Here is a 57671-nt window from a genome sequence, read left to right on the forward strand (position 1 = left end):
CTCTCCGCTATTTGCCAGCAGTTTAATGCTGTTCAGCAGGTTTTTCGCAATCATCGGCAACATCACGTTTAACTCAAAGTTACCCGATTGCCCACCAATGGTAATCGCTGCGTCATTACCGATCACCTGTGCCGCCACCATGGCCGTCGCCTCTGGAATCACAGGGTTTACCTTACCCGGCATAATAGAAGAACCCGGCTGCAGAGCTTGTAGACTGATCTCTCCTAGCCCCGACAAAGGACCCGAATTCATCCAGCGCAGGTCATTGGCGATTTTCATATAGGTCACTGCCACGGCTTTTAATTGACCGGATAAAGCCACCGCGGTGTCTTGAGAGCCGATTAAAGCAAAAAAGTTGCTCCCTTTACTAAAGGTCACTTGAGTCAAATCCGACAGTTCTTTGGCAAAGGTGTCTGCAAACTCAGGGTGTGCATTAATCCCTGTTCCTACGGCCGTGCCTCCTTGAGCCAGCTGAGTGGTTTTACTCTGCAAATACTGTAGGTTATCAATGTTGTCTTGTAACTGCGCCGCCCACGCATCGAAGGTTTGATCTAGACGCACCGGCATGGCATCCATTAGATGGGTACGACCGGTTTTGGTAAAGCCGGCTAGGGTTTCGCCTTTGGCAAGAATTTGATCACGTAGGTGCGTCAAGGCCGGCAGCAGATGACCGGTTAGCTCCAAGGTCGCACTCACATGAATCGCACTGGGGATCACGTCGTTACTGCTTTGACCGTAGTTCACATGATCATTCGGGTTAATGGCCTCACCGTGATACTGGCTTGCCATGGTGGCGATCACTTCGTTGGCGTTCATATTGGTGCTGGTGCCCGACCCTGTTTGAAACACATCCACAGGGAAATGTTGCATCAGATTATCGGTGTTTAATAATTCATCGCACGCTTGTTGAATGGCTTGAGACTGCTTAGGTGTTAGGCACTCTAAGGTTTGATTGGCACGAGCGGCCGCGGATTTAATCAAGATAAGAGAACGAATAAACGCCTCTGGCATAGGCTCGTCGCTGATGGGGAAATTATTAATGGCACGTTGTGTCTGCGCACCGTACAAAGCCTTTTCTGGCACTGCCAGTTCGCCCATGCTGTCTTTTTCAATACGTGTTTTCATGAATTTTTATCGTCCTTATGTTCAAAAGAAGAAACAAAGTAATGGCTCAAAATTCGTAAATTATGCTCCATCTTAAAATATTCTCGTGCATCTTGATAAGTCACTATCAACTGTTTAAGGCGTAATAGCGGCAAATACACCTTGTCCAAGCAGGTTTGACGCCAATGGGGCGCCAAGGAGGTATCACAAACCGTATCCAGCAACACATTGAATACCCGTTGGTGCAACAAGATCGCATCGTTAATGCTCAAACGCTCTGCGTACTCTTCCGTAAGATTTAAATAATGGTAGAGCACTTCTGGAGAATCCGCACACTGACCGCCTTGAATAACCTGTTCGAGTACTGAAAATGGTACTAAATAATGACTCATTGCCTCACCCTCTTAAACCTAAATGCCTGTATTTGCGGCGTGTTAACCGACATCACACCAATCTAATATCGGTTAACACCGCCCTATAAATGATAACTATTATCAATAATGCCCATAGGATAAAGTCCTGTCAAATAGATGATAACAATTCTTATTAATTTTTAGGGTTTGTGCTTTTTCTTTGATAAAGGTCAACAATGGAAAAACAAAAAAGCCCCTGTCACACAAGGCAACAAAGGCTTTATACAGACGAATACAGCTAAGTCTAATTGATCTGAGAAACGGCTCTAACAAACTTCCCCAACAAACAGTCTTAACAAACCACCCTAGTGGTGATGGCCGCCGACACCATGGGCATGGCCATGGGCAATTTCATCGTTGGTCGCATCGCGCGCATCCACGATTTGAATGTTAAAGGTCAAGTCTTTACCCGACAAAGGATGATTCAAATCCACCATCGCGTGCTTAAGGCCCACTTTAATCACCGTAACTTGACGCATACCTTGGTCGGTTTTGACCATGGCAATCATCCCCGCTTTCCAGCGTTTGGCTCCCTGCAAATGCTTCACCGGCACTTGCTGAGTGCGGTCTTCATGACGTTCGCCATAGGCATCGGCACAGGCGACCGTCACCTCAAACTCATCTCCCACTTCTTTGCCTTCCATTGCCTTTTCTAGCCCTGGAATCACATTGCCGTGACCATGCAAATACGCCGCTGGGTCTTTGCCTGCTGAGGTCTCTAATAACGTCTCACCATCGCGTAAAGTGTAATGAAATTGAACCACTTGATTGTCTGCAATCGACATCGTTTTTCCTTAATATAAAAATGTTAAAAAACCGCTAACTCTAAGCCATCTTCGTGAATAATGATGTCTTTTACCATAGCGGCGGTGGTTTTTTCGAAGGTCGAATGATTCAACACATACACAGGGTGTTCATCAAAATACGCCACCAAGGCTTTCTCGAACTCCCCATGCAACTCGCCTAGGGTAGAACGCAGCATTTTATCGCTGAAACTCGCCCCTTCTACGTCGATTTTAAGGATCTTGGGCGCCACTAAATACAGGCGATCCTCTTCGAGGCGTATCCCAGACTCAAACGATGGGTTCACCTTGGTGGTCAAAGAAATATCCTGACCAAACGCCTTAAGAGTACCGGTTAAATCGCTTTGCAAATCGACCATCACCAATCCCCCGTCCCGCTCAGTAAAATCAATCTTGGCCTGGGTGACCACAAGATCCAGGTTCAATGCCTGGCTGTCCATTTCCAATTGAATGCTTTGCTTGCCCTGCTGTGCTATTTGCTTGGCAACTTCTTGATTTACCTCTTCTTCACTGACTCGAAAACTATTGCAGCCCGCCGTCAGCAACGACGACACCAGTAACGCCAATAAAGTGAGATAACGTGTTGTGTGCATGGTTTCGCCTTTTCTGTTTAATCTAATAAGGGTGTTTCGGTGTTTTTTTAAGTGCTTCTCTCAGGTGCTTTTTTTAGCTTTTTTCCAGTTCTCTATCTTCTAATTCTCTTTTTCCAGCGCTCTCTTTTCCAACGCTCTCTTTTCCAACAACAGCGCATCACGTTTTTCATACCAAAACGCCATGAAATCTTCGCTGACTTTTTGTTCAATCCCTACCGCTTCTTCGGTTGGACAAAACAGCGAAATGGTGAACACATTAAAGCCTTCTGGTGTGGTAGTAATCCGTACCCGTGGCTCAGGACCAGAAATCCGAATGTCTAAGCGCTTTTCAATCAGGCTGTTGTAACGAATCGCCACTTCGTGGAAATGCTCCGAGTATTCGCGAATTTTTTCCAAAATCTGTTCTTTAATAATAAACAAATTCACTTCGTCCGTCTGTCGAGCAATTGAAAAGGTGTGGGTCACATAACGGCGCATGTAGTTCAAATTTTGTACCGTATGCAACAAGAGCACACTGTTTGGCACCACCGTAGTACGCCCTGTATAGGTATAGGTGCCGCCTTTTAAATCCACTTCGAACAAGGTGGTGGATAACCAATCACTGTCGGTCACCTCCCCCTCGTAATTGGCAATACGAATCCAATCACCGACCTGATAGGGCCGCGTGCTGGCGCGGTAAAACGCCCCGATAATACACGCAATAAATTCTTTGGTGGCAATCACCAAAGCCACCATAAAGGCCGCAATGGAAATCGCGATGTTTTGCAATTCCGATGACCAAATTAAGACCAGCCCCACCACCAGCAGCAAATTAAAAATGTTGTCTACGGTATTGATACGTTGCCGTCTTTGGTCGTTTTCGAGCTTTTGATTGATGCGAATCATGCGCTTGGTATAACGTCGAATCAGATACGACAAGACAATCCAAGTAATCGTAAACACGACCTCAAGGTGATCCATCAGAATGGAGAAGTCCAATTGGGAAAAATCAACAGGCATATGAAGGGGTTTCCTTTTTTAAGGCGGTCACTTTAACAATCATTGACAAAATCAACAAATAAAAGCGCTAGACAAGACACAAAATAATACTGTACATTTATACAGTATTATTTTTGATGAGGTGGACCATGCCTGTAATTACCCAATATGTTGTTGAACGCGATGGAACCGAAAAAATGACCTTTACGTCCAAAACCGAAGCCGATGCTTACGATAAACTTCTAGACACCGCCGACGCTTTGTACGAACTCCTTGATGGCAGCGATCTGGCAGGAGACCATGCGCAAAAAGAAGCCTTGTCGATGTACCTGGCAGAAAATAAAGACGCCTTACTGAATGTGCTGGGCAACAAAAAGAAAAGCCCGGCAAAGCCGAAAAAAAGCCGTCAAAAAGACACTGACAGTCAACTAGACTTAAGCGACTCGACCCCAAAAAAGCCCCTTGAAGACCTTGTCATCGAACCCGACGAAGACATCCTATACAGCGAAACAGACAGCGAAGACAGCAATCGCGCGTCTTTTGATGAAGACATCCTTGACTACGCAGAAAGCGACGCCGCATAAGAGTAAAAACACTGACATGGATGTGAGTGTGCCCTTTTATTTTTAGGTACAATAGCTGTCTATTTCTTGCTTGCTGATTGTCCACCCTATGAAGCCCCTTGCCTCTCCGAAAAATACCCTCGATAAAAACATGCTTGGCGTGTTTCGTTACAGTCGCCGTGCCATTGAACTTGTGTGGCAAACCTCCCCAGCCTTGACCCTCGGTCTTGCCCTCGCCACCCTGATTGCTGGGGTTTTACCAGCGGCCATGGCGTACATCGGACAGTTAATCGTCGACGCGGTCGTTGCGGCCATGGCGCGTTACCAGCAAGATCAAGTACTGCATTACCAAACCGCCCTCAACTACGTGGTGCTCGAAGGTATCTTGGTACTGGCGGTGGCGGCCGCACAGCGTGCATTAACCGCACAAAAAGCGATTTTACAGGGCTTGCTCGGGCAAAAGGTCAATCTGATGATCTTGGAAAAAGCCCAGACGTTAACCTTATCGCATTTTGAAGATTCAGAATTTTACGACAAACTGGTGCAAGCCCGTCGGGAAGCCTCCAGCCGCCCCCTTGCCTTGGTAAACAAAACCTTTACCTTGTTGCAAAATGCTCTTTCTCTGTCCAGTTTTGCGGTCTTATTGTGGCACTTTTCCCCTTGGGCTCTGGTGCTACTGGTATGCGGTGCCTTACCGGCGTTTATCGCGGAAGCCAAATTTTCTGGCGATGCTTTTTTGATGTTTCGCTGGCGCTCCCCTGAGGTACGCCAGCAAAACTATCTGGAAACCCTGTTAGCCCGTGAAGACAACATCAAAGAAGTGCGTCTCTACCAACTGGGTGAACGCTTCTTAGCACGCTATGCAACGATCTTTGCCACGCTGTTTAAAGAAAGCAAACGCTTGATTTTACGGCGTGAAAGCTGGGGCTTTGCCCTAGGCGTGATCAGCACCCTGGTGTTTTACGGCGCCTACGCGTGGATCGTCCGTGACACCATTATTGGCGTCATTACCCTAGGCCAGATGACCATGTATCTGCTGTTGTTTCGACAAGGACAGGGCGCAGTTTCCACCTCACTGACCGCCATCAGCGGCATGTATGAAGACAATTTGTATTTGTCCAACCTCTACGATTACCTAGAACAAGAGACGCCTCAAGCCAAAGCCGGTCTGCTGGTCGGCCCTGTGCCCCATGATGGCATTCGTTTTGAGCAGGTGAGTTTTCAGTATCCGGGCAGTGATAAGCCGGCCTTATCGGAGGTTACACTCCATATCCGCCCAGGGCGCAGCTTGGCTATTGTGGGTGAAAACGGCTCGGGCAAAACCACTTTGATCAAGCTGCTGACACGACTCTATCACCCCACAGAAGGACGCATCCTGCTGGATGGACTGGACTTACGGGAGTGGAACGAAGCCGCGCTGTTAACACGGGTTGGGGTTATTTTTCAGGACTTTGTGCGCTACCAGTTCACCGTAGGCGAAAACATCGGAGCCGGTGACAACGCTCGCTTTGACGACGAAGCTGGTTGGCAACAGGCCGCTGCACTGGGTAAGGCCACCGACTTTATCGAGCATTTAAGTCAAGGCTATCAAACCCAATTAGGGCGCTGGTTTAAAGGTGGTCAAGAATTGTCAGGGGGACAGTGGCAAAAAATCGCTTTGGCGCGGGCTTTTATGCGTGAAGACGCCGATATCTTGGTACTTGACGAACCCACGGCCGCCATGGACGCGCAAGCCGAAGCCAATATCTTTCAGCACTTCCAAGCGCACACCAAAGACAAGATGGCGATCTTGATTTCCCACCGCTTTTCCACTGTGCGCCTCGCCCATGAAATCATCGTGATGGAACAGGGTCACATTAAAGAGCGCGGCACCCACGACGCCTTATTGGCGCAACAGGGGCAATACGCGCACTTATTTACACTTCAGGCGGAAGGCTATCGTTAACATCAAACAATGAACCTCTCGTGGCTAAAGCTATCGAGTTTCCAAGACAAAAACCTAAGCTAATGTCCTTTGTTGTAAGAAAGGTTGGTGCAAGACTTGCCACCGAGTGGTGGTCTGACGTCAGCTTTTTTGCGCGAACAAACAAGGTGACATTTCCGAAGAAACAGCCTCTAACTTTCCTGATTTTTTAACTGATGACAGCTCATTCACCAGTGGCGGGGATACCGCCTTCTTCTTTCTAATTGCCGTCTTCTTACGAGTTTTTGCTTTGTCAGCAAACGTAGACTCTTTGATGTAAGTCACAGCGCGTTGTGCTATTACTTTTGCTGCATTTTCGTCAGCGTGAAATGTGCCACATCCGTTCAGGCAAACCAGCGTTGATTGATTTGGCCTGGTGGTGTTTTTGGTTTTGCATACGTGACAGGTTCTTGATGTGTAAGATGGGTTTACTTCGACCACCGCCTTTCCATGGTCGCTAGCCTTGCACTTGATGTACGTGCCAAGCCTCCCAAGAGACACATTGAGCAAAGAACGGTTTAGGCCGCTTTTTGCTTTGCCATTATTCTTAACGTATTTGCGACCTGTTGCATTGCGCTTAGGCTTTGCCTTGCTCGTCATGTTGACTAACTTTAAATCTTCCAAGCTAATGATAGGCTTGGCCTGCATGACGATTTCTTTAGAAATGGTATGGCAAAAGTTCTCGCGGATATTGGCCGTTTTGCTGTCTAATTTCGAAATCTTGACGGCCAATTTCCGTTGCCCCTTGGATTCGCAACGGTGCTTATTTTTGTTTTTATTGAGGCGTTTTTTGTTCGATAAAATACGTTGATAGCGCGCTTTTCTCTTATTGAGCGCTTTTAGTTTGGCGGTCTGCGTGGGGCTGTAAGCATATCGTGCGCCCTCACTGGTGCAGGCAGGAAGAACGACACCACGGTCAATCCCTGTGATCTGCGCAAGTAAATCATCGTCATTACAGCCTGCAAAGCCACCAAGCAGCACTTCGTTTGTGGGCAGTTCTACACCATCATTATATGACCCAGAAAGAGTAAACTTTTCTCCCAATCTTGAGACTCTAAATTGCTTACAGAGTTGATCTGGTGCGTAGCTTAGTTGAATCGAAAACAGCTTTTGCCGTTTCTTAGTCGCATTGTCAAAGAAGGTTAAGAGCGTTTTGTTTTCATTGAGCGGCTCAAGAACGAACATTTCTTTTGTGATCAATGCGCTGCGCTTTTTGCCGCGCCCCTTCTTTTTGGGGAACTTACGCAAACCTACACGAGAGGCTTCTACGTCAGAAAACGCAAGGCTTGCTGCATTGCGCATAATTTGGGGAGGAATTTCCTTTAAGAAAGGTAGATCCTGATTTGTGCGTATGTGGCTGTAGGCTTGATTGATGCGTTCTCCCTTACTCTCAGCAAGCAAGCTCACATACTCAGATAGCTTCTGATTGCGCATAACATTGGACGCACCAATCCACTGGGCAAAGCAAGTAGCCTGACGGCCACTTAATTTGTCAGAGATATTGATGCTAAATCCACGTATTGCCATGCGGAAGATGCCTTGTAATGTGTGTATGGACAGACTAAACTATCTTGATTATTAAATCAAGTATGAGGTTAATATGTACGAATGGAGAACAGGAAGAAGTTGTGTTTATAAAAACCAAGTTCATCTAGTGTTTGTTACGAAATATAGACGATCTGTTTTTACCTTAGAAATGGGTGAACGTCTTCGTGAGGTGTTTTCTGAGACTTGCGATCAAATGCAATGCGAGTTGATGGAGTACAGCTTTGAGGACAATCATGTGCATTTGATGGTGCAGGCACATCCTAAAGTAGCGATATCAAATGTGGTCGGAAAGTTGAAAGGCAAATCTAGCTACGTACTACGCAAAGAGTATTGGGAAAGCGTTCGCACCAAACTGTGGGGTGATCGATTCTGGTCGCCAAGCTATTGCGTAGTTTCATGTGGAGGCGGCAGTTTGGAGCAAGTGGCCGCCTATATTGAAAGCCAGAATAAACCGCCCTCTAGTAAATCTGTCAAACAAAGTAAAGCCATCAGCAAGCAATAAAGCTTCGCTTTACGTAAGGCTTAACTCGCCGCTAAAGCAAGCGAGAATGCGCCTTAGCCTTGTTCAAGTACGCGGGGACAGTGAAGCCCTGCCGACTCGGGCGCAGCTTAGCGAATTAGAAAACGCTGCGGCGTATCAAAAATAAACGTGCTTATCCAGGTAAGCCTGTTTAATGTGTTCGATTAATAAGCGCAGTTTCTCAGGCAGGTACTTGGTGTAGGGATAGACGGCGTAGACGCCGAGTTGACGGGGTTGGTAGTCGGTGAGGATGGCTTGCAGTCTGCCGCTTTGTAGGTCTTCGTACACGGAACAACGGGGCACGTAGACGATGCCAAAACCCGCTAATGCCGCTTTGCGCAAGGCTTGGGCATTATTGGTGGCAAAACTGCCGTTGATGCGTACACTGCATTCTTTGCCTTGGTGAGTAAAGCGCCAGTCGAATGACCCTTGGGCTTGGTAGGTATACGCCAAGCAATTATGGTGTTTTAACGCTTCTAGCCTGCGTACTGTCCCGTGTTTGGCCAGGTAATCTGGGGAGCAGCACACCACCCAGTTAGAGGTGATTAAGGGTTTGGCAATTAAGCTGGAATCTTCCAATTTGCCGGTACGAATCGCCAAGTCTAGCCCTTCCGCCACCAAATCAACAAAGTCGTTTTCCATGCGCATGTCGACGGTGATGTTAGGGTATTGCTGACAAAAATCCGCCACGGCTTCGGCCAGCAGTAATTCCCCTGAAATGGTCGGCACCGACATTTTAATGGTGCCAGTAACCCCCTGACTGAACGCCGACACCGAGGCAATGGCGTCGCTGACTTGGCCTTCAATGTTTTTAGCATGAACGTAAAGGCTCTCCCCTGCTTCGGTCAAACTGAGCCGACGGGTGGTGCGATGGATCAACTGAACCCCGAGGTCTAATTCCAAGCGGCTAATGCGTTTGCTTAACGCCGGTGTCGATAAACCGACATTTAAGGCTGCCTTATTAAAAGAGCCGCTGTCGGCCACCGCCACAAATAAGGTTAAATCAGCCGAGTTCAATAGCATTATCCTTGCGACATTAGGTCGTTTTAAGAAAGAGTTTATTAGTTTATGTCGTATTTATTGTAAATAGCGCAGGCGTTATAGTGACTCGATACGATATAAGGAGCAACCCATGCGACTCAAAGACTGTCATAATTTTCAAGACTTTCGCACTTTGGCGAAAAAGCGCCTGCCCAGCCCGATTTTTAATTACATCGATGGCGGCGCCGACGATGAAACCACTTACCGACGCAACACCGCGGCGTTTGACACCTGTGATCTGGTGCCCAGCGTATTGACCGGCGTAAAAGACGTGGATTTGTCCGTCACCGTGATGGGGCAAAAACTCGACTTACCAATCTACTGTTCGCCGACGGCATTGCAACGCTTGTTCCATCACGATGGCGAGCGCGCGGTGGCCAAGGCGGCGGAAAAATACGGCACCATGTTTGGGGTATCGTCTCTGGGCACGGTGAGCATGGAAGAGATCGCTCAGCAAACCAATACGCCTCAGGTGTATCAGTTTTATTTCCATAAAGACCGCGCCTTAAACCGCGCCATGATGCAAAGAGCCAAAGACTCGGGCATTCAGGTGATGATGCTGACGGTGGATTCCATCACCGGCGGTAATCGCGAGCGGGATTTGCGCACTGGCTTCTCGATTCCTTTTAAGTTGAATTTGAGTGGCATGTTGCAGTTTGTGTTGAAACCCATGTGGGGCATTAATTACGTTACCCACGAGAAATTTCGTTTACCCCAGTTGGAAGAGCACGTGGACATGGGATCAGGTGCCACCTCCATCGGCGATTACTTTACCAATATGCTCGATCCTTCGATGGATTGGGACGATGTGGCCGAGATGGTGAAATTTTGGGATGGGGAGTTTTGCTTAAAGGGCATTATGAGTCGGGAAGACGCCCGTAAAGCGGTGGAGATTGGTTGTACTGGGGTGATTATTTCCAACCACGGCGGACGCCAACTTGACGGCTCCCGCAGTTCGTTTGATCAACTTGCGGAAATCGTCGACGAAGTGGGCGATGAAATCGATGTGATTTTTGACAGCGGCGTACAGCGCGGTACCCATGTTTTAAAAGCCTTATCCCTTGGTGCAAAAGCCGTTGGCGTTGGTCGTATGTATCTTTACCCCTTGGCGGCCGCTGGGCAACCTGGGGTGGAACGCGCTCTGGGCTTGATGAAAGCCGAACTTGAGCGCGACATGAAACTGATGGGCAAAACCTCGATTGATCAACTCACAAAAGACAACCTGAGATTTCGGTCTTAGACGCGCCTCTATAGGGTGCTGAGCGCACCGCCTTTTTCGACGGCGGTTTTATAGGCCGGTAAGGCTTCTATCTGTTTGATGTAGCGGGTGATGTTGGGATAACGCGCCGCTGGCCAGTCAAAAGCCGACGCCATGAGGGGAAAGCTCATTTGGATGTCGGCGGCGGTGAGCTGTTCTCCCGTTAGCCAGGTGTGTTGCCCTAGGGTCTGTTCGATCAGTTGCATTTGCGGTTGCAAACGTGGCTGGATAAATTTCTCCTGTACCTTGCAGCTGATGACCTTGGCAATGGGTTTAACAAAGAACGGCATGGGGCTTTCTGGGATCTTGGCCAACACCAGTTTCATCACTAATAGCGGCATCATGGAGCCTTCGGCGAAGTGCAACCAGTAACGGTAGTCCAATAAGGCTTGACCGCGGGTGGGCTTTAGGCGTTGTTCGCTGTCGTAGCGGTCAATCAGGTAGTCGATAATGGCACCGGATTCGGCCACAGTGACGAGGTCGCCACTACCGTCATTATGAGTGTCATTATTTGTATCACTTAAGCCATTAGAATCGGTGATCACCGGAGATTTCCCGAGAGGGTGGACTTTTTTTAACGCAGCAGGGGCTTCGGAGGTCTGGCTGTCGCGCTTGTATTCGATGATGTTGTAATCTTGTCCAAGCTCTTCAAGCAACCATAGAATGCGTTGTGAGCGGGAATTCTCTAAATGGTGAACGGTAATCATGTAACCTCCTTCTCTGCGTTAATGGCCAATGCTTTGTTCAGTGTGTGTGTTTGTCGTCTGTTTTCATGCCGCTGGTTTTAGGTTGTCTGTTTTTATTAGCGAACTTTCTACATACGCCGTGCGATGAAAAAAGGATGACTACAGAGCAATGGCGATTGAGCAAATAACCATCAAATTGGCATTAACCACAGTGCCACCAACCAGGCTAAACCAATAAACAAAGAGAAGATCACGCCCCATCGGGGTGTCTGAATGGGCTCTTGTGAAAACAGTCGAGAGCCTTGTGATCTACTCAAGGGCTTGCGACCATGCACCATGGCGGCAATAAGGCGCTCTTTTAGGCGTATTTCATGGTACAGAACCGCTAATACGTGTATGGCAACGAGCCCGAGCAGTATGTCGGGCAGTTGTCGATGAAGTGACGCCAGTTCGCTGGCTAGGTCAGCGGAGACCTGGTCGTTGAAGGGGCCGAACCAGAAGATATCATCGCTGGTGAAGAGGCCCGTTGCCCATTGTGCGGTTAATGCGCCCAGCAGTACGAGCACCATGAGGCCGCCCAAGGGGTTGTGGCCTAAGTGGGCTTGGGGGTGACCGGTTAGTAGGCTTTTTAGGTAATCGATGGTGACGCGGGCGCTTTTGATAAAGGTGTGAAAGCGGGCATGGTAGGAACCATAGAAGCCGTAGAGAATGCGGGCAATGACGACGGCGGAGAGGCTGTAGCCTAGGTAGAAGTGGTATTCGATGTATTGGCCGTCGGATTTTCCCGATAGGATGAGTCCGGTGAATAAGAGTACGATGAGCCAGTGGCTGAGGCGTATTGGCCAGTCCCATACTAGGGTGGTTTTCATGGGGTTCTCCTTTTGTTGTGTTTTTTAAACTCGTTTTTTAGGCTTATTTTTTAAATTCATTTTTTTAAGAGTAAAGGTTTGAGGTAGTTGCTTATGGTTAGTTTTGATGGTGATTACGCATCGTTAGGGTTACAGGGTCAAGCAAATTTGTACAGTGAGCATTTGGCGACGCTGCGGACGCGTTACGATGAGGCGATGACGCATTTTGAGTTGGATGCGGTTGTGTTGGCATCGGGCAGTAAGAGTTTTTATTTTCAGGATGATCATGCGCATCCGTTTCATGGGTATTCTGGGGCGCAGCAGTGGTTGCCCTTTACTTTGGGGTCTGACACCTTTGTGGTGTTGCGTTTGGGGCAGAAGCCGATGTTGGTGTGGCCGGTGCGGGAGGATTTTTGGCATGCGCCCTACCCTGTGCCCAGTGGGGATTGGCAGGGTGAGTGGGATATTACCCTCTGTAGAAAAGAAGAAGGTGTTTCTAAAAAAGAAGAAAGTGTTTCTAAAAAAGAAGAAAGTGCTTCTAAGAAGAAAAAGCGTTGGTTTGATTGTCTTCCGAGTCGTACGGCTTGGTTGGGGCCGGAGTCGGTTGAGCTGCAGGCGGCGCTGAGTTTGGTGGCGGTGCCAGGGCTGAAGGCGTATGTGGATTTTGATAAGGCGGTGAAGACGCGGTTTGAGTTGGCGGCGATGGCCCGGGCGAATGTGCGTGGTGCGGCGGGGCATGTGGCGGCGAAGGCGGCTTTTTTGGCGGGTAAGAGTGAGTTGGCGGTGCATTTGGCGTTTTTGCAGGCCAGTGGTCAGAGTGCGTTTGAGGAGCCTTATCCGGGGATTGTGGGTTTGAATGAGCATGCAGCGGTGTTGCATTATGAGTTTAAGGATTCGGTGTCTCAGGCGGTGTCGCGTTCGTTGTTGATTGATGCGGGGGCGAGTGAGCATGGGTATGCCAGTGATATTACGCGGACGTTTGTGGCTAATACTTCAGCGACTGAGTCGTCAGAGCAAGACGCTGAGTTCGCGGCCTTATTGAGGGATATGAATCGTTTGGAGGAAGGTTTGTGTGCTGAGGTGACGTCGGGGGTGGCGTTTCGGGATTTGCATGCGGTGTGTTTGCGCGGTATCGCGGGGGTGCTGTATGAGCATGGTGTGTGTCGTTTGGGGGTGGAGGAGCAGTTGGCGAAGCGGATTCCGCAGGTGTTTTTCCCCCATGGTTTGGGGCATTTGTTGGGGTTACAGGTGCATGATGTGGGCGGGCATCAGGTGGATAAGGCGGGGACGCTGAGTTTACCGACGGAGGATGCGCCGTTTTTGCGTTTGACGCGGTCATTGGAGGAAAATATGGTGGTGACGATTGAGCCTGGGTTGTATTTTATTCCGATGTTGTTGGAGAAGATGCAGGCAAGTGTGCCGCAGCATGGTTGTGATCTGGCGAAGATTAAGCGGTTAATGCCCTATGGGGGAATTCGGATTGAGGACAACGTGCAGGTTACGGCGGAGAAGCCGGTGAACCTGACTCGGGAGGCGTTTGCCAAGATCGGGGCTTAGTGTTCTAAGCCCGTTTTTCAATGTAGCATCAGTCCATAAACCCCTCTATGGCCAGCAGGTCTCTTCACCTACTAAACCATGAATGGTGCACTTATTATCTGAATTTGCGTAATATTATTTAATAATCTGATACAATTTTGCGTCTTTAAAAATGGTGTAGTAAAAAGGAAGTTTTCCAATGCAATACAGGGCTGATATACAGATTCTAAGAGGAATCTCAGTACTCTTAGTGGTTTTGTTTCATTTAGGGTTTAACTCATTTCAAAGCGGCTTTCTTGGTGTTGATGTCTTTTTTGTTATAAGCGGTTTCTTGATGGCTGTTTTATATGATCATCGAGACATTAAAGGCTTTTTCAAACGTAGGGCTATACGGTTACTACCTGCTTTTTATGTCACTATAGTTTTCACTGTAGTTTGTTCGACTCTTTTCTTAACAAGAAATGAGTCTGTTCAGGTATTCCACCAAGCCTACTTAGGTAGTATTTTCGCTTCAAATATAGGTTTTTGGTTTGAAAATAGCTACTTTTCAGATTCTGCTTTCAAACCACTTCTTCATCTTTGGTCTTTAGGTGTAGAGGTTCAATTTTACTTGATGGTGCCATTATTGGCTTTCTTTTTCAGGAAATCTAAATGGCTTCTGATAGGATTTACAGTGATCTCTGTTGTACTATGTTTCTGGGCAACAACAGTTTCACCTAAGACAAGTTTCTTTATTACACCATTTAGAGTGTGGGAGTTTTTGATTGGCTACAGTGTTGCTATATTCTTCTCAAATAATGGCAACACCTTAAGCTCAAACACAAGCAGAAGATATTATGGAATAATTGGCGTAGTTGCGTTATTAATTATTCCTCTGTTACCTGTAGATGGCGAAGCAACGTCTTACTTAATTGGTCATCCTGGTATTTTTTCACTTTTAGTCACTATATTTACTGCCGCCGTATTGTTTTTTGGCTTACCTGTCAAACTAGAATCCTCTATAATAGGGAAAGTGCTTGTTAAACTTGGTGAATATTCATATTCTATCTATTTAGTACATTTTCCAGTTATTGTTATTTACAATAGCAAACCATTTATGGGAACGATTTATGGTACAGAGTCTTATTATGATTTAGTAAAAGTTGTCCTCATTATCGCTGTACTATCAATATTTTTACATTTATGCGTTGAGAAGCAGAAGCTTCCTAAGTTATTTTCAAATAATTGGAGGATGTTTACATTATTATCAAGTCTGCTTATTATGATCTTGGCTACCTCAGCTAATACGCTACAAGATAGATCATTAGACCCTACTGAGAAAGTAATCTTTTCAGCAGAAAATGATAGGTCAGTTTATCGTTGTGGTAAGGCAATTCGAATCTTAGATCCTAAAGCAGCTGTTTGTGAGCTAACAGGGATTCCTGAAAACGAAGCTGTGGGCTCTATAATGCTTGCAGGTAACTCTCACGCTGATGCAGCGAAACCAGCTTTTATAAAAGCAGCAAAAGAATCAAATTTTAATCTTTTCTTTTTTGTATCAAACTCTGTCATGAATACAGATGGCCCATCAGTTAAGTTTATTGTAAATCAGGCAAAAATTAATAGCGTATCAACCATATTTGTACACCAATTTGAGAAATCATTTGATACTAAAATGCTATCAGACCTTATATCAGAAGCAATGGAGTCTGATATTGATATAGTATACGTGGAGCCAGTTCCGACTTGGAATGTGGATATCCCAAGTTCAATGTGGAAAATTGAAAAAGGGTTAGCGAAAAACTTAATAGAAAAACAGTCTATTTCTGATTATTATAAAAAAACAAATATTTTTTCTGAACTAGATAACATTGAGTCTGATAATTTCTCAAGAGTTTCGACAGTTAATACTTTTTGTAAGCCTCAGTGCGATTATAGCAATGAGGATAGTACTCCACTTTACTTCGATCGACACCACTTAACAGCTACTGGTGCTGAGAGGCTATATCCGATCATATCCGATGCACTTATAAAGCTAAAAATTAAGCTCCAGTTAAATAACTAAAGTATAAAAAGTAGACATATGTTTGCTTCTTTATTAGTCTTGCGGCGTTTGCTGGTAAGTTCGGTATCGGCGAAGGATAGTTGATTCATCGTTGGCTGAAATCGTAGTTGTCTTAAGTCATATAGATTATCTCATTCTACCGTCTTAATCGCATGTTCCTTAATACACATTAAACGAGTCGCTTGCTGACATATGAAAATGCTGTTTTTAATCTAAAACTTTTTAAAAAAATAGATTGAACTCAGGAAGTAATATTTTCTTTGTCACAATCATGTTTTTTTAGTAAAATTTGTATAACTTTTATTATTATGGATCTTACTTTATGAATTTCAGACAGGATGTGAATGTGTTAAGGGGCTTATCAGTCCTGATAGTAGTAATCTTTCATTTTTTCCCTAAAGTCTTACCTAATGGGTATTTGGGCGTTGATGTATTTTTTATAATATCAGGTTTTTTAATATCACTGAGCATATTAAAAGACAAAAAAGAAGATAGATTCTCATATCTCTCTTTTTATAGAAGGAGAATTCATAGAATACTTCCATCTGTATTGGTAATGTTTTTAGTTGTAACAGTCGCTCAATTTTATATTCTTTTACCATCAGATTTAGTAGGGTATTCTTCCAGTTTACAAGCATCATTATTATTCATACCTAATATATATTTTTTTATTACAGGAGGATATTTTGGAGGCAATGATAGTGTAAAACCACTACTGCATATGTGGTCACTAGGCGTTGAAGAACAGTTTTACATACTTTTTCCATTTTTATTTGTTTTAAGCATAAAATTCATAAAGAACAATAAAGTTTTTTTATCTTTTGTTCTTTTCATAATGATAGTTTCTTTTTCTCTAAATATATATGTTGACTCAATTGGTGGGGAAAACGCATCTTTTTTTCTTCTACCGACAAGATTATGGCAGTTTTTGTTTGGAGTTTTAGCTGCCATTTTTTTATTCTATAGAGATGGTCAGACTTTGAACTTGAGGTATCTTTCTTTTTTTGGCATCGCCTTAGTATTTTTAAACGTTCTATATACTTTTACCTTTATGCCTGCTGCCGTTTTGATTAGTTTTGGTGTTTTTATAATTATTATAAATTCGTATGGGGTTGGTGATAATTTAATAGTAAAAACACTTTCTTTTTTAGGTAAAATATCATTCTCTCTTTATGTTTGGCACTGGCCTATTGCTTCATTTTTAAACTACTATAATATCAAGAGTGTAAGTTTTGAGCAGGCACTTTTAGGTTTTATTATTAGTATTCTTATTGCTTTTTTGTCATGGCGATTTATTGAAGAACCCTTTAGAAAGCCTCTTCGTACCAAACGTTTATTAAGCATTATCTTTTTATTCTATATAGTATTAATCAGTGTTAGTTATGCAACTATTAGTAATATGGGGTTTCCGCAGCGTTATGAAAAAAATACTGGTAATATTGCTTCAGCAGTAGATAGTAACTTTAGATGTCCAAAGTTTGATACTTTTCTTTATGGTGGTTCGAAAGCATGTTTCATAGAAGTTAATGATAATGGTAAGTATAGAACAGCTGTTCTAGGTAATTCACATTCTCTTATGTATGCCCCTGTTATTTCAGAAACAATTAAAGAAAATTTACTGGTAATACCATTGAATGGTTGTACACCAACGTCTGATATAAATTTGAATACACAGTGTATCAATCAATTTAATAAGAATTTAGAAAAAGTAAAAGAAGACAGTAACATTAAAAAAATTATAATAGGAACTACATGGGGAAATAGTGTCATGGTTGACTCAAAGGGTGAATCAATTAATGTTAGTCATGAAAGTTTTAACTCTAGCCTGAAGAAAACAATTAGTTACTTACAAGAAAGTGGTAAAGAAATATTTTTAATAGGGCCAATCTCAACCCCTTCTCATGATAATAACTTTGCCTCTGATTTAAGTAGATCATTAGCATTTAATAAAGATTCTAGCAGCATTAAAAAGAGTAACTCCTTAGATGAGTTTTTAGATAACTACTTGAATGATATTGTTTTTTGGAGAAAAGAATTGGGTCATAATTTCATCCAGACATACAAAGAGCTGTGTGATGATACTCTTTGTTATTTTGGAAGAGATGGGGTGGCATATTTTTCAGATAATAACCATTTAAGTAAAGAGGGTAGTGAAAAAACAAAAGATGCTTTTCATTTGAGTCTTTCAAAATAAAAAACACTAAAGATGTATTCTACAGATTTAAGAGTACAACATTGAATCTGTAGTTAGTCGACCTTGAATAACTCTCAACCTATTGAATTTATTGTGTTTTTATTAGATAGTTAATGCTTAAATCCTATGGGTGAACCATCCCATTGCTCACGTGGTACGGGCTTAGTTTTCTAAGCCCGTTTTTCAGTTAAGCCGTTTCGTAGCCGTTGGGGTTGTTGGATTGCCAACGCCAGGTGTCTTGGCACATTCTGGTGAGGTTGTATTCTGCTTGCCAGCCCAGTAGCTCTTTCGCTAAGGCAGGGTCTGAGTAGCAGGCGGCGATGTCGCCAGGGCGTCGGTCGACGATTTTGTAGGGCACGGTTTTGCCGGAAACGGTTTCAAGGGCACGTACCATTTCCAGTACGGAGTAGCCGTTGCCGGTGCCTAGGTTGACGACGATATGACCAGAGTTTTGCAGTACTTTGTTTAAGGCGCAAACGTGGCCTTTTGCTAGGTCAACGACGTGGATGTAATCACGGACGCCGGTGCCGTCTGGGGTGTCGTAGTCGTCGCCGAAGACGCTTAAGCTGGCCAATTTGCCTACGGCCACTTGGCTGATGTAGGGCATTAAGTTATTAGGGATGCCTTTAGGGTCTTCGCCGATTAGACCAGATTCGTGGGCGCCGATGGGGTTGAAGTATCGCAGTGTGGCGATGTTCCACGCTTGATCGGCTTTATTAATGTTAGCCTTGGCAATGTCGGTGAGTATGTCTTCCACCATGAGTTTGCTGGCGCCGTAGGGGTTGGACGTTGAGGTGGCGAAGTCTTCTCGGATGGGGACGGATTTTGGTAAGCCGTAAACAGTGGCGGAGGAGCTAAAGATAAAGTTTCTTAGGCCCGCGCGTTCCATGGCTTTGATAAGGTTTAGGCTGCCAGACACGTTGTTTTCGTAGTATTTGAAGGGTTTTTCAACCGACTCCCCTACGGCTTTTAACCCAGCGAAGTGCATAACGGCGGCGAAATCATAGTGTTCAAATACGCGATTAAGGAAAGCAGTGTCGAGTATGTCGCCTTTGATAAAGGTCGGACGTTTGCCGGTGATGGTGTTGATACGATCAAGAACCAGTTCACTGCTGTTGGATAGGTTGTCGATGATAATGGGCTCGAAGCCTGCTTGGATGAGTTCGATGCAGGTGTGGGAGCCGATGTAACCGGTGCCGCCGGTGACTAAGATGTTCATGTGTATACTCCAAATTCTTTTGTCAATCGTGGTGTTTCAGACCACATGTCCGATATGTCTATAAACTAAACGCCAGATAACACTCGTGCCTCGTTCATCTGCCCTACAAAGTTTGTTCTTTAAGTGAGACAACATTAGCGTTTGCTTTGATGGTATCGGCCTGTTGTTTTTGTCGGGCATTCCATACCAGGTCACCGATGCCGTCAGTGGGGCTGAAGTCGGTCGGGGCGTCGATCAGTAGTTGACGGATGGTTTCGTGGTCAAATCGATGGCAGGCTTGGTCAAGTTTTTCCATGGTGTCTGTGTATTCACTCAAGGGTAAAAAACGTTCTTTGGCGGTCATGATGCGTTCATGGCGAGTGCCTTCGACGTTGTCACCGATCAGCAGTTCTTCAAACAGTTTTTCCCCTGGGCGCAGGCCAGTAAATTGTATTTCAATGTCGCCACCTGGGTTGTCGGCGGATTTCACTTCTAGGCCAGACAGTCGAATAAGGTTTTCCGCTAAATCAACGATTTTCACCGGTTCGCCCATATCAAGCACAAAGACGTCACCGCCCTTCCCCATGGCGCCGGCTTGTATCACCAGTTGGGCCGCTTCAGGGATGGTCATGAAGTAGCGAATAATATCTGGGTGGGTCACGGTAATGGGTTGGTTTTCCATGATTTGTTTTTTGAATACAGGGATAACGGAACCAGAGGAGCCTAATACGTTGCCAAAGCGCACCATGCAAAAACGAGTGTGTTCTTCACGTCGGGCGGCTTTGTTGGCTTCCTGTTGTGCTAGGGCTTGAAGGCCCAGTTCGGCCATGCGTTTGGTCGCGCCCATGACGTTGGTGGGGCGTACGGCTTTGTCGGTAGAGATCAGCACAAAGGAGGACACACCAGATTCAATGGCGGCTTTGGCGCAGCAGAAGGTGCCGAAGACGTTGTTACGCACGCCTTCAACGACGTTGTATTCCACTAGGGGTACGTGTTTGTAGGCAGCGGCGTGGTAGACGGTATCAACACTGAAGGCCTTCATGGTGGAAGCCAGGCGGTTAATGCGTTGCACTGAGCCGATCAAGGGAACTAGGGTGAGTTTAGGCGCCAGTTTTTCTTTTAATGCGGTGAGCTCTTTGTCAATTTGATAAACCGCAAATTCCGATACGTCAAAGAGGATTAAGGTCGTCGGTTTGAGTTTGAGAATTTGTCGACACAGTTCGGAGCCGATAGAGCCGCCCGCACCGGTGACCATGACGACTTTGTCGGTGATGTTAGCACCCATAAGCATGGCATCGGGTTCAACGACGTCACGACCAAGTAGGTCATCAACGGCGACGTCTTGTAGTTCGCTGACACTGGCTTTGCCGGTAACGATGTCATCGAAGTCAGGGACGGTAAGCACTTCGACCGGATACGGCATGAGTTTTTCAATCACTTGTTTACGCTCTGATCGACTGGCTCTGGGGATGGCCAGTAAGACTTTTTCTATTTGGTGTTGTTTGATCAGGGCGTTCATTTTGTCTACATGGTATACGGGTATACCTTGGATGATGGTGTTAACGAGGGAGTTATCGTGGTCGATGAAGCCTTTGACGCGATAGCAGGATGCTTGTCTTAGTGCTAGAGCCAGTTGACGGCCTGTGGAGCCAGCGCCAAAGACCAGTACGGGGTCGTAACCTTTGTTGGGAGTTTGTACCAGTATGGCGCGAATCAGTAGTCGAGAGCCGCCACACAGCATCACAAGGTAGGGAAAGTAGATTAAGGGGACGGTGCGAGGTATCGATGCGTTAAGGAAGTAGGCAAAGATGGTTATGCTTAGGGCTGAGACAGCGCCGCCGATAAGGATGGCGGTGAAGGCATGAAAGGTCAGGTAACGCAATACGGCACGGTAGAGGCCAAGGCGGGAATTGGCTAATAAGGTAATCACCGTTGTTCCCAGCAAAGCCCCCAGTATAGGGGGTTGGTTAAGAGTGGCGAATTCGCCGATACGAGACCAATAGGCTAAGGCAAATGCCACGCAGACAAAAGCCGAGTCGACAAGTAAGCTAATCAGGCGCTTGTGAAAACGCGGTAACGTCCATATGAAATCCAGTTTCTTGATCATCCTATATACCCTGTATATATCAAAGTCCACGAGGTGTGCTCTTGTTTGTTGCTGTGTGCTTTTTTGTTATCTCAGTGGATACGTTATTTCGAAGCCAGGTCAAGGACAGCACGAATGGCCTCGGCAGTTTTGTCAAGTTCGGCATCGGTTAATGTCGGGTGTACTAAGAACATTAGGCTGGTGTCGCCTAGTTCAACGGCATTGGGAAGACGCTGCACGGGTCTGAAGCCGGTGTCATCAAACGCTTTCTCGAGGTAGACCTCGGAGCAGCTGCCTTGAAAGGCGGGTACGCCTAGGGCGTTGATCTCGTTGACAATGCGGTCTCGTGTCCAGCCTTCGGCTAGGCGTTCAGGTTTAACAAAGGCGTAGTGTTTGTATTCGGCGTGTTGTATGTGGTCTGGGACGCTGACTCGACGAATGCAGTGGTAGGGTGCGAGGGCGGCGTCTATTTTAGCACCGTTATGTTGGCGTTTTTGCGTCCATTCTGTCATGCGTTTGAGTTGAATGCGTCCGATGACGGCTTGCATTTCGAGCATACGCCAGTTGGTACCAAAGCTTTCATGTAACCAGCGAAAGCCTGGTGGGTGTTGTTTGTGGTAGATGGCGTCGTAGCTTTTGCCGTGGTCTTTGTAGGACCACATGGCTGACCAGAGGGTTTTGTCGTTGGTGGTGACCATGCCGCCTTCTCCGCCGGTGGTCATGATTTTGTCTTGGCAGAAAGACCAGGCGCCGATGTGGCCAATGCTACCAACGGATTGGCCTTTGTATTGAGCACCGTGGGCTTGGGCACAGTCTTCGATGACGTAGAAGCCGTGTTGTTGGCTGAGGGCCATGATATCATCCATTTCAGCGGGCATACCGGCGAGATGCACGACGATGACGGCTTTGGTTTTGGGCGTTAATACGGCTTTGATGCTGTCGGCGGTAATGACTTGGCTGTTTAGGTCAACGTCGGCAAATTTAGGCGTGGCACCGGCGGTAACAATGCTGGAGGCAGAGGCTAAAAAGGTACGCGGTGTGGTGATGACTTCGTCACCGGGTACGACACCAACGGCTTTTAGAGCAACGTCGAGGGCGACGGTGCCGTTCATTAGGGCAATGGCGTAGTCGGTGCCTGCCCAAGCGGCGAATTCTTTTTCAAATTCACGACCTTCTGTGCCGGTCCAATAGTTTACTTTATTGGATAAGACAACTTGACTGACGGCATCGGCTTCTTCTTGAGTGAAGGAAGGCCAAGGGGAAAAAGGAGAATTTAGCATCACAGTCCTATGAAGTATCACCAGTTGTTAAGAGTTAAGCGCTATGATTTTTGCTGGCGAACCATAGGCCGTAGTGTTGGCAGGTAAGTCTTTTAGAAGCGTGCTGCCAGCACCGATAAGAACGTTATCACCAATGTTAATCAGTTGTTTGACTTGGCTACCAATGCCCACCCAAACCTGTGTGCCTGTGGTCACTCCGCCAGCTAGTGAAGTGTTGGGACAAATATGTGAAAAATCGCCAATCACACAATCATGTTCTATTACCGCTGAGCTGTTGATAATAACGCCTTTTCCAATACGAGCAAAGGCATTCACGATGGCACCGGCTAAAACAACGCTACCTAAAGATAGCTGTGCGTATTGGCTGACGGTTGCACGAGGATGAATTAAGATCGGTAAATAAAACTGTTCTTTGTTTAGCAGGTCAATTTTTTGCTGTCTTATTGTGTTGTTACCGATTGCCACCGCCACTGACAGGTTAGTGTTATCTTGTTTTAAAAGGTCGTCTGATTTACCACAGATAGGCCAGTGTTCCAGTGAGGTCTTTTTTGGGTATGCATCATCATAGAAATATACGATGTATCCAAGCTGCTCCGCTAAATCGGCGACGACTTTTCCGTGGCCACTAGCACCGAGTATGGCCAGTGCTTTTGGTAATGGTTCAGTCATGGTTTGAGCCTTTAAATGGCTCTATGGTGACATGGCCCTCTGCGCTAACACCTTCTCGCACAAAAACTTTTTTCACCGTAAGGAGCAGTATTTTGATGTCGAGCCAAAAGTTTTGGTTGTCAACGTACCACACATCTAGGGTGAATTTGTCTTCCCAGCTGATGGCGTTTCGGCCATTGACTTGGGCCCAGCCGGTTATGCCCGGGCGAACATGGTGGCGGCGTGCTTGTTCTGGGCTGTAAAGTGGTAAATATTGTACAAGTAAAGGGCGTGGCCCGACTAGGCTCATGTCACCTTTTAAGACGTTAAATAGCCCCGGTAACTCATCTAAGCTGGTAGAGCGCAGTAAGGCACCGAAGGGTGTCATTCGTTGCTCGTCTGGCAGTAGGTTACCCTGTTTATCTTTGCCATCAAGCATGGTGCGGAACTTCATCATTTTGAAGACTTTACCATTTAAACCAGGGCGGTCTTGGGTGAACAATATTGGCGAGCCAAGTTTGATACGCACCAGTAGCGCCACGACTAGTACAACGGGGGATAGTACCAATAGGCCAAAAAATGCAGCCGCAAAATCAAAGAGACGTTTCATTATTTTCTATACCCATAATTTTTAGCATTTTTACATTAACCTTGTGGACATCAAATCGTTCTTCAGCTATACGCCGGCTTGCTTTTCCCATAGTTTCAATCTGATCAGGGTGTTCAATAAACCACATCATTTTTTCAGCAAGCTGTTCCGGTGACCAAGGAGGTACAAAAAAACCATTTTCACCTTCGACTACTGTTTCTCGACAGCCTGGTACATCGGTTGTCAATATTGGTCGACCAATCGCCATGGCCTCTTGAGTACTGCGAGGCACACCTTCACGGTAATAGGAAGGCAAAGCAAACACACTGGCATCAATTAACCATTCATTTACATTATCAACGTGCCCTGGGTAAATAACAGAGCCATCTTCTATAAAGCCATTGAGTTCTGCCTGTTTAAGGCCCCCAGAGTTTGACTCATCAAACCCACCTAACACAACAAATTCAGCATCCGGGTACTTACGCTTAGTAATTCGAGCCGCTTTTAGGTATTCATACACGCCTTTCTCTGCGAGCAAACGTGCAATAAAAATAAAACGCACAGGCCCTTGATTAAAGTCGTGAACTGGATAATCCTGCAGATCAACCCCGATCCCTCCTAACACGTCAACCTTTTGAGTTTTAATATTATAGCGCGTAATTAAGTCAACAGGGTCATCAGGATTGAGAAACACGACTCTATTCGCAAAAGGTAAAGACAGTTTATATAGAGCTACTTGTACACCTCGGATGAGCTTAGTTTTAAAGTTCAGACCGGCTGGTTGATCTGTAAAAGTGAAACCTAATCCTTCGAGCATCGCAACACGATGGGGTACCTTAGCTAAAGCAGCAGCAAGGGTTCCGTAAATCACGGGCTTGGCAAAATAAGATAAAACTACATCTGGTGCAATTTGCGTTAACTTTCGTTTTAAAAACAACATAGTTTTTAAATCTGCCAACGGATTCAAACCAGAGCGAGAAAGCGAGTAATCAACTGGTGTTACTCCTAACTTTATCAAGTCTTCTTTTTGCTGTTCGGTATAATTCATCGCGAACGCAACAACTTGGCAGTTTCTATTTAGCAATGCTTTTATTAATGGCATTCGAAAGCCAAACATAGAAGATGCAACTGTACCTATTAAAACAACTTTCAAGATTACCTCTGATTAGAGTAGTTATGTTTCACTTTTTCTTGATAAATAATAAACATACAGGCAAATATCGCCAGATAACTTGGCACTCTTAAACGTACCGCTGTACCAAGATTATCATTTCCAAGCACCCATATCGTTGTATACACAACAAAAAAGACCAGTAAAAAACTGCAAAATTTATTTATATATTTAGCGTTCTTAATCACATACGAAAAGGCCCATATAAATGGCACCGATTCAAGAAAAAATACCAGTATCGCATTGAAACTTGTGAGAAACAGACCAAACACTTGAGCTATAAAACTGTATAAGTAATAAACTAAAAACATAACAGGGTTGGCGTCAAGTAAACCAACCCCTAGCGTTGCTCCTCCGCTCTCGAAACCATCTTCTCCACGATATTCTAATATGGGGTTAAGTATACCACTTAGCCTTACTAAGACTAAAAGAAGGAAATAAAGAAATATCCATGTTTTCACTTTATGACTCGTGGCAGAAAAAATATAAAAAGTAAATGCTGACAAAAAAAGAGCAGCACCTAAATAAGGCCTTAAAAGAAAACAAAAATAACTTAATGCCAAAAAGATAGAAAAATAAAAAATTTTTAGGAATGCGCTTTTCTCAATAACTTTTCGGTAAAAATAAATTGAAAGCATAAAACAAAACCACATAAAAACATCACGATATATGTCTAATGTGTAAAAAAATACAGTTGGATAAAAAAGCACTAAAAATAGAGTCAGCCGCTTCACAGGCTTGATTTCAAAGGCATTATCTTTCACTATCCTATAAAGCAAGTATGGCATCAAAAAAATAGAGATAAAAAACAATAAATATGAAACAATTTCTCTATCATAAAAGCCTAGATCATTAAAAAAACGCAATATTACCGGCCAAAAGTTTACAGCAACATCTGTATAACCCTCTGCGTAGGCATGATAATAGTAAGAATCATTGCCCCCTCCAAAAAGCTTAGCACTTGATGTTTTAAGGTATAAATAGAAAAACAATTTACCAAAAAGCAAGAAAAACGTTAGGGGTAAAATGTAATTTAAAGAAAATATTTTTTTCAAAATGAGTAGCCTTTCGAAGTCTAAGTTAAGTAATCTCAATACCTTCTAGCCATACTCGTTCATAACCAGAAACCATTGTTTCAAGACTAAAGTTATCAACTATCCTGTTACGACATGCTTGCTTTCTCGCTGCCCACTTTTCAGGGGATGATTTCATCTCATGGTAGGCCTCCATGATCGCATCAGATAAAGCTTGCGGATCTTTTGGTGGAACCACCCAACCGGTATCACCGACAATTCGAGAAGCATCACCGACATCAGTTGTAATACATGGTGTACCGCATGCCATAGCTTCATTAAGTACATTAGGGAACGCTTCACCAAAAGAAGACGAAAGAACAAATACATCAATTGCATTCATCGCAGATGGAATATCATTTCGTCGCCCTATTAGCTTCACACTATCTTTGAGCTCTAATTCAGTTTTTTTCTTAACAAGAAGGCTATTGTCATCATCAAGGTTAGTACCAATCAAAATAGCTTTAAATGATTGAATATTAAGAAGAGATAAACCTACAAATAAATTATTTTGATCTTTTTGTGGATCAAAGCGCGCCACATGTCCAATCAGGAGTTCAGAGTGAAGCTTTAATTCTTTTTTAAAATCTTCACCTAGCTTTTCGTTAGCCACATATTCGCTTACATCATATCCATTACTTACAACCATGCCTTTCTTTTTATAGAAACCTATAGACTCTTGAACCTCACGAGATCTATCTGCACAGTAAATGATTTTTTTGGGAATGAATCTTGATAACAATGAATTAATTTTTGCTATTAGAATAGTAGACCTTTTCGATTCGCCTTTTATTAAGGTAGTATGATGCACGCCCCATACAATATTTTTAACACCCGCTAATCGAGAGAGAACGCCTCCAAACAAATCTCCATGAAACATCCAAGTTTGTACCACATCAGGCTTAACCTTTCTCACAATACTAAAAATTCTAAAGACATTTAACAAACCTAATATACCATTCGACATATTAAGACAGTATACTTTGACACCAAAGTCTTCCAACATAGAGCCGTACTTACCAGCATCCATCAATGATATAACTAAGTGTTCAAATTTAGATTCATTTGATGTGGCTAAACGAAAAAGTACAGCTTCGGCTCCGCCGTCGTTTAGACCTGTAATAATATGTAATACTTTCATTTGGCACTCCATCTTCTTTTCTTAAGATAAAACAAGAACTTATGAAGAAAAAAACCAAGAACTGGAAACCTATATATATAACATATATTCTTAATAAAAAAATCTTTAACAGTATGAACGTAAAAATTTCCATAAAAGAACGTATATGCGTTTTTTTCATTATAAACAATAGAATTAATACAATTAGACCTAGCAAACCCTGTAATTATTTTATGATCTAAAAGGTATTTTTTAATTAAGTACTCACTAGCTTTAAGATTAAATCCCATACTCATATTACCACCATGCATCACATTAATAGTAACACCATAACTTGGATCAAAAAAATATTGTTCGTCAGCTAAACAAGCAAATATCCAATCTTGATGTTTGAAACTATTATCATCAAACCTTAATTTTGGATTTAAATTCTCTTTATCTATGGAAAATGTAGATGTGCGAACATCACCACCCTCTAAGAAAATATACTCACAAAGATTTTTTTTAGGTTCATGAAGCTGAGATGGAATTTTCCTAACTCCAAAAGAAGTAATAAAGTTACCAAAAATAAATCCTTGCTTCTTGTCTAAATGCAATGCAACTCTATTTTTAATGTATTCTTTATTGTAAAAATCATCAGAATCCAAAAAGAAAACAAATCTATTCTTACTAATATCTAACCCTATATTTCTTGATACTGCAGCGTTACCTTTCTTTTTATTTAAAACAAGGGAAACCTCAGAATACTCTTCATCAAGTTTAATCAAATAACTGACATCATCAGAAAAATCATCGACCAAAATAATTTCATATTGAAGGCCTACGCAGTTTAATACAACAGACTCTATAGCATCCTTTAGAAAAGAAAAGTTATTGTAGACTGGAATAATGACAGACACACCTTCTTTAACTACCATACACTAATCCTCACCAAACAAGTCTCTGGTGTAAACCTTGTCAACCACATCACTAAGATCGCTGGTCATTCGATTCGCAATCACCACATCAGACACCTGCTTAAAGGTCTCAAAGTCTCGATAAACTGTCGAGTTAAAGAATTTATCTTCTTTTAGTTCTGGCTCAAACAACACCACTTCAATACCTTTGGCTTTAATGCGCTTCATCACACCCTGTATTGCTGATGCTCTAAAGTTGTCTGAACCCGTTTTCATCACTAAACGATAAATACCAACGACTTTAGGATTGCGTTTTAAAATGGATTCTGCAATAAAGTCTTTACGGGTAGTGTTTGAATCAACAATGGCACGAATGATGTTATTCGGTACATTCTCGTAATTGGCTAGTAACTGTTTGGTGTCTTTAGGTAAGCAGTAACCGCCGTACCCAAAAGAAGGATTGTTATAGTGGCTTCCAATACGAGGGTCTAGCCCGACCCCTTCAATTACCTGCTTACTGTTCAAGCCATGGGACTCACAGTAAGAATCCAACTCATTAAAGTAAGCCACACGCATAGCAAGATAGGTATTAGAAAAAAGTTTAACGGCTTCCGCTTCGGTGGAGTCGGTAAATAAAACATCAATATCTTGCTTAATCGCCCCTTGTTGCAATAAGGCAGCAAAAGTCTTCGCCCGCTCTGATTCTTCACCCACGATAATACGCGAAGGGTATAAGTTGTCATACAGTGCCTTGCCTTCCCGTAAAAACTCTGGGGAAAACAGGATGTTTGACGTATTAAAAGTCTCATTAATACTTTTGGTGTAACCCACTGGCACGGTGGATTTAATCACCATCACCGCATTGGGGTTAATCTCAAGTACATCTTTGATCACGCTCTCAACCGACTTAGTATTAAAGTAATTGGTATCGGGATCATAATCCGTCGGTGTAGCGATAATCACAAAGTCTGCGTCTTGATAAGCCGATTGTTTATCCAGAGTTGCGGTAAAGCTCAACGATTTATTAGCTAAAAAGTCTTCGATCTCTGTGTCTTGAATCGGCGACTGCTTAGCGTTCAACATAGCAACTTTTTCAGGCACAATATCCACAGCAATAACGTCATTATGTTGCGCTAATAGCATGGAATTAGATAGACCTACGTAACCTGTGCCAGCTATGGCGATTTTATATTTTTTCATTTTTTATTCATCAACTCTATTTAGGTTAGAATCTGAGGTTACAAAAAACACAGTAATCAGAGTTTTTTATTTGATTTAATAGCTCTATACATTAGATTAGATAAAAATCTTATATATATTTTAAGAATATAAGATTTTAATTCAATTATTTTTAAAGCTTCTCGATAGTTTATATCTCTTCAAATAAAAACTATTTCTCTGTAAAAAACTGGATTATCTAGATTTCAGTACTATTTTACCAATTTTCCTTATAAATTTTAATTGGTCTAATTGCATAAAATACATAGAAAATTTTAAAAAAAGAGATACATTTCTAGTAGCTATTGCAATCGATAAAATACGTTTATAATTTAAATTAGATTCCGCACGACGAGCTGTCAATATATATCTTATACAATCATCTTCGATACGCTTTTTTATATAGCCCTGTTCTTCTGCTGTAAGGTGTAGCCTATTTAACAGATTAAGATTAGTCTCTATACAGTTAAGTGCACCGTCAACATGTTTTTTGGTAACCTTCATTGTCATAGTTGAATTTTCTCGATTTCTTCTTAAAAAGTAAACATCATCTATAACGAGAAAACTATTGCAGGAAAATAATAAAGGAAAAAGAATAGCTTCATCCTCAAAAAACCCAGCCCCAAACTCTAGTTTATCTTTACCCCACAATAGCTTTTTTGATATATACATGCATGGTGAACAAAATAAACCCTTCGACTCCAAACCACTTGCAAGCAAATCAGCTCGCTGATTAAAAAAACCTGTAAAACCACGACAATAGCTGACCCAACGGTTACCTTTATAATCAGGGTCATTAAATGATTCACCAGAAAATAATACTATATCAGGCTTATAGTTATCTCGAAGTAGACCTTTAATATCACTGACAAAGCTAGACACAAGTAGGTCATCTGAGTCGAAAAAATAAACATATTCAGAATTAGACAAACTTATGCCTATATTTCGAGCGTTACCTTGCCCACCATTTTCAATAGATACAACACGATAAGGAAATGTAAATTTAAAACTTTTGGCAATTTCCAAAGTCTTATCAGAACTACCATCATCTATTAGGATAACCTCATCAGGCATGCATGTTTGAGATTTGATTGAGTCTAATGCTTCATATAAATATTTTTCAACATTGTATGCAGGTATTATGATCGAAATTGATAGGTCATTTCTCAACATTTAAAAACTCCCTAGGAAATGACTCTAGTAACAATTTTTTATCTTCCATAAAAGACGCAACTTTCGCCTTTAAGAGTATTTCTAGGACCTCATCATCACTTTCAAAGCTCAAATTACGTATGTCAACAGGGGTCGGAGTTATTACATCTGTAGTGCTGTAATAATCTAGAAACTTAAAATCTCCACCAATCAATTTATCAGAAAACCTTACCCAGACGTTTGGGATATTATATGAATCTGACAGTATTAACCCATGTAGGGATGAAGATAGTACTAACTCACACTCAGCTAACTCATTTAAAAACTCTTCAACTGGAAGTTCAACGTCTATGACTTTTGCATTTGTAGTCTTTAAAAGACCTTTGAAGCTTGCCTCTCTCTTATCTACGTAATGTGGAACTATACCGAGTCTATACTTTTTTTGCGATTTAGGAGTGTAATATAACGGCATTAATACTGCTGGGTCCCCTAAAGGACATTTAAGAGAGCTTCCAACAATAGTACTTATAAAGTCTTGGGTCTTCTTTCCTCTGACTGCTGAGTACTTGATTTCCTTAAATACTGATGTAGTAGGTAGGATATTTTCATCGATAATACCAGCCCCCCATACTATGCTTTTACGAGAAGCAAAATGCATTATACTACCTATACCCAAAATATGACGATAACAACCAGATTTAATTGAAATTACTTTTTTTCCAGAGATTTTCTCAATCAAATATAAATTAAGTGCATCACCTACATTTTTTTTTGTGCTAAAAAATTTCAAAGGGACCTTTTCTTTATTAAAAGGAAAAAGTAAAAATAGATCTGAAAAAAAATCTGTTAACTTCTTAAAGTTATTTTTCACACCACAAAAAATAACTTTAAGAAAATTAGAAGACAGTAAAGCTCTTATCATCAACTTCAACATCTTAACAACAACATTTATAAAAACCTCTAATAAAATTTTCAATTTTGATTTTATAGATTCGTTTTTTAAAGTAGCACAGAGTAAGCTATACGCGTATATATAGCTTACCTGATGTGAAATAAAAGGTGTTATTTGATTACTGAGTAGCTTATCAAAAACTTTTGCATATTGATCACCATACATTCTCTTCAAATATTTTATACTGGTTATTCTTTTTTTAGTTGTATTTAGCTTTTTAGTTATATCTCCTAGCATTATTTCTGTCGTCGATCCTGGAACAGATGTTCTATAAGCAAGCATAATATCTGGTATTACTGCTATCCCCCCTCTAAGAGCACACAACATTTGAATACCCGTATGAAAGACTACCGGCGGCATATTAGCTAATATATCTTCTTTAGCACCAGCTGTTATCATTATCGAACCATATGGAAGCATGTTTCCATTTTGTTTAATCAATAATTTTGGATCGAACTTCGAGGTTTTACTGACTTGGTAGCCGGTTATACGCTTTAGGTCAGTTCCTTCTACATCAATTTCTCTAGCTGGATGCCCACATATGCTGACTCCAGTCTTATTCATAACTTCAAGTTGCTTTGCTAACTTAGTCTCACAAGTCCAATAGTCGTCCCCATGACAAAGAGCAATATAATTTCCTTTTGCTTTTTTAAAATTAAATTTATTAAGCATCACTCCTTTAGAGAACTGATTCTCAATCTGATAAATTGGTTTAATGATTCTTGGATACTTAGCTTCATATTCACGGATAATATCTACAGTACGGTCGGTTGAAGCATCATCATGAATAAGAATTTCAAATGGGAAGTCAGTCTGTTGAATTAGAAAGCCTTCTATTGCATCTTCAATATAGAGTTCATGATTGTAGGTGAGGCAGCAGATGCTGATCACAGGTTTTTCTATATCGCCTTTCCAGTTGGCAATGATTTCATCTTCAATTCTAAGGTCTCTCATTGGATCTTACTCACCTTTTGGTTTAACTTTTTTAAATTTCTTCAATACTAATTCTTTAGTGAGTTCATAAGCATGCAGTTTAAGGAGATTTGCGCTCAATAAATACATTAAGCCTGCTAACAACCCAAACACCACAAGCTCCGCAAGTGCCCACCACTGTACCCAAGCTTGCAAGCTAAAAATAAACCCAGCAATCACAGCTGAAGACACTAAACCTGGCAAAAAGTCTGTGAGCTGTTGTCTCACGCTGTAACCAATTAAACGTTTACTAAAGTAACTATTAGGAATATAAGACAACACCGAGCTTATTATTTGCCCAATCAATATCCCTGTAACACCATAGTCGATACTTACAAAAAATATGAGAGCACTCATGATTTTTTTGATAATTTCTAGATATAGAAATATATCTGATCGGCCTTTTATTTTTAAAATATTTAGGTTAATTGAATGAAGTGGTATTAACAAACCTGCTAGTGTCATCAACTGTAAATACTCTACCGCCGGCCACCACTTTTTAGGCAATAAAAACTCAAATAGTGGCTGTGATAAGGCCGCCAAAAACAACATTGTGGGGAACATCAAAAATGTAGTCATTGCTAACACTTTACGATAACCTACTTTTAAACGTACATCATCGTCTTGCATAGTAGATAAAGCAGGATAGGTCACTGTTTGAATCGATGTTACCAATTGACTGATCACAAGCTCTTTTATTTTTTCAGCAAAAAAATAAATGCCTGCCACAGATGAGCTAAAAACTTTAGCAAGGACAATTACGTACATATTTTTAAAAACAATATCTAGCACGCCGGATAAAAACAGCTTATAGCCAAAATTGTACATATGTCCAAGAGAGGTAAAACAAAAACTTAAACTTGGCCGCCAGATACGTTGCATCCATAAAAACACGGTAATCAAAATAGCCGATACAAGCATTTGAACCACCAGCGCCCACGCTCCCCAACCATAATACGCCAAACTAACGGCCAACAAGCCAGACAATAATGCCGCTGGCAAATTGGCTTTTAGTTGTGCTTTAAAGTTAAGTTGACGGCTTAAAATGGATACCTGCACAACTTGCAATGAATTCACAATCACTGCCAAGGCTGCTACTCGAATCAAACTCACTAAATCTGGTTGCTCATAAAACAAGGCAATCCGCGGAGCCGCGTTATACAAAATAATATAGGCCACTAATCCCAACGCAATATTGGCGTAAAATGCAGTATTGAAATCCAACTGCGTTGCCTCTTTTAAGCGAATCAAGGCCTGTTGAAAACCCGATGCCATTAAGGTCCCACCTAGCGCCAAAAAAACTGCCATCATCGCCACTAAACCAAAATCCTCTGGCGTTAAAAAGTACGCCAACAACAAGGTAACAGCCACACCAATTCCTCGCCGAGCTAATTGCTCAGCAAAGTTCCAAATAATACCTGTAATGGCTTTTTTTGCGAGGCTCATAATCTAAATCTCGAATTGACTTCAAAAAGGTTTTGATCAGTATTGTAACTAGAGGTTGAGGTCGTTGCCGGTAGCATGGATAGCTTTTGTGCTTGGTTGAACAATCCCAGTTGTGCAGCACTGAAATATTTACCAATAATGAGTCCATAGATATTCATGTATATGGTGTCAATTAAACCTGACACCAGAAGTTTAGAGCCAAAACCAAAAAGTTCTTTAAAAGACTCATTACAAAATTTCTCTCGTGGCCGCCAAGGTGTCATAATATTTAACATGATCACATTAATTAGGTTCATCACTAATTGTTGTGCGACTAATACCCAAACACCATACTCTAAGTATGCCAACACCAAGGCCGTAATACTGCTAAACAACAGCGCAATAAAGTTACATTTCGCCTGCACTTTAAAATTCAAATTGACGGTTAACTTTACTCTTGGAATGGCAGCAAAAGCATTAATAACAACAACAACAAGTCCCATCACCCTAACCAAAGCGGTCAACTCAGGTTGATTATAAAAAACCGCAATATATGGTGCCCCTGTAAACAGTAGCAAATAACAAAGAATCGAAACCACTAAGCCAAAATAAAAAGTCGTCGAAAAATCAACTTCAGACCTGTCTATTTTACGAATAAGTGCAGAGTTAAAACCGCTGTTTACAAAGGTATTAGCAATGGCCATGAAGATACTCACCATAGCCACTAAACCAAACACACTTGGACCTAATATGTTGGCCAAGGTGATACTGATGACTAGCGCTATGGCTTGTGTACCTAAACTGTCTACTGCACTCCAAATGAAGCCACTTTTTATGCTTTTTTTATTGTGCATATATACATCTAAAATTAATTTCCATTTACACTTTATGTAAACCCTGCAATAACACCTATGCACTCAAAAGAGCAGAGGTGAAAACATATGATTGAACTTTGCAATCTTATTTAGTAATGAAATCTACAATTTTTTCTGGGGTATCAAGTTCTTCTGCTTGATCATCACCGATGTTCACTCCTGATGCTTCAGCAACATCCATGATAATAAGCATGACATCAAGTGAATCCACACCAAGGTCAGACAGAGACTCTTTCATCTTTTCCTCTGCCATCTCAAGACCATCAACATTTTTTTCTAATGTTTGCATCACGATTTTTACAGCGTCTTCACGGTTCATAACATTTCCTATTAAATTAAGTTTTATTTCACTAAACGATAAATAGCAGTGGCCCAAGACAAGCCGACACCAAAGCCAGACATAAGTATTCTATTTGAATGATTGCTTAACTCACTCTCAAGCAATAAAGGGATAGAGGAAGAGACAGTGTTACCAGTCTGTAACAAGTTAATGGGTGTTTTCTCTTCGGAAATTTTTGTTCTTTTGATAATATTTTCTAACATAAAGCGACTTCCCTGATGAAGCAGAAACACATCAATATCCTCGATGCACAATTCAGCTTTATTCAAAATGCTAGTAATTTGCTTTGGCACTTCTTGTAGCGCAAAATTAAAAACCGCGCGTCCATTCATTTCTAGAATACCATCGTTTTTAACCAAAGCATCGCTTGCCGATCCTTTAGTAGAAAACTGGGCTTTTTCTAAGATATAGCAAGGCGTGTCACTAATAAGCGTTACTGAGGCCGCATCACCAAACAACAGACAGGTATTTTTATCATCATGATTAAGAATTTTTGAATAAGGGTCACAGGTGAAGAACAGCCCTTTTTTCATGCCATTTACAGACATAAAGGATTGGATAACACTCAAACCATAGACATAACCAGAACAACCTAAACCAATATCAAAGCAAGCACATTCTTCAGACAAACCTAATTCAGCATGGATTAACGCCGAATTATGAGGTAGACCGCCACCATCTGGGTTTTGAGTACAGAGCACGACACATTCAATTTCGTTTAAGTCAACACTCTCTTTTTTACATAATTGTTTAAATGCAGCAACACACATGCTCACTACAGAATCATGCTCTTCAGCCCTTGGTAAGGTAGACACACCTATCTTGTGTTGGACAAAATCTCGATCAGCACCAAGCCGATCTGCTTGGTGCATATTATCAACACTATCTTTAGGCAAATAACTTGCTATCGATTGTATACCTAACATTGAGTCCCCTTAAAAACCTTTCATGAAAAATACATGTCGCCAATCTTACAGCCGTTCACGATGACATCACTGCATGTAAGACGAGTACCGACTTGTTTAGTTATTCTCAGCTCAACTTTTTCCAACTTTGGGATAGGAAACTGACCGTTGTATCGTGAAAAAACCCATTTTTTACTATTATCAATACACTCTAAGTGCATTTTTTTACAAAGAGACACCAATAATTCAATACGGTCTTCATGATGTGGCTCTTCTTGGGTGATTGTCATGTCACCCAGAACAGCACCACGACAAACTTCTAGTTCATCAAAATCTTGACGCTTAGCAACACCCGTTATTTTTGCTTCATTAATGCATATGACAGCATCTTCTGAATATGGCGATGTAAACTTTGCAACTACAGCATCCTGTGGTGTTGGTTTTCGCCACTCTAGAACACATTCAGGATTATGGATCATTGATTTAAAAGAAACATTCACTTCCCCAGATGATAAGCCCTTATCTACCGCGGCTTGCACAACAGCGTTAAACAAGCTAGTACCATGAACATATTCCCTAGCGCCTTTAAATGGAAAGTTTAGTTTTTTATCACACATATTTTCTATACTCTATCTCTTTGGTCCCGTTTTCAGACCAATCATTCTTTTCGCAGGGTTACCAAACATAGAATACTTCGATTCGACGTCTTTCACTACCACACTGCCCATGCCCAATGAGGCTTGCTCACCAATAACCAAGTTATCTCGGATAGTTACGCCCATCGCAATCGTCGCTCCTAAACCAATCTTGGTGTGCCCTCCAACCAGCGAGCCTACTGATATCCAGACAGAATCTTCTACTGTTGCACCATGGCCAATATTACACAGATTTCCTACAATAACATTGCTTCCAATATGCGTAGCTTCGAGAATACCACCTGCAATGACAGCATTAGCACCGATCTCTGTGTTATCACCAATCGATACACCCCCAACATGTGGAAACTTTACCAACCAGTCCTCAAGGGTACGGTATACGGTTATACCATCACTTCCGATAACTGTATTCTCTCGAATGATGGTATTTTCTCCAATTCGTGTCCCTGTCTTGATTATCGCCCCTGCACCAATCATGCTACCGGCACCAATTTCAACACCAGACTGTATTATGGCTGTAGCATCAATGCTTGCACTTTCTGCAATATTTTTATTTGTATTAAAACCATGTTGATGGGCATCTACTCCAACAGTAGAAACCAACCAGTTTAATACCTTAATAAAAGCAGCTTTAGGATCATTTAATTGACAAAATTGGTTAGTGCCTTGATCTTCTATTTTTGGAATTTCATCGATCAACACTAACGACTCAGTTATCTGGGGTATTTGTAGGAAATGCTCCAAAGTAGAAAAGACAAGCTTTCTTTCACCTCCCTTTCTAGAATCACAAGTCCCCTCTAACGGAAACTCTACACTCCCAGACACTTTGACTGAATAGCTGATCATTAAAAAATCGATAATTGACGATGAATCGATTGAGTGAGAAAAAAATGAACCTGAAGACAACTGACTCATTTATAACTCCTCTTTCAATTTGTTTGATGCATATAAAACTTCTTGATCCTTCAGACTAGGATAAATCGGCAAACACAGTATCCGACTCGCTACACTTCTAGACTGATCACACACTTGCTTACTTTCTAAATAATCCAAGGTATCTAAACTTGGGTAAAAATACCGTCTTGGGAGAATGTCATTTTCTTTTAGCCTTGCCTCAGCCTCAAGCAGTTTTGCTTCACTCTCAAAGAGAACAGGCGCATAAGCATGATTGTTATCGCCTTCTTTATTCCACTGTTGAAACGCCAAACCACTCCCAGATAAAGTTTTTTCATAAGTTTGCCATACTCGCTTACGTTCAGAACGGATGCTTTCTATATCATCCAGGACACACAAGCCCATTGCCGCTTCAAATTCATTCATTTTAGCGTTGGTGCCTACCGACTCAATCGTTGTCGGGCTGGTAATACCAAAATTGATCAACCTACGAACTTTTTCTGCTAACGCATCATCGTTGGTGATGATGGCACCACCCTCTATGGTGTGAAACAGCTTAGTCGCATGAAAACTCAAGGTACTAATGTCACCATAATTAAGCACACTCTCACCCTTGTATTGGGAGCCAAACGCATGAGCCGCATCGTACACAACCTTCAAACTGTACTTATCCGCAATGGCCTGAATCTTTTCCACCTCACAAGGATTACCAAATACATGCACCGGCACAATAGCACAGGTCTCTTGTGTAATCAGCGCTTCAATATTATCAGGACCTAAGTTAAACGAATCAGGGTCAATATCTGCAAACACAGGCTTTAACCCTTCCCATGCCAATGTGCTGGTCGTCGCCGCAAAACTAAAAGGCGACGTAATGACCTCACCTTTCAACTCTAGTGCCTTGTAAGAAAGCTGTAATGCCAGTGATCCATTGGCAACACAAATAACATGCTTTACACCCAAATATTCTTTGAGACGCTGCTCTAATGTTTGCAACAAACGTCCATTGTTGGTTAACCAAGCGGAATCAAAAATTTGATCTACATATCCTTGGTACTTTTCCTTATTGGGTAAATAGGCCTTAGTCACTGGAATCATGTCATCTTCCTAAATTAAATCAGATAAATATTGGCCATAACTGTTCTTACGTAATGCCTCTGCCGTTTGCTTCAACTGGTCACGCGTCAACCACCCCTGGCTAAACGCAATCTCTTCCAAGCAAGCAATCTTATAACCCTGACAACGCTCAATGGTTTCAACAAACTGCGCCGCTTCTAAAAGGCTTTCATGAGTACCCGTATCCAACCAAGTAAAGCCACGACCAAGCATTTGCACGTTTAGCTTATTTTGTTGCAAGTACAGCTCATTCAAACAGGTAATTTCTAACTCGCCACGATGGGAAGGTGTCACCTGCTTAGCCAAATCCACCACGGAATTATCGTAAAAATACAAACCCGTTACCGCAAAATTAGACTTTGGCTTAAGCGGCTTCTCTTCAATGGAAATCGCTTTTTGATTCTCATCAAACGCCACTACACCAAAACGCTCAGGATCTTTTACCTGATAACCAAATACCGTTGCACCTTGACCATTTTTGGCCTTATCGACGGCTTGCTTTAACTTAGGCGTAAACCCTTGCCCATAAAAAATATTATCACCCAGCACTAAGCAAACATCATCATCGCCAATAAAGTCTTCGCCTAAAATAAACGCCTGCGCCAAACCATCAGGACTTGGTTGCACCGTATAAGACAATTCCACACCATAACGAGAACCGTCTCCCAGCAAACGCTGAAACGACGCCTGATCTTCCGGTGTAGTAATAATCAACACCTCACGTATCCCCGCTAACATTAACACCGACAGCGGGTAAAAAATCATCGGCTTATCGTATACAGGTAAAAGCTGCTTAGAGACGCCCATGGTAATCGGGTAAAGACGCGTACCCGAACCACCCGCGAGAATAATTCCCTTCATGACCGAGCCTCCGCGTCTAACGTACCCAAGCGCTCACGCTGATAAGAACCACTCTGCACATTCTGACACCACTGGCTATTAGCCAAATACCACTCCACCGTTTTGCGTAACCCTGTTTCAAAGGTTTCTTCCGGTGTCCAATCGAGTTCCGCACTCATTTTAGACGCATCAATCGCATAACGACGATCGTGGCCAGGGCGGTCGGTAACGTAAGTGATTTGCTCGGCGTAAGCTGTGTCTTTTGGCACCAACTCATCCAGAGTACGACACAAGGTTTCCACCACTTCTAAATTGGTTTTTTCATTGTGGCCGCCAATGTTATAGGTTTCGCCCACCTCGCCTTCCGTTACTACTTTATAAAGTGCGCGAGCATGGTCTTCCACATACAACCAATCACGAATTTGATCACCTTTGCCATAAATCGGTAACGGCTTACCCTCTAAGGCATTCAGAATCACCAGAGGAATCAGTTTTTCAGGAAAATGGTAAGGGCCATAATTATTAGAGCAATTGGTCACCAAGGTAGGAAAACCGTAAGTACGTAACCAAGCTCGAACCAAATGATCACTGGAGGCTTTACTGGCAGAATAAGGACTGCTCGGGGCATAGGGCGTTTGCTCAGTAAACAAAGGTAGGTCGCCTACCTGCTCATCAGGGTGTGGTAAATCCCCATACACTTCATCAGTTGAAATATGATGAAAACGAAACGCCTGCTGTTCTTCGTTAGACAAACCATTCCAATAATGGCGAGCGGCTTCTAATAAGGTGTAAGTACCGACGATATTGGTTTGAATAAACTCGGCAGGGCCTGTGATCGATCGGTCAACATGACTCTCAGCGGCTAGGTGCATTACGGCATCGGGTTGATGGATTGAAAATACTCGGTCTAATTCAGCACGATCACAAATATCCACCTGCTCAAACGCATAACGGGCATTGTCAGACACCTCCGCCAACGACTCTAAATTCCCCGCGTAGGTTAACTTATCCACATTCACCACACTGTCTTGGGTGTTTTGAATAATATGGCGTATAACCGCCGAACCAATAAAACCCGCGCCGCCGGTGACTAGAATTTTCATGTTTTTCTTTCCATATTCTGTGATTGCTTTGACATTTTGTCTTTATTTGCACATCGCCGGATAACGCCTCGTGCCTCGTCTCATCCGGCCTACGGTCTTGTATAACTTTAAACTTTCAGCACTTCTTCTCGAAGTTGTTCTATCTCTTGCGCCAGTCTTTCATGCTCTTCTAACTTGCGCTGTAAAAAGCGTTTCGTTAGGATCGCTTTGGCTTCTATGCCTTGCGGGGTAAGTAAATACAGATACCCCACTTTGTTACGGCTATTTTTGAAGTTATCCGCTTTAACCAACCCCTTCTCAACCAGTGCTTTCAAACAAAAATTCGCTTTCCCTAAACTGATATTAAGACGCCGTGCCAATTCCCGTTGACTGATATCGGGGTCTTGCTGAAGCTCTTTCAGTATTTTATATCTGTGTTCATCATCTAACATACTGACCTACAAAAACTCGGCTATCCATGAAATCTGAAAAGCAAGAAATCAGAACAGCCCTGTTCAACGGGTGAACAATGATAATAGTATGACAGAAATATGTAAACACGGTGTAGGCTGTTTTCTTCGTCAAACGCACTTTAGCAATGGGAACAGTCACTCGTAGCAGGAATAGTCGGAATAGTCGCAGGAATTGTTTTTCAGCTCGTTCCTCGGTATTTTAACTATCTAAATACACCACTGCATAAGGAACATGTATGTTAACCATCAAACACCACGGCGCCGTTAACGGTGTCACCGGCTCTTGCCACGAACTCTTTATCGACGACCAACACTCCATCCTCGTCGACTGCGGCCTCTTCCAAGGAGCCGAAGCCTCCGGCCAAGGCGCCGGCGCCAGCCAACTCGAAATCGAATTCGACATCAGCGCCGTACAAGCACTTTTTATCACCCACGTCCACATCGACCACGTAGGGCGCTTACCCTACCTACTGGCAGCAGGCTTTACCGGCCCCATCTACTGCTCACAACCCAGCGCCGCCTTACTGCCCCTCGTCATCGAAGACGCCCTCAAAGTCGGCGTCACCCGCAACGCCAGCATCATCCAAGCTTGCCTCGACCGCCTTAACAAACAACTCATCGCCATCGACTACGGCGTCTGGCAAACCATCCCCCTTACAGACCCCAAGGCTGGGCAAGTGCAACTCAAACTCAAACAAGCCGGCCATATCCTCGGCTCCGCCTACGGCACCTTTCGGGTCCGCACCCCCGCCATACGCCAAAGCAAACGTTACCACGATGTGTTATTTTCCGGTGACCTAGGCGCGCCCTACTCGCCCCTACTGAACACCCCCAAATCGCCCTACCGCACCGACCAACTCATTATAGAAAGCACCTACGGCGACCGTAACCACGACAACCGCCACCAGCGTCGTCAGACCTTACAACACAGCCTAGAACACGCCCTCAGCGACTCCGGCAGCGTATTGATCCCCGCCTTTAGCATTGGCCGCACCCAAGAACTGCTCTACGAACTGGAACACATCATCCACCTCAATCGTCACAAAAACGTTAGCCACACCCGCTCGGGCATGGCGCTGGACTGGGAAGACATCGACATCATCATTGACTCTCCCCTCGCCAGCCGCTTTACCGAGGTATACAAAACGTTAAAACACTACTGGGACAAGGAAGCCAAGGTACGACTCAACGCCGGTCGGCACCCTTTGAGTTTTGAGCAAGTCACCACCATCGACAGCCACGAGACCCACTTACAAACCGTGGACTACTTGACTCGCCAAACCCGCCCGGCAATTGTCATCGCCGCCTCCGGCATGTGTGCGGGTGGGCGCATGGTTAACTACCTAAAAGCCCTATTGGGCGACCCACGTAACGACGTACTCTTCGTTGGCTACCAAGCTGCCGGCACACCCGGACGAGATATCCTCAAATACCACGAAAAACCCAACGGCTACGTCCTATTTGATGGCGAAAAATACCCCATCAAAGCCCAGGTCAAACAAATCAGCGGCTACTCCGCCCACGCAGGGCAAAACGACCTACTCAACTTCATCAAACGCATGCGCTTCCCACCGCAACAAACCCGCATCGTCCATGGCGATGACCAGGCCAAACACACCTTCAAACAACTGCTACAACAAAAATACCCCAACATGGACATCATCATCCCGTAGCATTGGCTTCCACAACGCCGGATAACGCCTCGTACCTCGGCTCATCCGGCCTACAATTTGATGGATTCATGCTCCCCCGTAGGGCACCATAAGCGACAGCGTAATGTGCCGTGGGAATGTGCCATCAGAATTGCATGAACGCACATGATGGGTATTTTATGGCGTTAAACACCGGATAACGCCTCGTACCTCGGCTCATCCGGCCTACGAATTATTTGTCGCTTTTGTATGCATAATTGTAGTAGCCATAGCCGTAACCATAGTAACCACTGGCTTTTTTCTCAACCGCATTAAGGATAAAGCCTTTTACTTCAATACCTGCCTGATCAAAGCGGTTGTAAGCAATTTCAATTTCCTTCAGAGTATTCTGGTCAAAGCGCCCCACCATCAAGCTGGTACCACACAATGCTCCTACCACACTGGCATCGGTCACGGCTAAAATTGGCGGCGTATCAATGACAACCAAATCATAATTGACTGATGCCCACTCCATAAAAGCCTTCATTCTTGGATGCATAAGCAACTCAGACGGGTTAGGTGGAATCTGGCCACGCGTCATCACATCTAAGTTTTCTATGCTCGTGGTTTTGACATTTTCCGATGGCTCATGCTGACCACTTAACAGATCAGACAAACCATTTTCCCAGCTCAAACCAAAATGCTCTTGTATATAACCTTTGCGCATATCAGCATCTATTAACAACACTCGCTGCCCTGTCTTCGCCGCGACCGCTGCAAAATTAGAGGAAATAAAAGACTTACCAACCGAGGGTGAAGGCCCTGAAATCATCAATATGCTATTTTTCGCTTCCAGCATAGCAAAGTGCAAATTGGTACGCAGGCTGCGTAAAGACTCTATTGCCAAATCTGTCGGATCGGACTCAGACAACAACGACTCGGTCAAGTCAGGATGCTCTTTTGGTGCTGACAATGCGTGAGAACCCTTACCTTTACGATGTTTTAAACGCTTCTTCTTACTCGTTATTTTTTCTGTCAATTTCAACTGAGCGTCTGACTTTGGCACACTCGCATAAACAGGTAGACCAATCTCTTCGACCTGCTCCGGTGACTGCACCCCTTTATGTAAAACTGTACGAACCAAGGCAAGACCAACGGACAACATACCACCTAATAAGGTTGCAACCACCACAATTAACGGCTTTTTTGGTGCAATAGCAGTTGAGTAAACTTGGGCTGGATCTAGGATACGAACATTACCTACCGTACTGGCCTTAATAATTCGCAGTTCCTGTACCTTATTCAGAAGTTTGATGTAAATTTGCTGGTTTACTGTGACATCACGCTTAATACGAAGCGCCTCACGCTGCACTAGCGGCATAGATTGTACTTGCTTTTCTAGCTCTGCTTTTTCTTTTAATAAAAGATCACGGTTGGTTAGTAAAGATTTATAAGACACATGATCCTTTTTAAACCGCTGACTGATTTGCGCTTCTCTTATGGTCAAGTCATTCAATTTATTATCCAACGCCACCATGGCTTGCAGTACGGTTTGTGCTTCAAAGCCTAGATCAAGTGAACCGTTTTGTGTCTGAAAGTCATTGTATTTATCTTCAGAAGCAATCAACTCATTTTTTACTTCTGGCAAGTTATCACTTAAAAATTGTAAGCTTTTTTCCGCCTCAGCTGAGCTGCGCTCCACATTTTGTATAAAAAAGTTCTGGCTAACGTCGTCTACAATGGCTTTGATCAGATCTTTATCGCTCCCTGTGTAGGTCATCAATAACATACCTGTCCCTTTACCTTGCTCTTTAATCTCAAGGCCTCCTTTTAACGACTGTATTACGTTAAAACGTGTAGGCTGTGTCAAACTAAATTTACTGCCCGATTTTCCTTCTAGCTGACTGATAAAAAGACGATAACCATTGGCTTGAGCAAGCTCACCCACCTTCCCATCAAGTAACACTCGCTCTTGCTGGTCAAGCAATTGATATTGTCCCAACTGAGCATCAACCAATACCACCACAAAAGCAGCAGTCTCTTGCCCTTCTGGGGCTTGGAAGCTTTCCACTTGACCAATGGACTCTGTGTTGGTCAATCGAGCTAAGCCTTCCCCAATATAAGGCATATAGACAGGGCGCAGACGAGTGGTTAAATTCAGATTATCAACCGTTTTTCCCAGAATCATTCGAGATTTGATAATCTCAATTTCTGTAGATGAAGAAGCGTCATTAGCAAACATATCACCCGTTTCACCACCCACTAACGCCGAAACACTATTCGGTCCACTTTCTACCTGAATCAGTGCGTCAGCCTTATAAATAGGCGTTTGCATTAGGGCATAAAAAACACCAAGCAACATGAACAGGACAGTAGTTAGAATAATCCACCAGCGTGCGTCTAATAACACACCAAAGAGCTTGCCCAAATCAATTTCATCATCATTTGTATCCTTGGGCATACCCACTTGCTTTACCGTCATTATTTTCAAACCTTTTACTTAAATATTTTTTATATTGCCCTTAATACGGCAATGGCATGTATCGTTAGGCATAACCACAACGAAGCACAACAAAATTAAAAATTATGAAACTACTTTAATTTTAGCATCCAAGCACTGGATGCTCTCTCGATCAGCTCATAAGCATAATCGAAGGCTTCAGGGCTTTTTTGATATGGATCAGGTATGTCTTTTTTACCCAACCACTCACCGAATAGCATTATTTTACCACGTACCTGTGGCGCGATTCGTGACACGGCTTCAATGTGTCCCTTCTCCATTACCAGGAGCAGATCATAATACAAACACATCTCTAACGTCAGCTGCTGTGCTTTATGCTGTGACAAGTCCACACCGTGAGCCCTCGCAGTCTCTACTGCAGCTGCGTCTGCCGGTTTGCCTGACAACCCACTTTTCTCCGTTCCCACACCCGCCGAGGCAATGTGTTTATTAGGAAGCTGCTTTTTTAGCAAAGCTTCGCCTGTTGGAGAGCGACAAATATTCCCAACACAGACAATTAAAATTTTCTCAAACATAAAAACCATCTACTTTAATATTTCACAACTGGAGTGAATTCATCTACCCATTGACGCTTTCGGCTTTGCCTAAATTAGATATCTAGTTGTAGACAAAATTAAAGCGTGTCACAGTCGGTATCAACAAGTTAATCAGGCGGTTCCAACGCACGACAGGCGCCGCAGTCACATAGACCACATCGTATGCTTGCAAATTAAACTCTGTACCAAGCACAAGAGCAGAGACGTCTTTCACATTAAGTTGATAAACATCAGCAAGGCGGTCTTTCTTTTCTTCACCTTTCACGGCTCGAATGACAAATACCCCTGTTGCATCGGCGGTTAACTCATTGATTCCTCCGACACTGCTTAGAGCTTCAGTTAAACTCATACCCGCACGATCAATCTTAAGTAACTTAGGTGCATTCACTTCTCCCATAACAAACACCTTCTGGGCGTCGTTACGCGGCACATGAACAATATCCCCTGGCATTAACAATCGGTTTTGCGTTAAATCACCATGCTGAATTAAGGCAAACAAGGAAAGATTTTCTTCTTGGCCATTTCTAGTAAGAGACACATTACGCCAATCGGCACTGGCACCTAAACCACCAGCATTATTGATTGCATCTAACAAGGTGAGGGGGATATTTGAAATGGGTTGCTGACCGGGCTGACCGACTTCGCCTGTAATATAAGCACGCTTTGACTGAAAGGCTGCTACGCTCACGTCCACCTGTGGGCTAGTAATATACCTTTCCAAACGCTGAGAAATTTCAACACGCACATCTTCAACGGTTCTATTAGCAACCTTTACCTGACCAATATAGGGATAGAAAATAGCACCATCGGAGTGAACCCAATTACCATTCAGGGGCACAGTTAATTCAGGGTGATCCCACACCGTAATGTTAAGTACATCCCCTACGCCAATACGGTACTCATACTGACTAATTTCTTCATCTAACACTGCATTTGAAGAAGGAGAAGGTTCCAGTAACCGTAAATCCGCGACTTTTTGGGGGGTTAATGGGTAAACACTCACCTGACTAGACAACTCTGTTGGTTCAGTCTCAGCAACAACTTGGTCTTCTTCTGGAGCAAAATGTGAACCTTGATATGAGCAACCAGCAACCAGCGTTAACGGCAAAGCAACGGTTAATAAAAATGTCTTTATCTTCATTGTGGATAAATCAAACTCTGTTACTAAAATTGGATGGAAAGCAGTGTATGATATTTTTGTTTAGTTATGTAGCCAAGTATGCAAAAAAAAGTGCTTCGAAAGTAATCCATCTAGGCAAAGTTTGACTCTATATGAACCTAATAAAATGGTTTCAGAAACATAAATTGTCACTTACATTTCAACTTTTCTTCTACTAGAATGGAGTTGAAGATTTGTTCTTCACACATCGATGTTGTAAAAAACAAGGGAAATATTATGAAATTAACAACTTTAGCGACTGTCGTTGCTCTTGGCCTAGCTAGCCAAGCTTATGGTGAAGCCGCTGGTAGTGTCGGTGCTTCTACAGGTGCAACTTCTGGTGCCGCGGCTGGTGCTTCTACTGGCGCAGCAGCGGGAACAGGCGCAGCAAGTGCTGGTGCCGCAGCAAGTACAGGCGCAGCAGCAGCAAGTGGTGCCGCAGCCGCATCTACAGCTGCAGCGACGGCTGCAACTGTTGGTTCTGTTGCAGCAGCAACTGCAGCAACAACCGTCGCTGTAGCGACAGCAGCCAGTGTTGCTGTAGCAGCTAGCGACAACACTGCTCCGACTACTACTAACTAGGTTAGTAGTTTTTATTCGACGTAAAATCGCTTAACTCTCGTTAGGCGATTTTTTTCTTTTTTGCTTGGTCGACATTATGACGTCTGTTCGCTCTTATTCTCTTTTTTCTACTCCCTTTCTGCTGATTGCGGCATTGATGTTATCAGGTTGCGCAAATAATTCAGACAATACCGTTGATCGCTTTAACAACGTACTGGAATTAAGCCGCGGCCAGACAATTTCCGCTGAACACTTGCAAAGCACTTCATTTGCCAGCGCCATGGTCAGTATCAATGACAGTAATCCGGTTTTAATGGTCTTGGTGTTTATTGACCAGAACCCAAACAGCTACGCCCCGCGGTTGACTTGGATAGCCCAAGACAAAGCCACCATCATCACAGAAAATGGCCGTATCGTTAAAACAACAGGGTTTCTCTTTGACAATGTAGAAAGACTGGTCGAATATTCACCGTCTTCCTCCCATGTTACATCTTCATTACCAGCACCTGATACCTCTTGGCAAGCAATGTATGATTGGTCCCCTGGCTATCGTTTTGGCTTTACCGCTTCAGTCAGCAGCATTTCAATGGGTGAAGACCTAGTAGAATCTGTGTTATGGCAGCAGCCCGCTCAAAGAATACAAGAAACGGTTCATTTCAATGGCTTAGACAGCCACATTACCAACGATTTTTGGGTCGTGCCAGAAACCGCTCTCCACAAATCCTATGTTGTAAAAAGCACCCAATATTTAGGCCCTAACATGGCAAAAATTGATATGTTAATGGTCAAACCCTATGTAATGACGGTAACACCAGAAGGAATTAACTAATGACGAGCATTTCATATCGAATACAGCCGTTATTGGCCTTTTTCCTTTCTTGCCTTGCTTCCAGCAGTATGGCCGCCAATATAACGCTCTTACAATCTAAGACTACCTTGACTTACTCCAGTGATGTGCGCCTGTCTCAAGTATTGCAAGACGCACATCATCAGCTTGATTATGAAGTATATCCTTTGGCTTCTGGTCTGATTAACCCAAGTAAACAGACACCAGTCACCAACGTCAAAAATAGTATTGTTACCCAGCTACAGAGCTTGCAACGAAAAGATGCAAATCGACTGGCTTCTCAATTAACCTCATTGAGCTTTGTTTTTTTTGAACCCATCAATATGGATGTCGATAAAGTACGCGTCGGCGAAAAGCTTGACCCTCTGCTAAAAAAAGATTATTCGCTATCGCTACCTCGTCGAGCAGACCATATTTTGATCGTTAATGCTGCGCAAGATCACTCGACACATACGCCTTTTCAGACGAATAAAGGTTTAAAGCCATATTTGACGCTATTGCCTAGCACACAACAGTATTCCTCTGTATGGATTATCCAACCCGACCGCCAAGTCTATTATGTTGACAACATTCAATGGCGTCACCAGCGTGTCTTTATTGCCCCTGGCGCGACCTTGTTTTTTGGGCTGCGCGACTTACCTGCAGAACACAGCGACCTTAATCGCAGAATCGCAAAATTACTTGCCTTGCGTTTGGAGCCATAATGTTTTTTTATCCTTTTCTCGGACGTTTAAATAAAAGGCGCGGCGATTCTTATCGTACTTTAGGGGCCTTAATCTGCATGGGCATTGCTCCTGCTGGGTACGCCCAATCGATTGATATCCTTGACGAAAGCGCACCCTCAAATAAAGCGCCAGTGCTTGTCAAGAGCACTCCCTTTCAAACACCTTCACTGACCCCCACGCAATCTGACTTAGGCGGTGTAGGTCTATTACAAATGCCCACAGGCCGTATGGCTGAAGAAGGCATGGTGAGCATTGGCTATAATCACAACAGTGAATACCAATTCTTTACCTTGTCTCTACAAGTCATGCCATGGCTGGAAACGACCTTGCGTTACACCCAAGTAGAAGACTTGCTGTACAGTGACCGGGAAGAATTCAGTGGCGACACCAAGTTAGCCGATAAAGGCATAGATGCGAAGTTACGATTGTGGACAGAAAACCAATGGCGACCGGAGGTTTCTGTTGGGTTAAGAGACCTGGGTGGTACAGGGTTATTTGACGGAGAGTTCATTGCGGCCAGTAAACGATTGTCGACCGATCATTATGGCGAACTTGATTTTACACTAGGCCTAGGTTGGGGGTATTTCGGGACACGGGGTACGGTTAGCAACCCTTTTTGTACTGCCGGTGACCGCTTTTGTGATCGTATCACAGACTCCAACGGCAACGGTGGTTCTATTGATTACCAACGCTGGTTTACGGGCCCGTCATCTTTGTTTGGCGGTATCGAATACCAAACGCCATTTGAACCATTAAGCTTCAAGCTGGAGTACGACGGTAATGATTACAGCCAAGATACTCCTGTACTAAGGGGTGGAATTGATATGACCCCTCGCTCTCCATGGAATATTGGCGCTGTTTACGCGTTAAATGACAACTTCAGCTTACGTGTTGGTTACGAGAGAGGTACTACCACAACCCTGGGACTCACATTTGCTAGTAACTTCGATACGATTAAATCGCCTTGGGTCGACAATCCTATTCCAGCATTAGGCACTCAACAGGCTTCTGATTTAGATTCCGTTGATTGGCCTAATCTGACTGCAGAACTGTCTAATATTGCGGGCTATCATACACATAAGGTGTATCAGAACGAACAGGGAGAACACGTTACGCTGGTAGCACAACAGAGTAAATATCGTGATCGAGATATGGCAGCAGAACGTGCGGCAGCAGTATTAGCGAACTATTTACCTGATTCAGTCTCCACTTACCAGGTGGTTGAAACTCAGAAAAATATCCCCGTTAAATCCACAGAGATATCTGCGCAAGGCTATCGAGATATCGCCACGGTCGATTACTTTAATCCAAACATTAAAGATGCCTTGCTTACACTGCCAAACCATCACCAGTACGAAATAACCAGCAGTGAACCTATTTATGATCAGTTTGAGCCCTTTAACTACAACATCAGCCCCGATCTAACCCAATCCATAGGTAACCCTGAAAGCTTTTACTTATACAGTGTCACCCTTGAGGGCGATGCCTCTTATTGGCTCACATCAAACCTTGAACTATCAAGCTCAGTATCGTTGAACCTTATTGACAACTTAGATCAGTTAGGTGACTCGTTGCCCGAAGACGGTACAGACAACTACCGTGTTAGAACCTTAATTCGTTCTTACATACACGATAACGATGTTTACATGAGTAATCTGCAGTTAACCTGGTTCGAAAAATACAGCCAAAACTGGTATCAACAGATTTACGGTGGCTATTTAGAAACCATGTTTGCGGGGGTTGGTACAGAGGTGCTTTATCGTCGTCCTAACGCCAACTGGGCCATTGGTGTCGATGCAAATCTTATCGCCCAGCGTGACCCTAGCTCGCAATTTGCTCTCTTTGAAAGCGACAACGCTTACAGCCCTGATGCTAAAGTACTGTCTAAAGGCACAACCGGTCACGTGTCTTTGTATTACCAGACGGACTTTTCTTTCATGAAAGACTTCCTCGTTCAACTTAATGTTGGCCAATTCTTAGCAGCTGATGTAGGTGCTCGCCTTGATGTGTCAAAACAATACAAGAGCGGCGTAATTATCGGCGCTTACGCCAGTAAAACCGACATGTCAGCAGAAGAATTCGGCGAGGGCAGCTTCACAAAAGGCTTCTACATGTCGATTCCTTTCGACACTATCTCTATCAAACCGAACAACAGCCGTGCCGACATAAGTTGGCAGCCACTCACTCGAGACGGCGGTCAAATGCTCGACAAACGCAACAGTTTATTTGGCATCACCGACCTCGTTGCCCCTTGGTATCAAAGACCTAATCAAAACTAACCAAACGCCGGATAACGCCTCGTACCTCGGCTCATCCGGCCTACAATTTGATTGGCTCATGAAAAACCGTAGGGCACCATAAGCCCAAGCGTAATGTGCCCTTCTCCCTCTCCCCTGTTGACTTATCTATTAACATATATGATTATTCATATATGTTATTTTTTGGATGTGTTTATGACCCCCTGTCAATTTTATAAATGCCTCGCCGATGACACCCGTTTGCAGTCCGTGCTGCTGATCGCTCGCGTCGGTGAAACCTGTGTCTGTGATCTTATGGTGGCGCTGGAGCTGGACCAACCTAAAACCTCGCGCCATCTCGCGTCTTTGCGCAAGTGCGGCATTCTTCAGGATGAACGTCGAGGCAAGTGGGTGTTTTACCGCTTACACCCTGAACTGGACGATTGGGCGGTAAAGGTCATCCAAGACACCGCCGAGCACAATCCTGGCTATTACCAAGATGCCCTACAACGCATTCTTGCTAGCCAAGCAGCAAAACAAGTCTGTTGTTAACCTGTGTATTTTTGATTCATTAAGGAAGCCACGATGAAGATTCTCTACATCTGCACCCACAACCGTTGCCGTAGTATTTTGTCAGAAGCCATCACCAATGGTGTGGCGGGTGATGTGATCACCGCCAAAAGCGCCGGCAGCCAACCCGCTGGTGAAGTGCATCCACTTTCATTGACTTATTTAACCCAAGCCGGTTACGACACCCAAGGGTTACAAAGCCAATCTTGGGACGATTTCGACGACTTTGAGCCAGACCTGGTCATCACAGCATGCGATTCCGCCGCAGGGGAAAGCTGCCCTATGTATTTTGGGCGCAGTGTGAAAATCCACTGGGGGCTAAGCGACCCGTCTAAACTCGACGGCAGCGACGCTGAAAAAGCGCACGCTTTTGCCGACTGCATCCACACCATTGAAGCACGTGTACAGCAACTCAAGTCCATAGCCGAACAGATGACGGCACAAGCCTCGTTCAACAAGGAAGACTTAACCGCCGCCCTTGCCCGCTTACCGGATCTTGCCCATCTCGCCACCCCAACCACCACAACAGAAGAACGCCCTATGGATTTACCTAATATTGACCCGACCTCTTTTGCGACCCCATCTTTTGAGGCATTTACACAGTCACCCAGCACGCACAAACCGCGCTTTTTACTCTTATACGGATCATTGCGAGAACGCTCTTACAGCCGTCTCGTTGTCGAAGAATCGGCTCGCATACTGCAAAGTTGGGGCGCTGAGGTAAAGATTTTCAACCCTGAAGGCTTACCACAACCCGACACAGACGACGGCCGTCACCCTAAAGTCGAAGAATTACGCGAGTTAATGATGTGGTCTGAAGGTCAGGTATGGTGCTCGCCAGAACGTCATGGCGCTATGACCAGTATTTTAAAAAGCCAAATCGACTGGGTGCCATTGAGCATTGGTAGTGTGCGTCCAACACAAGGCAAAACCTTAGCGGTGATGCAGGTCAGCGGCGGTTCTCAGTCGTTTAATGCCGTCAATCAGATGCGTATTTTAGGCCGCTGGATGCGCATGTTGACCATTCCCAATCAGTCTTCTGTGGCCAAGGCTTTCTTAGAATTTGAAGAAGACGGTCGCATGAAACCCTCGCCTTACTACAACCGCATCGTCGATGTCTTGGAAGAATTAATGAAATTCACCTTGCTGACCCGCGACAACAAAGACTACCTGGTTGACCGTTACTCCGAACGCGTGGAAAGCGCGGAACAACTTAGCCAACGCGTTAATCAGCGTTCTATTTAAAACACACAACAGATCACACACCCACTCAATACAAGGGAGACATCATGGGATTATTTGAACGTTATCTTACCGTTTGGGTGGGGTTGGCCATTGTGATTGGCATAGTCGCAGGCAGTGTGGCACCCGTTATCTTCTCTGTGGTGGCTGGGTTGGAATATGCCCATGTCAATCTAGTGATTGCTCTGCTGATTTGGCTAATGATTTACCCAATGATGACGCAGATTGATTTTTCCTCCATTAAAGACGTTGGCAAAAATCCTAAAGGCCTGATACTCACCTTGGTAATCAACTGGCTGATCAAGCCTTTCACCATGGCGTTGTTGGGCTGGGTATTTTTCAAGGTGCTGTTTGCCCCTTGGGTCGACCCGCAAAGCGCCCGAGAGTACATCGCGGGGATGATTCTGCTCGGCGTGGCACCTTGTACCGCCATGGTGTTTGTGTGGAGTCAGTTGACCAAGGGCGACGCCAATTACACCTTGGTACAGGTGTCCATTAACGACGTGATTATGATTTTCGCCTTCGCGCCCATCGCTGGCTTATTGCTGGGCGCAACCGACATTCATGTGCCTTGGGATACGCTGCTGATTTCCGTGGTTTTGTATGTATTGGTGCCCTTACTGGCCGGTGTGTTCACCCGCAAAGCCTTAGACCGTCGGAATGACCACAGCAAACTCGACAATTTTTTAGCGACCATGAAACCTTGGTCGATTATCGGATTACTGGCCACGGTTGTGCTCTTGTTTGGTTTTCAAGCAGAGACCATTTTGGCCAAACCGCAAGCCATTGTGTTGATTGCGATTCCCTTACTGATTCAGACCTACGGGATCTTTGCCGTGGCATATTTTCTCGCGAAGAAATTCAAGCTGCCCCACAAGGAAGCGGCACCTGCGAGCATGATCGCCACATCGAACTTCTTTGAACTGGCTGTCGCCGTCGCCATCTCTTTGTTTGGACTGCATTCTGGTGCAGCACTCGCCACCGTCGTCGGTGTATTAGTGGAAGTCCCCGTTATGCTCTCCCTCGTCTGGTTCGCCAACCGCACCCGACATTGGTTTGGTTAACCCTCTCCCCACCAAACGCCGGATAACGCCTCGTACCTCGTCTCATCCGGCCTACAATTTAATGGATTCATGACAAACCGTAGGTCGCCATAAGCCAAAGCGTAATGTGCCGTGGAAATTGCATGCCCCCGTAGGGCACCATAAGCCAAAGCGTAATGTGCCGTGAAAATGTACCGTGGGAATCGCATGCTCCCGTAGGGCATCATAAGCCAAAGCGTAATGTGCCGTTAAAATGTACCATCAAAGTTGCATGAAGCCCCGTAGGGCACCATAAGCCCAAGCGTAATGTGCCGTTAAAATGTACCATCAGAATTACATGACCCCCCGTAGGGCACCATAAGCCCAAGCGTAATGTGCCGTGGGAATTTGAAAACACCCCATTTAATCGGAATCACAAGAATTTTCGATAAAATATAACCAACAAAGGCGGATATGGATGTCCAATTTTATTAGAAGCAAACAAAAAGGCGGTACATTTTTCTTCACCGTCACCCTCAAAGATCGACAGTCATCGGTATTAATTGATCACATAAACCTACTACGTGAGAGCGTTCGCCACGTTAAATCACGCAGGCCGTTTACCATCATTGCTTGGGTGGTTTTACCAGATCATATTCATGCCGTTTGGAAATTACCCGACGGGGATAACGACTTCTCAACGCGCTGGCAACTTATCAAAATATTCTTCACCAAAAGGCTCAAAGCCACCACCCAATATCAACACAGCGTTTGGCAAAGCCGATTTTGGGAACATGAAATTCGAACTGAACAGGATTTAACGGCTCACATCAATTATTGTTATTTAAACCCAGTGAAACATGGTCTCGTTACATCAACACACGAATGGCCATATTCCAGCTTCCACCGTGATGTTAAAAAGGGGTTATTTGATTATCATTGGAATGGTGTCATATCTTAGGAACATACAGATTTCACAACGCCGGATAACGCCTCGTACCTCGTCTCATCCGGCCTACGGTTTGATAGATTCATGAAAAACCGTAGGGCATCATAAGCCAAAGCGTAATGTGCCGTTAAAATGTACCATCAAAGTTGCATGAAACCCCGTAGGGCACCATAAGCCCAAGCGTAATGTGCCGTGGAAATGCACCATCAGAATTGCATGAACCCCCGTAGGGCATCATAAGCCCAAGCGTAATGTGCCGTTAAAATGTGCCGTGGGAATCAGATTAGGTACAATGGTGGATATTTCATGTCGTTAAACGCCGGATAACACCTCGTACCTCGTCTCATCCGGCCTACGGTTTGATAGATTCATGAAAAACCGTAGGGCATCATAAGCCCAAGCGTAATGTGCCGTGGGAATTGCATGAGGTACCATGGTGGATGTTTTTTTAATCACTACAACTGTACGGAATCCAAAAAATCAATCAGCACAGCACGACTTTCAAGCCATAAAAACGCTCTAGGAAAAAAGCTAAAAACCCATTATCTGAGCATGTCTTCATCCAATAACAATTGATAGTTTACGTTTTATACAATAATATTTGGTTTCAAGATTTAGAAGTCTCGAACGGTTGATCAAAAATTGCCTCGCTGTTAATAGCAAAAACCTAAGCACCGACGCGAGCAACGTGAACCAAGAAAGGAGAATTATTATGTCTATTAGAGATGAATGGGAAGACAGATAACACTTCCCTATAAGAGACGTTAAATGGAATTTACGTTACTACAAACCTACCTAAGCCAAATCAATGTCGATACTTTGATACTGGCAGTCACCACCATTGCGGCACTGTATTCAGTTCGAAGAAATACAACTATCAACTGTAGACGTGCTACGGTTGATTTAGTGTTGCATCAAAAAAATGACTCTGACTTAAAAGCAGCAAACTTAGTCGTAAACCCGCTACTGCGTGATGAAAATATTAGTATTACCAAGTATTCAGATAAAACCCATATCGGCTCAGAAGAGCGAACAGCGATTCTTTTTGTTCTTAATAACTATGAATTCATTGCGACTGGTATACGGGAAAAAGCGTTTGATTTTAACCTCTTCAAAAGAATGCGGTGTGGTACAGTCTTGCGTGACTGGGAAGAGTTTCAACCTTTCATCTATGAGCTGCGTAAAATTAATAAACACCCCACTATGTATCAAGAGTTTGAGTGGCTAGCCAAAAAGCTTGAAGACAACCCTCTTAAAAAAGAAAAAATCAGATAAAGCCTGCCAATCAAAACTAACCAAACGCCGGATAACGCCTCGTACCTCGTCTCATCCGGCCTACAATTTGATGGATTCATGAAAAACCGTAGGGCACCATAAGCCCAAGCGTAATGTGCCGTGGTTTGTAGGTTGTGCGTTTACGCCACCAAAGTGGTTATTTACCCAATTTGGCGACCAGCCCCTGGATGCCGAGCAGATAGCCCTGTACGCCCATGCCAACGATGGTGCCGGCGGCGACAGGGGAGATGTAAGAGTGGTGACGAAAGGCTTCACGAGCATGAACGTTGCTGATGTGTACCTCAATCACCGGCACTTCCGCACCGATAATGGCGTCGTGTAAAGCAATGGAAGTGTGGGTATAGGCACCTGGGTTGAAGACCACACCTAACACTTCGCCGGTTTTAATCCGTCGGCCCGCCTCGTGAATCCAATCCACCAGCACGCCTTCATGGTTAGACTGGTAACACTCTACCTGATGACCCAGCGACTCAGCTGTCGCTTGGCACATGGCTTCCACGTCGGCCAAGGTTTCATGGCCGTAGGTCGCTGGCTCACGGGTGCCCAGTAAATTTAAGTTGGGGCCATTCAATACCATAATAATCGACACTGTGATTACTCCTAAAGACATCAGCGGATAAGGCGTCAAATTGTACGCCAAAAAAAATCTCCCTTCACCTGTGGCAAAGAGAGATTGTGATTTCTATTCGGCCTTTATGGCAACCTGACGAAGGTTAGTGCCTAGACAATTTCAATCAGGGTTTCGCCCGGTGTAACTCGATCGCCCTTGCTCACATAAACGCCTTTTACCGTACCGGCGACGTTGGCGTGAACCTCGGTTTCCATCTTCATGGCTTCCGTGACCAAGACCGCTTGACCTGCTTTCACGGTGTCACCCTCTTTGACCAGCACCTCAATAATATTACCCGGCATGGCGGCACTGACATGGCCTGGCTCGGTGGCACGACCACGGCCATTTTCCCCTTGGGCAACGTATTCGTTTAAGGATTCAAACACCACCTCTTCCGGCATACCATCCAAAGACAAGTACAACTTGCGTTTGCCCACACCAAAGTCGCCCATGCCCGTGATTTCCACATTATAGACTTCCCCGTGGACATCAATGCTGAACTCAGTGGCCAAGCCCGCTGTTGCCGTACTTTGAGCGCTTTCAATAGGCAATAAAGCTTCTGGAACTAAGGTGCCATCGGCTCTTTGTTGCAAAAACTCACGCCCTAGATCGGGGAACATAGCAAAGGTCAGCACATCTTCTTCCGATTGCGCCAAGTCACCAATTTCATCACGCAAACGGTACAGTTCAGGGGCGATGGCGTCGGCTGGAC

General features: G+C 43.8%; 53 protein-coding genes and 1 pseudogene (2 of these 54 cut by a window edge). 18 read left to right on the forward strand and 36 right to left on the reverse strand.

Annotation, left to right across the window (positions count from 1 at the left end; all coding sequences use genetic code 11):
* From LG368_RS06185 to LG368_RS06205, 5 genes are all read right to left on the reverse strand, one after another.
* Window positions 1-1125, reverse strand: the 5' portion of a protein-coding gene (locus LG368_RS06185; RefSeq protein ID WP_226753864.1) for a class II fumarate hydratase. 249 nt of this gene lie to the left of the window's left edge; 1125 of the gene's 1374 nt are visible here — the first part of the coding sequence; the start codon lies at window positions 1123-1125; its stop codon lies off the left edge, out of view.
* Window positions 1122-1496 carry a hypothetical protein gene (locus LG368_RS06190; RefSeq protein WP_226753865.1) on the reverse strand — a complete coding sequence of 125 codons (375 nt, stop codon included), beginning with the start codon at window positions 1494-1496 and terminating at the stop codon, window positions 1122-1124. The genes LG368_RS06185 and LG368_RS06190 overlap by 4 nt, the downstream gene beginning before the upstream one ends.
* 326 nt (window positions 1497-1822) lie before the next feature.
* Window positions 1823-2302 carry an FKBP-type peptidyl-prolyl cis-trans isomerase gene (locus LG368_RS06195; protein ID WP_226753866.1) on the reverse strand — a complete coding sequence of 160 codons (480 nt, stop codon included), beginning with the start codon at window positions 2300-2302 and terminating at the stop codon, window positions 1823-1825.
* Between the two features lie 23 nt (window positions 2303-2325).
* Entirely contained in the window at window positions 2326-2913 is a 588-nt protein-coding gene (locus LG368_RS06200; protein ID WP_226753867.1) for a DUF1439 domain-containing protein, read from the reverse strand.
* A gap of 99 nt (window positions 2914-3012) precedes the next feature.
* Window positions 3013-3912: a mechanosensitive ion channel family protein gene (locus tag LG368_RS06205; protein ID WP_226753868.1), complete on the reverse strand. Its 900-nt coding sequence runs from the start codon at window positions 3910-3912 to the stop codon at window positions 3013-3015.
* A 128-nt stretch (window positions 3913-4040) separates the two neighbouring features.
* Here LG368_RS06205 and LG368_RS06210 point away from each other — a divergent pair, with 128 nt between their 5' ends.
* Window positions 4041-4475: a YebG family protein gene (locus LG368_RS06210; RefSeq protein WP_226753869.1), complete on the forward strand. Its 435-nt coding sequence runs from the start codon at window positions 4041-4043 to the stop codon at window positions 4473-4475.
* A gap of 88 nt (window positions 4476-4563) precedes the next feature.
* Window positions 4564-6399: an ABC transporter ATP-binding protein gene (locus LG368_RS06215; RefSeq protein ID WP_226753870.1), complete on the forward strand. Its 1836-nt coding sequence runs from the start codon at window positions 4564-4566 to the stop codon at window positions 6397-6399.
* A gap of 120 nt (window positions 6400-6519) precedes the next feature.
* Here LG368_RS06215 and LG368_RS06220 read toward each other — a convergent pair whose 3' ends face one another.
* Window positions 6520-7944 (reverse strand): RNA-guided endonuclease InsQ/TnpB family protein, encoded by a 1425-nt coding sequence (locus LG368_RS06220; RefSeq protein ID WP_226753812.1) that lies wholly within the window; start codon window positions 7942-7944, stop codon window positions 6520-6522.
* A gap of 73 nt (window positions 7945-8017) precedes the next feature.
* On the opposite strand from LG368_RS06220, the gene tnpA reads away from it, so the two are divergent.
* On the forward strand, window positions 8018-8467 hold the full coding sequence (gene tnpA / locus LG368_RS06225) for an IS200/IS605 family transposase (RefSeq protein WP_226753813.1): 450 nt from the start codon (window positions 8018-8020) through the stop codon (window positions 8465-8467).
* A gap of 135 nt (window positions 8468-8602) precedes the next feature.
* On the opposite strand, the gene LG368_RS06230 is transcribed toward tnpA, so the two are convergent.
* Entirely contained in the window at window positions 8603-9502 is a 900-nt protein-coding gene (locus LG368_RS06230) for a LysR family transcriptional regulator (RefSeq protein ID WP_226753871.1), read from the reverse strand.
* 115 nt (window positions 9503-9617) lie between these two features.
* Here LG368_RS06230 and LG368_RS06235 point away from each other — a divergent pair, with 115 nt between their 5' ends.
* Window positions 9618-10766 carry an alpha-hydroxy acid oxidase gene (locus tag LG368_RS06235; protein ID WP_226753872.1) on the forward strand — a complete coding sequence of 383 codons (1149 nt, stop codon included), beginning with the start codon at window positions 9618-9620 and terminating at the stop codon, window positions 10764-10766.
* An 8-nt stretch (window positions 10767-10774) separates the two neighbouring features.
* Here LG368_RS06235 and LG368_RS06240 read toward each other — a convergent pair whose 3' ends face one another.
* Together LG368_RS06240 and LG368_RS06245 are read right to left on the reverse strand one after the other, a co-directional pair.
* Entirely contained in the window at window positions 10775-11491 is a 717-nt protein-coding gene (locus LG368_RS06240) for a glutathione S-transferase (RefSeq protein ID WP_226753873.1), read from the reverse strand.
* 170 nt (window positions 11492-11661) lie between these two features.
* Window positions 11662-12339 carry a cytochrome b/b6 domain-containing protein gene (locus LG368_RS06245; RefSeq protein WP_226753874.1) on the reverse strand — a complete coding sequence of 226 codons (678 nt, stop codon included), beginning with the start codon at window positions 12337-12339 and terminating at the stop codon, window positions 11662-11664.
* A gap of 93 nt (window positions 12340-12432) precedes the next feature.
* Between LG368_RS06245 and pepQ the strand changes: the two genes are divergently transcribed.
* From pepQ to LG368_RS06260, 3 genes are all read left to right on the forward strand, one after another.
* Window positions 12433-13875, forward strand: coding sequence for a Xaa-Pro dipeptidase (gene pepQ / locus LG368_RS06250; RefSeq protein ID WP_226753875.1), 1443 nt, complete (start codon window positions 12433-12435; stop codon window positions 13873-13875).
* 178 nt (window positions 13876-14053) lie between these two features.
* A complete protein-coding gene (locus LG368_RS06255) occupies window positions 14054-15898 on the forward strand; it encodes an acyltransferase family protein (RefSeq protein WP_226753876.1) in 1845 nt (614 codons plus the stop codon).
* Window positions 15899-16220: 322 nt separating this feature from the next.
* On the forward strand, window positions 16221-18092 hold the full coding sequence (locus LG368_RS06260; protein WP_226753877.1) for an acyltransferase family protein: 1872 nt from the start codon (window positions 16221-16223) through the stop codon (window positions 18090-18092).
* A gap of 187 nt (window positions 18093-18279) precedes the next feature.
* Here LG368_RS06260 and galE read toward each other — a convergent pair whose 3' ends face one another.
* The 22 genes from galE to LG368_RS06370 all read right to left on the reverse strand — a co-directional run bounded on the left by galE (window position 18280) and on the right by LG368_RS06370 (window position 41032).
* On the reverse strand, window positions 18280-19311 hold the full coding sequence (gene galE / locus LG368_RS06265) for a UDP-glucose 4-epimerase GalE (protein ID WP_226753878.1): 1032 nt from the start codon (window positions 19309-19311) through the stop codon (window positions 18280-18282).
* Window positions 19312-19414: 103 nt separating this feature from the next.
* The gene (locus LG368_RS06270) at window positions 19415-21397 is read right to left on the reverse strand and encodes a polysaccharide biosynthesis protein (RefSeq protein ID WP_226753879.1); all 1983 of its coding nucleotides are present in this window, start codon (window positions 21395-21397) and stop codon (window positions 19415-19417) included.
* Window positions 21398-21480: 83 nt separating this feature from the next.
* The gene (locus LG368_RS06275; RefSeq protein ID WP_226753880.1) at window positions 21481-22656 is read right to left on the reverse strand and encodes a DegT/DnrJ/EryC1/StrS family aminotransferase; all 1176 of its coding nucleotides are present in this window, start codon (window positions 22654-22656) and stop codon (window positions 21481-21483) included.
* A gap of 27 nt (window positions 22657-22683) precedes the next feature.
* On the reverse strand, window positions 22684-23325 hold the full coding sequence (locus tag LG368_RS06280; protein WP_226753881.1) for an acetyltransferase: 642 nt from the start codon (window positions 23323-23325) through the stop codon (window positions 22684-22686).
* Window positions 23318-23914 (reverse strand): sugar transferase, encoded by a 597-nt coding sequence (locus LG368_RS06285; RefSeq protein ID WP_226753882.1) that lies wholly within the window; start codon window positions 23912-23914, stop codon window positions 23318-23320. The genes LG368_RS06280 and LG368_RS06285 overlap by 8 nt, the downstream gene beginning before the upstream one ends.
* Window positions 23898-25046 carry a glycosyltransferase family 4 protein gene (locus LG368_RS06290; RefSeq protein WP_226753883.1) on the reverse strand — a complete coding sequence of 383 codons (1149 nt, stop codon included), beginning with the start codon at window positions 25044-25046 and terminating at the stop codon, window positions 23898-23900. The genes LG368_RS06285 and LG368_RS06290 overlap by 17 nt, the downstream gene beginning before the upstream one ends.
* A 2-nt stretch (window positions 25047-25048) precedes the next feature.
* Window positions 25049-26119, reverse strand: coding sequence for a hypothetical protein (locus LG368_RS06295; RefSeq protein WP_226753884.1), 1071 nt, complete (start codon window positions 26117-26119; stop codon window positions 25049-25051).
* Between the two features lie 25 nt (window positions 26120-26144).
* Window positions 26145-27278, reverse strand: a complete 1134-nt coding sequence (locus tag LG368_RS06300; protein WP_226753885.1) for a glycosyltransferase family 4 protein — start codon at window positions 27276-27278, stop codon at window positions 26145-26147.
* On the reverse strand, window positions 27275-28174 hold the full coding sequence (locus tag LG368_RS06305; protein WP_226753886.1) for a glycosyltransferase family 2 protein: 900 nt from the start codon (window positions 28172-28174) through the stop codon (window positions 27275-27277). The genes LG368_RS06300 and LG368_RS06305 overlap by 4 nt, the downstream gene beginning before the upstream one ends.
* 3 nt (window positions 28175-28177) lie before the next feature.
* The gene (locus tag LG368_RS06310; protein WP_226753887.1) at window positions 28178-29353 is read right to left on the reverse strand and encodes a nucleotide sugar dehydrogenase; all 1176 of its coding nucleotides are present in this window, start codon (window positions 29351-29353) and stop codon (window positions 28178-28180) included.
* Between the two features lie 213 nt (window positions 29354-29566).
* Entirely contained in the window at window positions 29567-30544 is a 978-nt protein-coding gene (locus LG368_RS06315) for a glycosyltransferase family 2 protein (RefSeq protein ID WP_226753888.1), read from the reverse strand.
* On the reverse strand, window positions 30531-32429 hold the full coding sequence (locus LG368_RS06320; RefSeq protein ID WP_226753889.1) for a glycosyltransferase: 1899 nt from the start codon (window positions 32427-32429) through the stop codon (window positions 30531-30533). The genes LG368_RS06315 and LG368_RS06320 overlap by 14 nt, the downstream gene beginning before the upstream one ends.
* Window positions 32430-32435: 6 nt before the next feature.
* Window positions 32436-33893: a lipopolysaccharide biosynthesis protein gene (locus LG368_RS06325; protein ID WP_226753890.1), complete on the reverse strand. Its 1458-nt coding sequence runs from the start codon at window positions 33891-33893 to the stop codon at window positions 32436-32438.
* Entirely contained in the window at window positions 33890-34726 is an 837-nt protein-coding gene (locus LG368_RS06330) for an oligosaccharide flippase family protein (RefSeq protein WP_226753891.1), read from the reverse strand. Before LG368_RS06330 ends, LG368_RS06325 begins: the two co-directional genes overlap by 4 nt.
* 106 nt (window positions 34727-34832) lie before the next feature.
* Window positions 34833-35066: a phosphopantetheine-binding protein gene (locus LG368_RS06335; protein ID WP_226753892.1), complete on the reverse strand. Its 234-nt coding sequence runs from the start codon at window positions 35064-35066 to the stop codon at window positions 34833-34835.
* Between the two features lie 23 nt (window positions 35067-35089).
* Window positions 35090-36013, reverse strand: a complete 924-nt coding sequence (locus tag LG368_RS06340; RefSeq protein ID WP_226753893.1) for a ketoacyl-ACP synthase III — start codon at window positions 36011-36013, stop codon at window positions 35090-35092.
* A gap of 20 nt (window positions 36014-36033) precedes the next feature.
* On the reverse strand, window positions 36034-36609 hold the full coding sequence (locus LG368_RS06345) for a hypothetical protein (protein ID WP_226753894.1): 576 nt from the start codon (window positions 36607-36609) through the stop codon (window positions 36034-36036).
* A gap of 12 nt (window positions 36610-36621) precedes the next feature.
* Window positions 36622-37563 carry a DapH/DapD/GlmU-related protein gene (locus LG368_RS06350; RefSeq protein ID WP_226753895.1) on the reverse strand — a complete coding sequence of 314 codons (942 nt, stop codon included), beginning with the start codon at window positions 37561-37563 and terminating at the stop codon, window positions 36622-36624.
* Entirely contained in the window at window positions 37564-38640 is a 1077-nt protein-coding gene (locus LG368_RS06355; RefSeq protein WP_226753896.1) for a DegT/DnrJ/EryC1/StrS family aminotransferase, read from the reverse strand.
* Window positions 38641-38649: 9 nt separating this feature from the next.
* Window positions 38650-39519 (reverse strand): glucose-1-phosphate thymidylyltransferase RfbA, encoded by an 870-nt coding sequence (rfbA, locus tag LG368_RS06360; RefSeq protein ID WP_226753897.1) that lies wholly within the window; start codon window positions 39517-39519, stop codon window positions 38650-38652.
* Window positions 39516-40601, reverse strand: coding sequence for a dTDP-glucose 4,6-dehydratase (gene rfbB / locus LG368_RS06365; RefSeq protein WP_226753898.1), 1086 nt, complete (start codon window positions 40599-40601; stop codon window positions 39516-39518). Before rfbB ends, rfbA begins: the two co-directional genes overlap by 4 nt.
* 107 nt (window positions 40602-40708) lie before the next feature.
* A complete protein-coding gene (locus LG368_RS06370) occupies window positions 40709-41032 on the reverse strand; it encodes a MarR family EPS-associated transcriptional regulator (RefSeq protein ID WP_226753899.1) in 324 nt (107 codons plus the stop codon).
* Window positions 41033-41289: 257 nt separating this feature from the next.
* Between LG368_RS06370 and LG368_RS06375 the strand changes: the two genes are divergently transcribed.
* Window positions 41290-42726: an MBL fold metallo-hydrolase RNA specificity domain-containing protein gene (locus tag LG368_RS06375; RefSeq protein ID WP_226753900.1), complete on the forward strand. Its 1437-nt coding sequence runs from the start codon at window positions 41290-41292 to the stop codon at window positions 42724-42726.
* A 211-nt stretch (window positions 42727-42937) separates the two neighbouring features.
* Here the strand turns inward: LG368_RS06375 and LG368_RS06380 are convergent, their stop codons facing one another.
* The 3 genes from LG368_RS06380 to LG368_RS06390 all read right to left on the reverse strand — a co-directional run bounded on the left by LG368_RS06380 (window position 42938) and on the right by LG368_RS06390 (window position 46882).
* Window positions 42938-45166, reverse strand: a complete 2229-nt coding sequence (locus LG368_RS06380) for a polysaccharide biosynthesis tyrosine autokinase (protein WP_226753901.1) — start codon at window positions 45164-45166, stop codon at window positions 42938-42940.
* 110 nt (window positions 45167-45276) lie between these two features.
* A complete protein-coding gene (locus LG368_RS06385) occupies window positions 45277-45720 on the reverse strand; it encodes a low molecular weight protein-tyrosine-phosphatase (RefSeq protein WP_226753902.1) in 444 nt (147 codons plus the stop codon).
* Window positions 45721-45802: 82 nt separating this feature from the next.
* The gene (locus LG368_RS06390) at window positions 45803-46882 is read right to left on the reverse strand and encodes a polysaccharide export protein (RefSeq protein WP_226753903.1); all 1080 of its coding nucleotides are present in this window, start codon (window positions 46880-46882) and stop codon (window positions 45803-45805) included.
* A 255-nt stretch (window positions 46883-47137) separates the two neighbouring features.
* On the opposite strand from LG368_RS06390, the gene LG368_RS06395 reads away from it, so the two are divergent.
* From LG368_RS06395 to LG368_RS06440, 10 genes and pseudogenes are all read left to right on the forward strand, one after another.
* Window positions 47138-47482: a hypothetical protein gene (locus LG368_RS06395; protein ID WP_226753904.1), complete on the forward strand. Its 345-nt coding sequence runs from the start codon at window positions 47138-47140 to the stop codon at window positions 47480-47482.
* 76 nt (window positions 47483-47558) lie between these two features.
* Window positions 47559-48290, forward strand: a complete 732-nt coding sequence (locus tag LG368_RS06400; RefSeq protein ID WP_226753905.1) for a YjbF family lipoprotein — start codon at window positions 47559-47561, stop codon at window positions 48288-48290.
* Window positions 48290-49012, forward strand: coding sequence for a capsule biosynthesis GfcC family protein (locus LG368_RS06405; protein WP_226753906.1), 723 nt, complete (start codon window positions 48290-48292; stop codon window positions 49010-49012). The genes LG368_RS06400 and LG368_RS06405 overlap by 1 nt, the downstream gene beginning before the upstream one ends.
* The gene (locus LG368_RS06410; RefSeq protein ID WP_226753907.1) at window positions 49012-51312 is read left to right on the forward strand and encodes a YjbH domain-containing protein; all 2301 of its coding nucleotides are present in this window, start codon (window positions 49012-49014) and stop codon (window positions 51310-51312) included. The genes LG368_RS06405 and LG368_RS06410 overlap by 1 nt, the downstream gene beginning before the upstream one ends.
* A 174-nt stretch (window positions 51313-51486) precedes the next feature.
* Complete coding sequence (locus LG368_RS06415) at window positions 51487-51822, forward strand: metalloregulator ArsR/SmtB family transcription factor (protein ID WP_226753908.1); 336 nt, start codon at window positions 51487-51489, stop codon at window positions 51820-51822.
* 33 nt (window positions 51823-51855) lie between these two features.
* A pseudogene (locus LG368_RS06420) lies at window positions 51856-52242 on the forward strand (arsenate reductase ArsC); the annotation flags it as partial.
* Window positions 52243-52380: 138 nt separating this feature from the next.
* On the forward strand, window positions 52381-53085 hold the full coding sequence (gene arsH, locus LG368_RS06425; protein ID WP_226753955.1) for an arsenical resistance protein ArsH: 705 nt from the start codon (window positions 52381-52383) through the stop codon (window positions 53083-53085).
* Window positions 53086-53129: 44 nt separating this feature from the next.
* A complete protein-coding gene (gene arsB, locus LG368_RS06430; protein WP_226753909.1) occupies window positions 53130-54146 on the forward strand; it encodes an ACR3 family arsenite efflux transporter in 1017 nt (338 codons plus the stop codon).
* 436 nt (window positions 54147-54582) lie between these two features.
* Window positions 54583-55065, forward strand: a complete 483-nt coding sequence (locus LG368_RS06435; RefSeq protein ID WP_226753910.1) for an REP-associated tyrosine transposase — start codon at window positions 54583-54585, stop codon at window positions 55063-55065.
* Between the two features lie 756 nt (window positions 55066-55821).
* Window positions 55822-56328: a DUF4760 domain-containing protein gene (locus LG368_RS06440; RefSeq protein ID WP_226753911.1), complete on the forward strand. Its 507-nt coding sequence runs from the start codon at window positions 55822-55824 to the stop codon at window positions 56326-56328.
* 157 nt (window positions 56329-56485) lie between these two features.
* Here LG368_RS06440 and aroQ read toward each other — a convergent pair whose 3' ends face one another.
* A complete protein-coding gene (aroQ, locus tag LG368_RS06445; protein WP_226753956.1) occupies window positions 56486-56938 on the reverse strand; it encodes a type II 3-dehydroquinate dehydratase in 453 nt (150 codons plus the stop codon).
* Window positions 56939-57069: 131 nt separating this feature from the next.
* Window positions 57070-57671, reverse strand: the end of a protein-coding gene (oadA, locus tag LG368_RS06450; protein ID WP_226753912.1) for a sodium-extruding oxaloacetate decarboxylase subunit alpha. Its footprint extends 1204 nt past the window's final position; 602 of the gene's 1806 nt are visible here — the last part of the coding sequence; the start codon falls outside the window, past its right edge — the gene reads right to left on this strand; its stop codon occupies window positions 57070-57072.

Source organism: Marinomonas algarum, assembly GCF_020532605.1.
GTDB classification, from domain to species: Bacteria; Pseudomonadota; Gammaproteobacteria; order Pseudomonadales; family Marinomonadaceae; genus Marinomonas; species Marinomonas algarum.

What these genes read in the sequence shown, in the direction of transcription:
- LG368_RS06190 (WP_226753865.1), bottom strand. Translation starts at nt 1,496, where the DNA reads ATGAGTCATTATTTAGTACCATTTTCAGTACTCGAACAGGTTATTCAA.
- LG368_RS06195 (WP_226753866.1), bottom strand. Translation starts at nt 2,302, where the DNA reads ATGTCGATTGCAGACAATCAAGTGGTTCAATTTCATTACACTTTACGC.
- LG368_RS06200 (WP_226753867.1), bottom strand. Translation starts at nt 2,913, where the DNA reads ATGCACACAACACGTTATCTCACTTTATTGGCGTTACTGGTGTCGTCG.
- LG368_RS06205 (WP_226753868.1), bottom strand. Translation starts at nt 3,912, where the DNA reads ATGCCTGTTGATTTTTCCCAATTGGACTTCTCCATTCTGATGGATCAC.
- LG368_RS06210 (WP_226753869.1), top strand. Translation starts at nt 4,041, where the DNA reads ATGCCTGTAATTACCCAATATGTTGTTGAACGCGATGGAACCGAAAAA.
- LG368_RS06215 (WP_226753870.1), top strand. Translation starts at nt 4,564, where the DNA reads ATGAAGCCCCTTGCCTCTCCGAAAAATACCCTCGATAAAAACATGCTT.
- LG368_RS06220 (WP_226753812.1), bottom strand. Translation starts at nt 7,944, where the DNA reads ATGGCAATACGTGGATTTAGCATCAATATCTCTGACAAATTAAGTGGC.
- tnpA (WP_226753813.1), top strand. Translation starts at nt 8,018, where the DNA reads ATGTACGAATGGAGAACAGGAAGAAGTTGTGTTTATAAAAACCAAGTT.
- LG368_RS06235 (WP_226753872.1), top strand. Translation starts at nt 9,618, where the DNA reads ATGCGACTCAAAGACTGTCATAATTTTCAAGACTTTCGCACTTTGGCG.
- LG368_RS06240 (WP_226753873.1), bottom strand. Translation starts at nt 11,491, where the DNA reads ATGATTACCGTTCACCATTTAGAGAATTCCCGCTCACAACGCATTCTA.
- LG368_RS06245 (WP_226753874.1), bottom strand. Translation starts at nt 12,339, where the DNA reads ATGAAAACCACCCTAGTATGGGACTGGCCAATACGCCTCAGCCACTGG.
- pepQ (WP_226753875.1), top strand. Translation starts at nt 12,433, where the DNA reads ATGGTTAGTTTTGATGGTGATTACGCATCGTTAGGGTTACAGGGTCAA.
- LG368_RS06255 (WP_226753876.1), top strand. Translation starts at nt 14,054, where the DNA reads ATGCAATACAGGGCTGATATACAGATTCTAAGAGGAATCTCAGTACTC.
- LG368_RS06260 (WP_226753877.1), top strand. Translation starts at nt 16,221, where the DNA reads ATGAATTTCAGACAGGATGTGAATGTGTTAAGGGGCTTATCAGTCCTG.
- galE (WP_226753878.1), bottom strand. Translation starts at nt 19,311, where the DNA reads ATGAACATCTTAGTCACCGGCGGCACCGGTTACATCGGCTCCCACACC.
- LG368_RS06270 (WP_226753879.1), bottom strand. Translation starts at nt 21,397, where the DNA reads ATGATCAAGAAACTGGATTTCATATGGACGTTACCGCGTTTTCACAAG.
- LG368_RS06275 (WP_226753880.1), bottom strand. Translation starts at nt 22,656, where the DNA reads ATGCTAAATTCTCCTTTTTCCCCTTGGCCTTCCTTCACTCAAGAAGAA.
- LG368_RS06280 (WP_226753881.1), bottom strand. Translation starts at nt 23,325, where the DNA reads ATGACTGAACCATTACCAAAAGCACTGGCCATACTCGGTGCTAGTGGC.
- LG368_RS06285 (WP_226753882.1), bottom strand. Translation starts at nt 23,914, where the DNA reads ATGAAACGTCTCTTTGATTTTGCGGCTGCATTTTTTGGCCTATTGGTA.
- LG368_RS06300 (WP_226753885.1), bottom strand. Translation starts at nt 27,278, where the DNA reads ATGAAAGTATTACATATTATTACAGGTCTAAACGACGGCGGAGCCGAA.
- LG368_RS06305 (WP_226753886.1), bottom strand. Translation starts at nt 28,174, where the DNA reads ATGGTAGTTAAAGAAGGTGTGTCTGTCATTATTCCAGTCTACAATAAC.
- LG368_RS06310 (WP_226753887.1), bottom strand. Translation starts at nt 29,353, where the DNA reads ATGAAAAAATATAAAATCGCCATAGCTGGCACAGGTTACGTAGGTCTA.
- LG368_RS06315 (WP_226753888.1), bottom strand. Translation starts at nt 30,544, where the DNA reads ATGTTGAGAAATGACCTATCAATTTCGATCATAATACCTGCATACAAT.
- LG368_RS06320 (WP_226753889.1), bottom strand. Translation starts at nt 32,429, where the DNA reads ATGAGAGACCTTAGAATTGAAGATGAAATCATTGCCAACTGGAAAGGC.
- LG368_RS06325 (WP_226753890.1), bottom strand. Translation starts at nt 33,893, where the DNA reads ATGAGCCTCGCAAAAAAAGCCATTACAGGTATTATTTGGAACTTTGCT.
- LG368_RS06330 (WP_226753891.1), bottom strand. Translation starts at nt 34,726, where the DNA reads ATGCACAATAAAAAAAGCATAAAAAGTGGCTTCATTTGGAGTGCAGTA.
- LG368_RS06335 (WP_226753892.1), bottom strand. Translation starts at nt 35,066, where the DNA reads ATGAACCGTGAAGACGCTGTAAAAATCGTGATGCAAACATTAGAAAAA.
- LG368_RS06340 (WP_226753893.1), bottom strand. Translation starts at nt 36,013, where the DNA reads ATGTTAGGTATACAATCGATAGCAAGTTATTTGCCTAAAGATAGTGTT.
- LG368_RS06345 (WP_226753894.1), bottom strand. Translation starts at nt 36,609, where the DNA reads ATGTGTGATAAAAAACTAAACTTTCCATTTAAAGGCGCTAGGGAATAT.
- LG368_RS06350 (WP_226753895.1), bottom strand. Translation starts at nt 37,563, where the DNA reads ATGAGTCAGTTGTCTTCAGGTTCATTTTTTTCTCACTCAATCGATTCA.
- LG368_RS06355 (WP_226753896.1), bottom strand. Translation starts at nt 38,640, where the DNA reads ATGATTCCAGTGACTAAGGCCTATTTACCCAATAAGGAAAAGTACCAA.
- rfbA (WP_226753897.1), bottom strand. Translation starts at nt 39,519, where the DNA reads ATGAAGGGAATTATTCTCGCGGGTGGTTCGGGTACGCGTCTTTACCCG.
- rfbB (WP_226753898.1), bottom strand. Translation starts at nt 40,601, where the DNA reads ATGAAAATTCTAGTCACCGGCGGCGCGGGTTTTATTGGTTCGGCGGTT.
- LG368_RS06370 (WP_226753899.1), bottom strand. Translation starts at nt 41,032, where the DNA reads ATGTTAGATGATGAACACAGATATAAAATACTGAAAGAGCTTCAGCAA.
- LG368_RS06375 (WP_226753900.1), top strand. Translation starts at nt 41,290, where the DNA reads ATGTTAACCATCAAACACCACGGCGCCGTTAACGGTGTCACCGGCTCT.
- LG368_RS06380 (WP_226753901.1), bottom strand. Translation starts at nt 45,166, where the DNA reads ATGACGGTAAAGCAAGTGGGTATGCCCAAGGATACAAATGATGATGAA.
- LG368_RS06385 (WP_226753902.1), bottom strand. Translation starts at nt 45,720, where the DNA reads ATGTTTGAGAAAATTTTAATTGTCTGTGTTGGGAATATTTGTCGCTCT.
- LG368_RS06390 (WP_226753903.1), bottom strand. Translation starts at nt 46,882, where the DNA reads ATGAAGATAAAGACATTTTTATTAACCGTTGCTTTGCCGTTAACGCTG.
- LG368_RS06395 (WP_226753904.1), top strand. Translation starts at nt 47,138, where the DNA reads ATGAAATTAACAACTTTAGCGACTGTCGTTGCTCTTGGCCTAGCTAGC.
- LG368_RS06400 (WP_226753905.1), top strand. Translation starts at nt 47,559, where the DNA reads ATGACGTCTGTTCGCTCTTATTCTCTTTTTTCTACTCCCTTTCTGCTG.
- LG368_RS06405 (WP_226753906.1), top strand. Translation starts at nt 48,290, where the DNA reads ATGACGAGCATTTCATATCGAATACAGCCGTTATTGGCCTTTTTCCTT.
- LG368_RS06410 (WP_226753907.1), top strand. Translation starts at nt 49,012, where the DNA reads ATGTTTTTTTATCCTTTTCTCGGACGTTTAAATAAAAGGCGCGGCGAT.
- LG368_RS06415 (WP_226753908.1), top strand. Translation starts at nt 51,487, where the DNA reads ATGACCCCCTGTCAATTTTATAAATGCCTCGCCGATGACACCCGTTTG.
- arsH (WP_226753955.1), top strand. Translation starts at nt 52,381, where the DNA reads ATGGATTTACCTAATATTGACCCGACCTCTTTTGCGACCCCATCTTTT.
- arsB (WP_226753909.1), top strand. Translation starts at nt 53,130, where the DNA reads ATGGGATTATTTGAACGTTATCTTACCGTTTGGGTGGGGTTGGCCATT.
- LG368_RS06435 (WP_226753910.1), top strand. Translation starts at nt 54,583, where the DNA reads ATGTCCAATTTTATTAGAAGCAAACAAAAAGGCGGTACATTTTTCTTC.
- LG368_RS06440 (WP_226753911.1), top strand. Translation starts at nt 55,822, where the DNA reads ATGGAATTTACGTTACTACAAACCTACCTAAGCCAAATCAATGTCGAT.